The following is a 50,615-nucleotide window of genomic DNA, read 5'->3' as shown; positions in this document are numbered from 1 at the left end:
GACGCCTCGCACGCACCGTCTTCAACCACCTCACCAACGACCATCACAGCCGACCTACAACCAGCCTCCCGGCTGCGGCTTGACATAGGAGAAACACATGGCGGTGCGGTGGGTCTCGCTGGCTGCCCTCGCGGCGGCCCTCGTCGCCTGCACCGAAACCGGCCCAGACAGCGCATCACCGAGCAGCAGTTCGCCTAGTACGACGACGCCCGCCGCCAGCCCAACGCCAACCGCAGCGAAGCGCACGACCCAACCCTTGGTCCTCGCGATCCACCCGACCCGCGCGGCCCAGGACATCGACCTAGCGACCGCGACCGTCATCAAAAGCGGCACCCTCAAGACCTGGCGCGGCTTCCGCATCGTCGATTCACCGCGCGAAGTCCAACGATCGACGACAGCGCTGGCGATCGTCCCCGCATCCACCGCCGGCCCATCCATCAGACCACTCACCGTCGCAGGCGTTGACCCCTTCAAAGACCCGAAACGCTATCCACTGAGAACCAACGGCCCAGCACCCACGGCACCGGTCATCGACCTCACCATCGGCGGCGACGTCATGCTCGGCCGCCGCGTCGCCACCGCAGCAGCAAGGACCGGCGACGTCGCTCGACCCCTGCGTGCGATCGCACCGCGCCTAGCCGCCGCCGACCTGACCGTGGTCAACCTCGAAAGCACCCTGTCCCGCGCCGGTACGCCGCAGCAGGGCGGTGACTCCTTCGCCGCACCACCAGGTGTAGTCGCCGGCCTGCGCGCCGCGGGAGTCGACGTACTGTCGCTGGCCAACAACCACACCGGTGACTTCCAGGAGCGGGCGCTGATCGAGACCATCCGACTCGTCCGTGCGGGCGGTATCCAGCCGGTAGGGGCCGGAGGCAACCTCACCGAGGCCGCGCGGCCAGCAAGAGTCGAGCGCGGGGGAGTCCGCTTCGGCTTCCTCGCATTCAACGCGATCGGTGAGACGCCGAGGGCGACAGCGACCAGCGCTGGCGTACTCAGCCTGCGGATGCCGCCGCGGACCGGCCCGCTCAACGCCGACGACCTGGCAGCGGTCACGAGGGCAGTAAGGACCTTGAAGGCGACCGTCGACGTGGTCGTCGTACTGCCGCACTGGGGGCAGCAGTACACGCACACGCCGGTTACAGCGCAGCACACCGTGGCGACAGCGCTGACACGAGCTGGAGCGGACCTGGTGATCGGCGGGCACCCGCACTGGGTTCAGAGCGTGCAGTTCCCACCGGGGAAGGTAGTAGCGCACTCACTGGGGAATCTGGTGTTCGACATGGACTTCTCGCCGCAGACGCAGGAAGGCGTGCTGCTGGAGCTCACCTACTGGGGTAAGACGCTCAAGGCCGCGCGACTGACGCCGTACGTGATCGGGAATGACTTCAGTCCCCGCGTGGTGAGCGGGACCCGGGCTGAGCGGATCCTGGCCGGTATGCGTTAGCTGTCGAGCCAGGCGGTTAACACCCGGCCCGTCCGATCGAGCTGGGCGGGGGAGACAACTCGGGGCAGGTCCTGCGCGCTGTGGTACTCGGCGTACGGCGTACTGCCCAGCCGGACGCCCGGCAGACCGGAGCGGACGAACGACCAGTGGTCACTCGACCTGTTCACGCACACTCGGCTCTCGACCCGCACACGGGTGGCGGCCGCTCGTAGCTCGTTCCGCAGTGCCGGGTCCTCTGCGGCAGCCGAGCAGATGGGCACGACGCTGCCGACGCCCACGCGGTCGAGGGAGACCATGCCGCGGAGCGCTCTGCGTTGTGCGGGCGGTAGCGAGGCGACGTACGCGCGGGAGCCGTAGTGGTGACGGTTGTCGCCGTCACCGCGTGGCTCTTCGGCGCCGAAGGCAACGAACACGGCGGAGGGACGCTGATGGACCTGGGCGGTGCCGAGGAGCACAGAGATGCCCGAAGCGTTGTCCTCGGCACCGGGAGCCTGCGGGACGGTGTCGAGGTGCGCACCGACGATGCGGTGAGGCGCTGCGGAGTTGAAGCCGGGCTTGGTGGCTATCAGGTTCCAGGTGGTGCCTGCGCGGACTGGGACTCCCCAGGAGACGCCTGCTGGGACTCGCAGCGCCTGGCGTCTGGTCTGGTAGCCGGCTGAGCGGAAGCGCTGTTCCAGCCAGCTGAGTGCGCGGAGGTACGTCGTACTGGTCGCCTCACGCGGGCCGAGACCGGCCAGGTGGCGCACGGTGCCCAGCGCGGCCGCACTGTCGAAGGGGGCGACGGGCGTCGAAACGGCTGGCGGACCATTGCTGGTCGGCAGGGTCGCCGGCCGCGGAGGCGGCGTGGGGGAGACAACCGGCGGTGTGGAGGCGACGACGGGCGGAGCCTTGGTCGGGCTCGGAGTGCGAGCGGTGGTGCCGCTGGTGCACGCGGCAGTGGCCAGCAGGGTGATGACAGCGGCGGCGGCAGCCCGCATGTCTCCATGGTCGCCCTGCGGTCAAGCCACTCGTCTGATCAAACATCAGCGTTTTGGCACGGTGGTGCTGATGGCTCAGATCGGTCGCCTTTTTCACAGCTTCCGTGGGTAAGGTTCCGCGGACGCACTCATACTCGGGGAGCACCCAGTGACGCACGACCGCCACTCCTACGCCGAACCTGCCCTGGTTCGGACGACCCACCTCGAGCTCGACCTCGAGCTGGACTTCAGCGCGAAGGTGCTGACCGGTAGTGCCACGCACACCCTCGCGTGGACCGGTTCGGGCGACCGCCTGGTGCTCGACACGCGTGACCTGACCGTGCTGGCCGTGGAGGGCGCTACGGCCGACGGGTGGGAGCCGCTGGAGTACAGCCTGGCTGTCCCCGACAAGGAGCTCGGCTCCGCACTGAGGATCCGCACTGCCCGGCACGAGCGGGTGAGGGTCAGCTACCGCACCGCCCCGACCGCCACCGGCCTGCAGTGGCTGGAGCCGTCCATGACCGCGGGTGGCGTGATGCCGTTCATGTTCAGCCAGTCACAGGCCATCCACGCCCGCAGCTGGGTGCCTGTGCAGGACACACCCGGTGTGCGCTTCAGCTACTCCGCCCACGTCACCGCTCCGCCGGAGCTGATGGTCCTCATGAGCGCCGACAACGGCACGACGTCCCGCCGGACCGGCTCGTACGACGTGGTGATGCCCGAGCCGATCCCGTCGTACCTGCTGGCCATTGCCGCGGGTGATCTGGTGTTCGAGCCGATCGGCGAGCGGTGCGGGGTGTGGGCCGAGCCGGAGATGGCGCGCCGGGCCGCGACCGAGTTCGCCGACACCGAGGAGATGATGCGCGTCACCGAGGAGCTCTTCGGCCCGTACCGCTGGGGACGCTACGACCTCCTCGTGTTGCCGCCGTCCTTCCCGTACGGCGGGATGGAGAACCCGCGGATGACCTTCGCCACCCCCACGGTGGTGATCGGCGACAAGTCACTCGTCAGCGTGGTCGCACACGAGCTGGCGCACAGCTGGTCGGGCAACCTGGTCACCCAGGACAGCTGGGACGACATCTGGCTCAACGAAGGCTTCACGGCGTACGTCGAGAACCGGATCGTCGAGGCGCTCTACGGCACCGAGTTCGCGGTGATGGAGACAGCGATCAAGCAGCACGCGACGGTGGTGAAGCTGGATCCTCTGACGCCCGCCGAGCTGGCTGTGGAGCTGCCGGGGCTGAACCATCGCTCCGAGTATCACGGGACGACCGCGCTCGGGCCGCTGAAGGGGTCGTGGTTCCTGTCCTGGCTGGAGGAGCGGTTCTCGCGGGAGGTGTTCGATCCGTTCCTGCGCGGGTACTTCGACCGGTTCGCGTTCCGCAGCATCGAGTCGGACGACTTCGTCGCCCATCTGCGCGAGCACCTGATGGCGCCGCACCCAGATGTGGTGACCGAGGCCGAGCTGTCGGCGTGGCTGGTCGAGCCGGGGATCCCGGCCTTCGCGCGGCGGGCGCAGTCGGCGCGGTTCCAGGTGGTGGACGAGGCCAGGGATCTGTGGCTGACCACCGGTGAGCTGCCGCAGGGCGCCGAGCAGTGGACGACGCAGGAGTGGCTGCGGTTCCTGGACGCGGCTCCCGACGTACTGAGCGCGGTGCTCCTGCAGCAGCTGGATCGGGCCTTCGGCCTGACCGGTACGGCGAACGGCGAGATCGCCCGGCGCTGGTACCAGATCGTTGCCGCCAGCAGCTATGAGGCGTCGTACGCCGAAATGGCCGGGTTCCTGACCCGGGTCGGGCGGATGAAGCTGGTGCTGCCGGTCTATCGAGCGCTGGCCGGCACGGACCGGGCGTTCGCCGCCGAGGTGTTCGCGAAGGCGCGCCCCGGCTACCACCCGATCACTACAGCCGCGGTCCAGAAGATCCTCGGGCAGTAGTCCGCTTAGCTGGGCTGCTGTAGGTCGAGAGTGCGCCGGTTGAGGCGGTGCGTGGGCTGGTAGCCCAGGTGTGCGTTGACGCGTTGCATGGGCGCGTTGGTGTCGACGGTGTCGGTGAGCAGACCGTCCAGATCCGGGAAGCGTTGCCGGGTCTGACGGATCTGCTCGGACTTCATCCACAGCGCCAGCCCGCGTCGGCGGTGTGCGGGGAGTACGGCGGTGCCGTAGTGCTGAGCGTCGCCCTTGCCGTCACCTGGTACGACGAGCTCCGTGAAGCCGGCAATCGCGCCAGAGGCTTCGTGGACGGCTGCTACGGTGCACAAAACCTCGCCGCGCTGCTCGATCACCTGAGCGGCGTTCCGGGTCCGCTCTACGTCCCAGACATCCTCGCCGTACGCGATGTCGCCTTGCGGAGCGTCGTCCATCCCGGCCCGCGCGTCGGTGAACGTCTGCGCCAGCTCATCCGGTACGACGCCCACCCACGACTCGAGCCGATAGCCCTCTGGCCCCACGACCGAGTCCAGTACGACGTCAGCGAGGCGGTGTCGCGCGAAGACCAGGGAAAGGCCGATGGCGAAGCCGTGGTGGTGCAGGAAGTGGTCACCAGGCGAGTCAACCCGAACGTCTGCGAGCAGCGTGCGTACGTCGTGCTCGCGGGCGGCACCGACCACGGCGTCGAGCAGCCGTGAGCCGATGCCGCGGCGGCGCTCGGCTGGGTGGACGTTGAGCTCGAGCTCGGCCAGGTGGGCCTGAGTAGGCCGGCTGTTGAGGCGGAGGAACGCAGAGCCGACCGGGTTGCCGTCGGCGTCCGCGGCCAGCCAGGCGAGGCGGCGGCTGAACGGCCGGTAGTCCGGATCCGTCAGCGGCGTCAGTCTGATGTTCAAGCCGTCAAGATAACCCGGTGCCCGGATCACGTGCCGCTGCTCGGTGGATCGGTTAGCGTGCTTCGAACAGAACGAGCGGGGGAGAGGAGACCATGGGGTGGAGCAGACCGGTGAGATGCGGACGATCGGTGCCGACCATGTCGCGTTGCGCGAGCAGGTGCTGGCGGAGTTGCGCCGGCGGATCGTGGACGGCGACTACGCGCAGGGCGAGCGGCTGACCGAGACGCGCCTGGCAGATGACTTCGGCGTCTCCCGGAACCCGGTCCGCGAGGCTCTCCGCGTGGTGGAGGCCGAGGGCTTCGTGCACATCCTGCCGCGCCGCGGTGCGGTCGTGGCGACGCTTGACGAGGCTGCGGTCCGCGACCTGTTCGCCGTACGCGAGCAATTGGAGACGCTGGCTGCCGGGCTCGCGGCAGAGCGGGCGACGCCGCAGGACGTGGTGCGGTTGCGTCGGCTGCTCGACGACGCGAGCGAGGCGACCGAGGGCAAGGACTTCGACCGCGTGGCCGAGCTGAACAGCGCGTTCCACCGCGCCGTCATCGAGGTCAGCGGCAACCGCTGGCTGCTGTCCATCTCGGCGGCGATGTACCACCACGTCCACTGGGTCTTCCGCGTCGGAGCGGCGCAGCGCGCGCCACATTCCTGGGAAGAACACATCCGCCTGGTGGAGGCCATTGCTGCAGCAAACCCGGCGGAAGCAACCAGTGCGGCCCGTGACCACGTGGAGGCGGCAGCCAAGGCCGCACTGGCTCAGCGGCCTACCGCATAGCCCTGCATGCCACGTGGGTTAGCGGCTGCCGCGAGTACGCCGTTTGGCTCTCGTCGTACGGCGCACAATCGGCCCAGGCTCCACGGGTCGGCTTCAGTGACGACGTGCCCACGCCGTACGAGCTCATCCCGTACGGCGGTGCCCACGCGGCTCTCGATCACCAGACCGCCCGGCTCGGTCGCCCGCGGGTAGAACGACGACGGGAAGGCTGTGGTGTGCCACGCAGGTGCGTCGATCGCCTCTTGCAGATCCACGCCGCCGGCCAGGTGGCGCAGCAGGAAGAGGAGCTGCCACTGGTCCTGCTGGTCTCCACCGGGTGAGCCGCACGCAAGGACCGGCTGGCCGTCTTGCAGCACCAGAGTCGGCGTGAGGGTGGTCCGCGGGCGGAGTCCGGGCTTCAGTGACGACGGCAGGCCTTCTTCCAGCCAGAACATCTGCAGCCGGCTGCCGAGGCAGAAGCCGAGCTCTGGGATCGTCGGCGACGACTGCAGCCAGCCACCGCTCGGCGTGGCGGAGATGACGTTGCCCCAGCGGTCGATCACGTCGACGTGGCAGGTGTCCCCGCGCGTGACGCCTCCGGACGAAACAGTCGGCTCGCCGGTCGTTGCATCTCCCAGATCCTTGCCGACAGCAACAGACGGCAGCACTGGTTCGCGACCGTCTGGGCTGCCCGGACTCAACTCCAGCCTGGCGTTGGACCCGATCAGCTTGGCGCGTTCGGCGGCGTACGCGGGCGACAGGAGCGTCTCCAGCGGTACGTCGGCGCCGTCGCCGTACCAGGCCTCCCGGTCGGCGAACGACAGCTTCATCACCTCGACCGTCGTGTGCACGCCCTCGGCACTGTCCAGGTCGACATCACCCAGCTCAGCCAGTACGGCGAGCGACTGCAGCAGAGCCGGGCCCTGACCCCACGGTCCGGTCTTGGCGACCGTGTACCCGTTCCAGTCGAGCGTCGCCGGCTCCTCCCAGGTCGCCTCGAAGGAAGCGAGGTCATCGCCGGTGATCAGCCCGGCATGGTCCTCGCCGCTGGAGTCTCGATGCGGCAGCCGGGAGAACTTATCGATCGCCTCAGCCACGAAGCCTTCACGCCAAGCTTTCCGCGCCTGCTCGACCTGCGCCTGCCGGTCTGTACCAGCCGCCTCGGCCTCGGTGACCAGCTTTTCCAGCGTGGCGGCGTACGCCTCGTTCCGGAACATCCCACGCGGCGGCTGACCGCCCTGCAACCACAGCGCGGCAGACGTCGGCCAATGCTGTGTGAAGAGCTCCTGCACAGTGCTGACCGTGGCACCGACCCGTGGCACCAGCGGATGACCGTTGCGCGCGTAGTCGATAGCAGGCTCCAGTACGACGCTCAGCGGCAGGCTGCCGTGGTCACGCAGCAGGAGCAGCCAAGCGTCGACAGCACCGGGCACTGTGGCTGCTAGAGGTCCGGAGCCGGGGATGAGCGTCAGACCGAGCGAGCGGAAGTGCTCGATGGTCGCACCGGCCGGAGCGACGCCCTGACCGCACAGCACGCGTGGAGTGGGGTCGTCGGCGGTGGCAATGATCGCCGGCACCTCCCCGCCTGGCCCGTTGAGGTGCGGCTCCACCACGTGCAGCACGAAGCCCGCAGCGGCAGCAGCGTCGAACGCGTTACCGCCCAGCTCCAGGATCCGCATGGCCGACTGCGACGCCAGCCAGTGCGTGGACGAGACCATCCCGAACGTGCCGCGCAGCGTAGGCCGGGTGGTGAAGGTCATGGAGTAGCTCCTTCTACTGTGCGTACGTCTGGGCCGGTGCCGTCGTCGCTGACCAAGTGACACGCCACCTGGTGTCCACCTTCTCCGATCACGCGCGACTCCGGCACCACTGTCCGGCATTTGTCCACTGCCACCGGACACCTGGTGTGGAACCTGCACCCGGAGGGCGGGTCGATGGCCGACGGCAGGTCATCACCGAGCAGCACCGGCTTCCGCGCCCGCTGCTCGGCAGGATCCGGTACGGGCGCCGCCGACAGCAGCGCCTGCGTGTAGGGATGAGCTGGTACGCCGAAGATGCGGGCACGCGGGCCCTGCTCGACCAACTGGCCCAGGTACATCACCGCGACCTCGTCGGCCAGGTACTCGACGGCAGACAGGTCGTGCGTGATGAACAGGCAGGCGAACCCGAGGTCCCGCTGCAGATCTGCCAGCAGGTTGAGCACCGCCGCCTGCACCGACACGTCCAGCGCGCTCGTCGGCTCATCAGCAACGAGTAGACGCGGCTCGGAGATCAGCGCGCGAGCAATACTCACCCGTTGCCGCTGGCCACCGGACAGCTCATGCGGAGAGCGGTTCGCGACCTCCGGGCGCAGTCCCACGCGGCGTAGCGCCTCGGAGACCTTTGCGGGGATGTCTTTCCGGCGCATGAGCCGGAGTGGTTCGCCGACGATGTCTCCGACCGACAGCCGCGGGTCCAGTGAGCCTGCTGGGTCCTGGAACACGATGGACACGTCACGACGGTGTGGACGCAGCTGCCGCCGGTTGAGGTGGGTCACGTCGGCGTCTGCGAGGCGGATGGTTCCGCCGGTCGGCTCCAGCAACCGCACGATGCACCTGCCGACCGTGGACTTGCCGGAACCGCTCTCGCCGACCAATGCGACCACAGAGCCTTGGCGGACCCTCAGTGTCACCCCGTCGACAGCCCGGACGGGTCCGAAGTGCATGACTAGGTCTTCTACTTCGAGAGCAAATTGCTCCATCAGACCTCCACTGGTTCTCGGACTGGGTTCCAGCAGGCGACTTGGTGCTGACCAGTCGTTAGTTGCGGCTGAGACGTCGTACAGAAGTCGACTGCTCTGGGGCAGCGGTCGGCGAAGGTGCAGGCGTCCGGTTGCTCGGACAGGAGCGGCACCAGGCCGGGGATTTCGTTGAGGCGGTGGGTCTCGGCGTGGCGGCCCGCTGCTGGTGAAGCGCCCAGAAGGCCTGCTGTGTAAGGATGTTGAGGGTTGGCGAAGAGTTCGTGGACCTGGGCCGTCTCGACGACGCGGCCGGCGTACATGACGGCGACCCGGTCGGCGAGGTCGGCCACCACTCCGAGGTCATGGGTGATGAGGACGATGCTGGTGCCGAGCCGCTCGCGGAGTCCACGCAGCACGTCGAGGATGCCGGCCTGGATGGTGACATCGAGGGCGGTGGTCGGTTCGTCGGCGATCAGGACCTTCGGATCGCAGGCGACGGCCATCGCGATCATCACGCGCTGGCGCATGCCGCCGGAGAGTTGGTGCGGGTAGTCGCTGACGCGGCGCTCGGCGGACGGGATGCCGACGAGCTTGAGGAGTTCGATCGAGCGGGCTCGCGCTGCCTGGCGGCTGAGACCGACGTGGGTGCGCAGGACTTCACCGATCTGGTGGCCGACGGTGAAGACGGGATTCAGCGACGTCATCGGCTCCTGGAAGATGTAGGCCACCTCGCGGCCGCGGATCGAGCGGAGCGTGCGCTTGTCAGCACCGATCAACTCGGTCCCATCAAGCTTCACCGAGCCGTCGACGTTGGCAGTGCGGGGGAGCAGGCCGGCGATGCTCATAGCCGTCACGCTCTTGCCGCAGCCGGACTCACCGACGACCGCGAGTACTTCACCATCACCAACCTCGAGGCTTACCCGATCGACCGCGGACAGTTTGCCGTCCTCGGTCCGGAAGGTGACGGAGAGGTCTTTCACTTCGAGAACTGGCTTCATCGTCGGCTCGCTTTCGGGTCGAGCGCGTCGCGCAGGCTGTCGCCGACGATGTTGAAGGCCAGCGCCAGCAGCATGATCGCCACGCCGGGCATCACCGCCGCCCACGGCGCGCGAGACGCGAACTGCTGCGCATCGGACAGCATCGTGCCGAGGCTCGGCGCGGGCGGCTGGATACCGAGGCCGAGGAACGACAGCACCGCCTCGCCGAGGATCGCGGCCGGGATCGCCACGGTCGCCTGGACGATGATCACCGACGCCGCGTTCGGCAGGATGTGCCGGCCGAGCACCCACGGGTCGCCGGCGCCCTCGACGATCGCCGCCGCGACGAAGTCCAGCGACTTCAGCCGCAGCGTCTCGGACCGGACGATCCGGATCACACCCGGGATCTGCGCGATGCCGATCGCGATCGCCGCGTTACCGAGGCTGGCGCCACGGATCGCGGCCAGCCCGACCGCCAGGATCAGGAACGGGAACGCCAGCACCAGATCGGTGAACCGCGAGATCAGCGCGTCGATCGCGCGGAAATACCCGGCCATCAGGCCCAGCGGTACGCCGATCACGAGCGACGTGGCGACCGCGAGCAGGCCGACGTGCAGGGACGCGCGCAGGCCGAACATGATCCGCGAGAGCACATCACGGCCGAGGTCGTCGGTCCCGAGCAGGTGGCCGACGGTCCCCGGTGGTGCGAAGGCCTGGTCGAGGTGGGTCTGGGTCGGCTCGTGGGGTGCGAGCCAGGGCGCGAACACCGCGAGTACGACGGCGATCGCCAGTACGACGAGGCCTGTGATCGCGAGCGGGTTGCGGAGGATCCGCCGTACGACCTTGCTGCGGTTGGTCCGCAGTCCGACCGGGATGTCTGCGACGGCCATCAGGCATCACCCCGGACGCGGATCCGCGGGTCGATGACCGAGTACAGAAGGTCGACAAGCAGATTGATGACAATGTACGCGGTCGCCGTGACGAGGACGACCGCTTGGATGACCGGGTAGTCGCGCTGGAAGACGGCGTCGACGGTGAGCTTGCCGAAGCCGGGGAGCGCGAAGATCCGCTCGGTGACGACGGCGCCGGAGATGAGCGCGCCGAGTTGCAGGCCGACGATCGTGACGACGACGATCAGGCTGTTGCGCAGGGCATGCTTTCCGATGACAGCTCTTGGCGAGAGGCCTTTGGCTTCCGCCGTACGGATGTAGTCGGCCGACAGGGCGTCGAGCATCGACGATCGGGTCTGGCGCATGATGACCGCGGCGAGGCCGGTGCCGAGGATGAGTGCGGGCAGGACCAGGTGGTGCAGGTTGTCGATCGGGTTGCTGAAGAACGGCACGAACCCGGAGGCCGGGAACAGGCCGAGCGCGACCGAGAGATAGAGGATCGCCATCAGTCCGAGCCAGAAGTTCGGCACGGACAGGCCGAGCAAGGCCAGCGCGTTGGCGGCCCACTCGGCCGGACGACCCCGTCGTACGGCGGCCACGACACCGGCGCCGACCCCGATCACACTGGCCACCAGGATCGCCAGGATGGACAGCTCGATGGTCACCGGCAACGCGCCGGCGATCATCGAGCCGACCGGCTCACCGGTCCGGATCGACCGGCCGAGGTCGCCGCGCGCCGCATGACTGACGAACTGCCAGAACTGCACCAGCAGCGAATCGTCCAGCCCGTACTGCTCCCGGATCGCCCGCAACGACTCCGGATCCCGATCCTCACCGGCCAGCGCCAACGCCGGATCCCCCGGCAACGCCCGCACGCCTGCGAACACCACAATCGTTGCCAGAATCAACGTCACCACCGACTGCCACAGCCGGCTGAGCAAATACCGTTTCACTTGGTGAAGCCGGCGAAGGCGGTGCGGATGACGCCGTCTGGGTAGACCTGGATGCCTTGGATCTTCTTGGAGACGCCGGTGAGGTTGCGCTGGCGGTAGATGTAGATGAGCGGGTCGTCCTGCTGGAGCTTGGTGACGACTTCGCCGTACAGCTTGATCCGCTCGGTCTTGTCGAGTGACTGGCGCGCGTCGGTGAGCAGCTTGTCGACCTCGGGGCTGCTGTAGCCGGCGACGTTCTGGCTGCCCGTCGTACCGACGAAGTTGAAGATGTTCGCGTCCGGGTCGACGCGGCCGGACCAGCCAAGCTGCAGCAGCTCGAAGTCGCCGCGGTCCTGCTGGTCGAGCAGCGAGGCGTACTCGACCGGCTTGATCACGAGGTCGAATCCACCCTCCTTCACCATCGCCTGCAGCGCCTGCGCCAGCCGGATGCTGTCCGGGTTGTTCGACGCGATCATGGTGACCTTGTACGGGGTATTGACGCCGGCGTCGGCCAGGAGTTGCTTCGCCTTCGCCGGGTCGTGCGGCGGGCAGACCTGCGCGGCCTCGGAGCTGAACTCGCTCTTCGGCGAGATCGGCCCGCAGGCGACCGTGTTCAAGTTGTTGAAGATCGACTTGACCAGCGCCTCCCGGTCGATCGACAGTGCCAGTGCCTGGCGGACCCGCGGGTCCTTCGCGATCGGGGTGTCGAGTGGCTTGAGCGGGTTCCCGACGCCGTTCGAGTTGGCGATGTTGATGGTGAGGCCCTGGTACCCGAGCGACTGCGACTGCAGCACGGTCATGTTGCCGTCGCTCTGCAGCGAGGGCGCGTCCTGGGTCGACAGCGAGTCGGCGACCTGCGCGTCACCGGACTTGAGGTTGGCCGAGCGGATGCTCGAGTCGGTGATGATCCGGTACTCGATCGCGTCCAGGTGCACCTTGGCGGCGTCGTAGTACAGCGGGTCCTTGACCACCTTGATCGAGTTCTGCGCGACCCGGCTGGCGAACTTGAACGGGCCGGCGCAGACCGGCGCGCTGGAGAAGTTCGCGCCGAGCTTGGCGACCGCGGCCGGGCTGAGCACCATGCCGGCCCGGTCGGCCAGCGCGGCGGTCAACGGCGCGAACGGCTTCGACAGCTTGATCACGACGGTCTGCGGGTTCGGCGTCTCGACCGAGCTGATCGGGCCGAGCTCGCTCTTGCGGGCGGAGCCGGCCAGCGTGAGGCCGCGGTTGATCGAGATCCTCACCGCGTTCGAGTCGAGCGTCGTACCGTCGGCGAACTTCACGCCCTGGCGCAGCGGGATCGTCAGGCTCAGGCCGTCCGCGGAGACGGTGGGCAGCGCGGTCGCGAGCTGCGGCACGATCTTCGCGTCCGGGCCGAGGTCGTACAGCTTCTCGCACATCGTGTGGAAGACATACCGCGAGTACAGGCTCCGCGACAGCGTCGGGTCGAGCTTGTCCGGGTCCGCCGAGAGGGCGACCGTGAGCGTGCCGCCGGCCTTCACCTGCGCCGGGTCCGCCGGGTCGCCGAACACGTCCTGGCCGGCGGCCGCCTGGGTGCTGCCCGAGCTGCTGCCGGCCGGTTCGACCGGCGAGCAGGCGGTCCCGATCAGCGCCAGCGCGATCACCCCAACGGCTGCTCCGAGAGCCGGGCGGATCGAACTAGAGCGGTTCAGTAGAGGCGGAGTACGACGAGTCATCACAGCTCCCGAGTAGGCGGTCTCGTCGACTGTTTCATGTATACAAGGGCGGCGCGCAAGTGATTCGGCGAGTTTGCGTGAACCTTTTACGAGTCCGGCACGTATCGCGTAGTGAACGTTCAAGTGCCGACGGTGTCCGGGCCGCCGGAGGCTGTCGCACGCCTCCGACGGCCCCGGCTGCACCCATTTGATGGGTGGCCCCATGAAATGGTGGGTTCCCGGCCGGAATACAGGCGGGGAACCCACAACGTGGTGGGTGAACCCACCAAATGCGGTCAGGTGGCGGGGGTCGGCTTACTCCTCGAGGTTGACCGGATACCGGAGGGTGCCGGTCGGGATCGGGGTGCCGTTCAGCGACAGCGCCATCAGGTTCGGCCCGTCGAATTGAGGGTGGTGGACGCCGAAGGCGGTGGCCTGCCGGAACCCGAATCGCGGGTAGTAGTTCTCATGCCCGAGCACCACCACGGTCTGCTCACCACGATCACGCGCGGCATCCAGCGCCGCGAACACCACGGCGCTGCCGGCACCTTGATTCTGGTACGGCGGCAGTACGGCGACCGGACCCAGCGACGCGACCGGCGTTTCGCCGATGTGACACCGGGTGATCAGGGCATGGGCAACGACCTCACCATCGGCTGTGGTCGCGACGAGAGACAGCCCGGGCAGCCAAGCGGCCGGCTCCGCACGGTGGGCGTCGAGGAAGTCGACCTCGAACTGCCGGCCGAAGGCCTGCCGGGTCAGCTCACGGATGGTGGTGATGTCTTCGGTGGTCTCGAGGCGTGTTTGCCAAGTGATGGACAACGGAGAAATCCCTTTCGGGCCAGGGGTTCCGCGGCCGTCAGGTCACGCGGAACCAAGGATGGGCTGAATGACCGAAGTGGCTGCCGCGTACGCGACAGCGCCCGCTCGCGCGGTCATCAACCCACCTCCTCCTTCGTCCGAAGTCGCGCTCACCTTATCCAGACGGCCGACCAACGCGCACCCGGTTTACCAATCTGTGGCCAGCGCCGTCAGCGGGTCGGCGGTCGGGGGCGATGTCGGGATCCAGGTGCCGTTGACCAACCGATAGGGGTGCCAGCGACCCTGGTGGTCGAGGCGGAGTTGGGTATCTTCCCAGGTGAGGTGGTTGCCGGAGACATCGATGCTGATGTCCTCGTCGGCCGCGGCCAACAGCTCGGCACGCGCGCGGGCCAGGTCGGCGGCGTCGGGAGTCCAGGTGTGTTCGAGTACGTCGAGCCCGGCGGCGCCGCCGTACTGCCAAGCCTGGACGCCTTCGGCCAAAGAGCGGCCGGTCGCTTCGGTGAGCGGACCCGCCAGCTCGGGAAAGTCGCTGGCGAGGCGGACGGCATCCTGCCACTCGTCGAGCGCCACAGGCTCAGGCGTGCCGTGCAGCAGCGCGCTGAGGAGCGCACGCGCACGCCGGGCCGCATCGAGCACCAGCAACTGCAGCGTTGCCGGAGCGAAACCCGCAGGTGGTTCGATCCCACTGACCGTCAGCTCGTCCGCAGTCACCTTGGCCGGCAGCTCCGGTACGGCGGGAAGCTCGCCAACGGGACCCGCGTCAACATCCTCCGGCGACACGCCGACCTCGGTGCCAACCTGACTCCTGCCCTGGAGCTGATCGAGCAAGTACTCCCGCGACCGCCCGCGCATCAGCAACAAGACGAACGGATCCGAGTCGAGCAACCACCCGACCTGGTAGCAGAGACCAGCCGCGTGCTGGCACGGAAGCTCCCACCCGTCGCACGTGCAGGTGGGGTCGAGGTCCCCGATGCCAGGCAGCAGTGGCACGCCGGCTTCGGCGGCCGCCTCCACGAGGTCGTGCGGCATCTCACCGTCGAGCAATGCCGCGATGTGTCCGGCGCGAGCGGCGACCTGGTCGAGGAACCGGCTCCACTCGTCGTCGCTCAGCTCATCGATCTGGACGGCAGCCTCATAGGTGTCGTCGGGGGAGTACACCGTCGCCGCGATGCGCCCTGGGCTGACGGTGATCGTTCCGACCTGGCCGGAGTTCGCGTAGCGCCGTCCCTTCTTCAGCTGATCCGAATCCAGTGACGTGTCTTCCAGCGCCTGCACCCACGCCCGCGCCCACCACGACCGGCCTTGCGTGCTTCGCCGCTGCGCCGGAAACGCCGGAAAGCCCTGTGCCTCGGTCATCGCAGACCGCCTCGCAGTTCGACCAGGTCGGCAAGTTCGGCGTCGGAGAGTTCGGTGAGGGCGGCTTCGCCGCCGGTCAGGACGGCTTCGGCGAGTTGGCGTTTGCTGCTGAGCATGGTCGCGATCCGGTCCTCGATGGTGCCCTCGGCAATCAATCGGTGGACCTGCACTGGCCGCGTCTGCCCGATCCGGTACGCGCGGTCGGTCGCCTGATCCTCGACCGCCGGGTTCCACCACCGGTCGTAGTGCACGACATGATCGGCTCGGGTCAGATTGAGCCCTGTCCCGGCCGCCTTGAGCGACAACAGGAACACCGCCACCTCGCCGGCCTGGAACCGATCGACCATCTCCTCCCGCTTCGGTACTGGCGTCCCACCGTGCAGCAACTGGGTGGCCAGCCCCCGCTCCGCCAGGTGACGCTCGAGCAGTCGTGCCATGGCGACGTACTGCGTGAAGACGAGGACTGCGCCGTCTTCGGCGACGATGGTCGACAGCAGTTCGTCGAGCAACTCGAGCTTGCCGGAGCGACCGGAGAGTCGCGCGTCCTCGCCTTCCTTCAGGTACTGCGCAGGGTGGTTGCAGATCTGCTTCAACCCGGTCAGCAGCTTCACGATCAGGCCGCGGCGTGCCATCCGGTCGCTGGCCTGGACCGCGGTCATCAGCTCGCGGACCGTCGCCTCGTAGAGGACGGCCTGCTCGCGGGTCAGCGACACCGGCTGATCGGTCTCGGTCTTCGGCGGCAGCTCCGGCGCGATGCCGGGATCGGACTTGCGGCGGCGCAGCAGGAACGGACGGACGAGTTTCGCCAGCCGCTGCGCGACCTCTTCGTCCTTGTCGGCTTCGATTGGCGCTGCCCACTGGTTTCGGAAGGTGCCGAGCCGCCCGAGCAGCCCAGGCGTGGTCCAGTCGAGAATCGCCCAGAGCTCGGACAGGTTGTTCTCCACCGGCGTGCCGGTCAGCGCAACCCGGGCGCGTGACGGCACCGTCCGCAGCGCTTTCGCCGTACCGGACGACGGATTCTTCACATGCTGAGCCTCGTCCGCGACCAAGAGCGCCCACTGATGATCAGCCAGGCGTACGGCGTCGCGCCGCAACGTGCCGTACGTCGTCAACACGAAGCCGTCCTCGGCGCCGTCGAGTGAGCGGGCGGTGCCGTGGAAGCGCCGTACTGGCGTGCCCGGCGCGAACCGCTGGATCTCCCGCTCCCAGTTGCCGAGAAGCGACGCAGGGCAGACGACGAGGGTCGGGCCGGCGGTGTCAGGTGAGGTCTGGCGGTGGAGGTGGAGAGCGATGAGCGTGATGGTCTTGCCGAGGCCCATGTCGTCGGCGAGGCAGCCGCCGAGGCCGAGCGAGGTCATCCGCGCAAGCCAGCGGAGACCGCGGAGCTGGTAGTCGCGCAGGGTCGCCTGGAGCCCGGCGGGCGCGTCGATCGGTTCGTCGGCGTGGTCCGGGTCGGCGATGCGTGCGCGGAGGTCGTCGAGCCACTGGGTTGGCTTGACGCTGATCTGGCGGCCGTTGATCTCCGTCGTACCGGTAAGGGCGGCGCTGAGGGCATCAATCGGCGTGACTGGTTTGAGAATCCGCTCGCGGGCCTTACGGGCGAGGTCCGGGTCGATCAGCATCCATTGGTCGCGGAGCCGGACCACCGGTCGGGTTGCCTCGGCCAGTTGGTCCATCTCCGCCTCGGTCAGCGGATCGTTGCCGAGAGCAACCTGCCAGCTGAAGTCGAGGGTGGCGTCGCCGCCGAAGAAGCTGGGCAGATCGCTGGGTGGTCCGTCGGACGACGTGATCGCGGCGCGTGCCGTGAGCGAACGCCCGAGGCTGCGGGGCCAATGCAGGTCGACACCGGCCGCCGACAACCGCTGCGCCGCCCCGGCGAGCAGCCCCCCGACCTCTTCGTCGGCCAATTCCAGTTGATCCGGTACGGCGGAGTCGAGCAGCCGGGACAGTGGAGCCCACGCCCGCGAAGCCCGGCGGATCGCAAGAGTCGCGTCGATCCGCGCCCGGGCCCCGAATCCGGCAATCTCCTCGGCCCAGACGTCACCGGCGTCCCGGACGAGTGTCGGATCCTTGATGCTGTGCAACTGGACCACCGCGCGGAAGCCGAGTGAGTCGAGCAACTCGATGCGCAACGAGATACGAACGCCGCTGTCGAGTCCTACCGAGACCTCATCAGCCCACGAACGCAGCCGGTCGGCGCGCTGAGGTGCCGGGCTGGTGAACAGAGTGGTCCCGTGCGCCTTGGTCGCGGCGGGGGAGCGAGGCATCCCGTCAGCAACCGCATCCAGGAACCCCCGCAGCAGATCCTCCGCGGCAGGCAGCTTCACCTCCGTTGGATGCTCTGAGAGCGGCAACGCACGAGCCGTCGGCGGCATAGCTTCGGCCAGGGTGAGCAGGCGGGTGACGTCGTCCGCATCCAGGGGGCCGACGCGCCAGGCGTCGTGGCCGTCGGCGGAGACGCCGGGCAGTAGCTTGCCTCGGGCAACCAGCTGCAGCGCCGCGAGTGCCGCCGTACCCCAGAATGCCGCCGAAGGATGCGCGCCGGATGCTTGTCGCGCCCGGCCCAGCACCGGCACTGCCTCCGCGACCGACAGCTCGACCGCGCGGACCGACTGCGGCACGGACTCGATGACCAGGTCGAGCTCAGTCAGCTCACCGACGCCGAGCGGCAGCTCGCCGCCCTCCGGATCCCAGAAACTCACCCGCCCTTCCCGCGGCGGATCCGCGGGCCTGAATACCACCGCACAACCGGCAAGCTGCCCCGCTCCTACCAAGCTCCTACCTTTCTCGTTCGAAGCACGTCGCTCGTTCGAAGTACGCCGGGGCTAAGCCGGCACGACCTCTGGTTCGGTGCCGGGTTGGTCGAATTGGGTCCGGTAGAGCTGTTCGTAACGGCCGGACGCGGCGAGCAGGGTGGTGTGAGTGCCTTGCTCGACGATGCGGCCGTCCTCGATGACGAGGATCTGGTCGGCGGCCCGGATGGTCGAGAGGCGGTGGGCGATGACCACCGCGGTCCGGCCGGCCAGCGCCTCGGTGAGAGCTGCCTGGACCGCCGCCTCGTTGGTGGAGTCCAACGCGGCGGTGGCCTCGTCGAGGATGACCACCCGGGGCTGAGCCAGCAGGAGGCGAGCGATCGTGAGCCGCTGACGTTCGCCACCGGACAGCCTGTACCCGCGCTCGCCGACGACCGTCTCCAGTTGGTCGGGAAGTGAGCGGATCAGATCACCGAGGCGCGCCCGTGTCAGCGCGTCCCACAAGTCGTCGTCGGTCGCCTCAGGTCGAGCGAGCAGCAGGTTCTCCCGGATGGAGTCGTGGAAGAGGTGCCCGTCCTGCGTCACCATGCCGAGGGTGTCCCGCAGTGACTCCGCCGACACGTCCCGGACGTCGACGCCGGCGAGCTTCACCGAGCCCGAGTCCACGTCGTACAGGCGTGGAATGAGTTGCGCGATCGTCGACTTGCCTGCGCCGGACGAGCCGACCAGCGCGATCATCTGCCCTGGCTCGGCGCGGAACGAGAGGTCGTGCAGCACCTCGACGCCACCGCGGGTGTCGAGCTTGGCGACCTCTTCGAGGGACGCCAGCGAGACCTTGTCCGCGGACGGGTAGGCGAACATCACGTGTGAGAACTCGACCGACACCGGTCCCTCCGGCACCGTCCCGGCGTCTGGCTTGTCCTTGATCAGCGGCTCCAGATCCAGCACTTCGAAGACCCGCTCGAAGCTGACCAGCGCCGTCATCACCTCGAGCCGCGCACTCGCGAGCGCGGTCAGCGGCGAGTACAGCCGGGTCAGCAGCAACGCCATCGAGACCACGGCACCCGCGTCGAGCTGGTCGCGCAGCGCGTAGAACCCGCCGAGCCCGTAGACCACCGCGAGCGCCAGCGCCGAGACTAGCGTCAGCGAAGTGACGAACACCCACTGCACCATCGCCGTCCGTACGCCGATGTCACGCACCCGCCGGGCCCGGATCGCGAACTCGAGGGACTCGCGCGACGGCCGGCCGAACAGCTTCACCAGCGTCGCGCCGGGCGCCGAGAACCGCTCGGTCATCTGCGTGCTCATGGTCGCGTTGTAGTTCGCCGCCTCCCGCTCGAGCGAGGCCAGCCGGTTGCCGATCCGCCGCGCCGGTATGACGAAGATCGGCAGGATCACCAGCGCGAGCAGGGTGATCTGCCACGACACCCGCAGCATCACGACGAGCGTCAGTACGAGCATCACCAGGTTGCTGACGACGCCGGACAGCGTGTCGCTGAAGGCTCGCTGCGCGCCGATGACGTCGTTGTTCAGCCGGGAGACCAGCGCGCCGGTCCGGGTCCGGGTGAAGAAGGCGATCGGCATCCGCTGGATGTGGTCGAAAACCGCCGTACGCAGATCGAGGATCAGTCCCTCGCCGATCTGTGCGGACAGCCATCGGGTGAGCAGACCCAGCCCGGCCTCCGCCACCGCGATGACCGCGATCAGCAGCGAGAGTTGCAGGACCACGCTGAACTCCTTGCCGCCGACGATCGCGTCGACCACCCGCCCGGCCAGTACCGGCGTGGCGACCGCCAGCACCGCGGCGCCGATGCTGAGCAGCAGGAATGCGATCAGCGCCTGCTTGTGTGGTCGCGCGAACGCGAGGATCCGTTTGAGCGTGGCCTTCGAGAACGGGCGCTTCTCATCTTGTCGGTGCATCGCGTGGTACATCGACGTCCACGCGGTCATTTCCATACTCACGGTGAGATTCCCCCGGCTCGGTTGTGCAGGTCGTGCCGATGATCCCGGAGGCCACCGACAGTTTCCGACCGTAGGACCTCAACAGTCCTTGAGGTCAACGCACGGCTAACTGAGTACACTGTACGAAGTAGCGTAGCCACTCCGGGAGAATCGCGCACATGAATACCGAGTACACCGGCAGTGGTGACCCGGCGAAGAGCCTGGAGCTGCTCTGGCGACGGCGGCCGCAGCCGACTCGTGGGCCCAAGCCGGCGCTCACGGTGGAGCGCATCGTCGAGGCGGCGCTGCGGATCGCCGATGCCGAGGGGATCGCCGCGATGTCGATGCGCCGGGTGGCCGACGAGCTCGGCGCCGGCGCGATGACGCTGTACCGGTATTTCCCCGGCAAGGCCGAGTTGCTCGACGTCATGCTCGACACCGTGTACGGCGAGCTGGCGCGACGCGAGGTGGACGGAGACTGGCGGGCGCGGCTGGACGAGGTCGCGCGAGAGAATCGCGATGTGTACCTACGGCACCCGTGGTTGCTGCAGGTCGCGGTTAGCCGGCCGCCGCTCGGTCCGCAGCTGATGGCGAAGTACGAATGGGAACTGGCCGCGATCGAGGGGATCGGCCTGACCGACCTCGAGATGGACGCGACCGTCGCGCTCGTCAACGGGTACGTCCACGGTGCCGTACGCACGGCGGTCGAGGCGCGCCAGGTGATCCAGCGGTCGGGGATGACCGACAAGGAGTGGTGGCTGGCGCACGTGCCGCACCTGGACAAGATCTCCGACCTCGAGAAGTTCCCGCTTGCCAACCGGGTCGGGACCGCGGTCGGGAATGAGTACGACGCTCCCTACGACTCCGAGCAGGCGTTCGAATACGGGCTGGCCAGGCTGCTGGACGGCGTTTCCGCGCTGATCGAGAAGCGGTCAGGCCCGGAACGGTAAATAGGGTTGTGAGTGAGTACTCACTCAGTTAATCTCGACGCATGTCACCACGAGCCACTCCGTTGCCGCCGGAGGAGCGACGCGCCGCCATCGTCCAGGCCGCGCTGCCGCTGCTGGAGGAGTTCGGCGCCGAGGTGAGCACCAAGCAGATCGCCGAAGCGGCCGGGATCGCCGAGGGGACGATCTTCCGGGCCTTCGGCAGCAAGGATGCCCTGGTCGACGCCGCACTGGGGACGGCATTCGACACCACCGAGCTGATCAACGCTTTGGAACGGATCGATCGGTCCCTGCCGCTGCGGGAGCGGATGGTCGCCGCCACGGAGGCCGGCCAGAAGCGGCTGCGGTCCGTGTTCAAACTGCTGTTCTCGCTCCGGCTGCGGCGGCCGCCCGACCTCAAGGGGACGGCGATGGACGAGGCCCGTCGCAAGCGGCAGTCGGACCTCGCCAACGAGGCCTTCGCGGCGCTGCTCCGGCCGGATGCCGATCAGCTGCGCTTCACACCCGAGGAAGTGGTCCGCCGAATCGGGCTGATCACCTTCTCGGCGACCCACCCAATGATTTCCGGGGGCCAGGTGCTGACCGCCGAGGAGATCGTCGACTTCGTGCTCGACGGTGTCCGCAACCGCGACTCAGGTCCGCGCCCGACCGCCGAGGAGATCGCCGAGTTCGCGCTCGACGGTGTCCACCACCACGACTCTGGGGATGTCTGATGTTAGTTCGACTCTTGCGTACGCACCTGCGTCCGTACGCGGGAAACCTGACCATGGTGGTCGTCCTGCAGCTGATCGGGACGATCGCCTCCCTCTACCTGCCCAGCCTGAACGCCGAGATCATCGACAACGGCGTGGCCAAGGGCGACACCGGCTACATCATGCGCACCGGCGGCTGGATGCTGAGCGTCAGCCTGGTGCAGATCATCTGTACGATCGCCGCCGTCTACTTCGGCGCCAAGACGGCCGCCCTGTTCGGCCGGGACGTGCGGGCCGCGGTCTTCCACCGGGTCGGGGAGTTCTCCGCCCGGGAGGTGAACCAGTTCGGCGCGCCGACGCTGATCTCGCGCAGCACCAACGACGTCACCCAGGTCCAGATGCTGGTGGTGACGACCTGCACGATGCTGGTGGCCGCGCCGATCACGATGGTAGGCGGCGTCATCATGGCCGTCCGCGAGGACGTCGGGCTGTCCTGGCTGGTGGCCGTCGCCGTACCGTTGCTGGCGGCATCGATCGGGCTGATCGCCAGCCGGATGGTGCCGCAGTTCCGCCGGATGCAGGTGAACGTCGACGGCGTGAACCGGGTGCTGCGCGAGCAGATCACCGGCATCCGGGTGGTACGGGCGTTCGTCCGCGAACCGCACGAGGTCGAGCGGTTCGGCGAGGCGAACGAGAACCTGACCGACACCGCCGTCCGGGCCGGCCGGCTGATGGCGCTCGTCTTCCCCGTGGTGATGCTGATCCTGAACCTGTCCAGCGTCGCGGTGCTGTGGTTCGGCGCCTCCCGGGTGGAGAACCAGACGATGGAGGTCGGCGCGCTGACCGCCTTCCTCAGCTACCTGATCCAGATCCTGTTCTCGGTGATGATGGGCGTGTTCGTGATGATCATGGTGCCGCGGGCCTCGGTCTGCGCGGACCGGATCACCGAGGTGCTGGGCACCGAGTCCTCGGTCCGGCCGCCCGTCACCCCGATCCGGACCTTCACCGGCCGCGGCGAGCTGGTGTTCGAGAACGCCGAGTTCCAGTACCCGGGCGCCGCCGAGCCGGTCCTGCGGGACATCAGCTTCAGCGCGTCGCCCGGGCAGACGACCGCGATCATCGGAAGTACTGGCGCAGGCAAGACCACGCTGCTGTCGCTGGTGCCACGGTTGTTCGATGCCACCGGTGGACGTGTGCTCGTCGACGGGATCGACGTACGGGACATCGAGCCCGAGGCGTTGTGGGAGCGGATCGGGCTGGTTCCGCAGCGTCCGTACCTGTTCTCCGGGACGGTCGCCAGCAACCTGCGCTACGGCAACCCGGACGCGACCGACGAGGAGCTCTGGCAGGCGCTGGAGATTGCCCAGGGCAAGGACTTCGTCGAGGCGATGCCGGAAGGCCTGGAGTCGCCGATCGCGCAGGGCGGTACGAACGTGTCCGGCGGTCAGCGGCAACGGCTGGCGATCGCGCGGGCGCTGGTCCGCAAACCGGAGATCTACCTGTTCGACGACTCGTTCTCCGCACTCGACCTGTCCACCGACGCCCGGCTGCGGGCGGCGCTGCGGCCGGTGACGGCGGACGCGTGCGTGGTGATCGTGGCGCAGCGCGTGTCCACCATCGTCGAGGCCGACCAGATCATCGTGATCGAGGACGGCGCGATCGTCGGCAAGGGCACCCATGACGAGTTGCTCGAGAGTTGCCCGACGTACGTCGAGATCGTCGAGTCCCAGCGGTCCGCGGAGGAGGCGGCATGAGCGACGACAAGCAAACGCCCACAGCTGCATCCAACGGGCAGGCTCCGGCGACGGTGAAGGCGACCGAGCGGCCGACGACCGGTCGTGCGTTCGGCCCACCCGGGGGTATCCCCGGCGACAAGTCGATGAACTTCGGCCCGTCGGCGAAGCGGCTGCTCCGGCGGCTGCGGCCGCACCGGACACAGGTGCTCGGGGTGATCCTGCTGGCCGTCGCCAGCGTCGGCCTGTCGGTGCTCGGCCCGAAGATCCTCGGCAAGGCGACCGACATCATCTTCGCCGGCGCGATCGGCAAGGGACTGCCGGCGAACCTCAGCAAGGAGCAGGTGATCGAGCAGGCCCGGGCGTCCGGCAACGGCCGGTTCGCGGACCTGCTGCAGGGGATCGACCTGATCCCGGGCGTGGGGATCGATTTCGATGCCCTGCGCAACGTCCTGCTGCTGGTGCTCGGCCTGTACGCCGGCGCGTTCTTCCTCTCCTGGATGCAGGGCTACATCCTGAACGGCGTGGTCCAGCGGACGGTCTTTGAGCTGCGCTCCGAGGTGGAGGACAAGCTGAACCGGCTGCCGCTGAGCTACTTCGACGGCGCGCCGCGCGGTGAGCTGCTCAGCCGGGTGACCAACGACATCGACAACATCTCGACCAGCCTGCAGCAGACGCTGAGCCAGCTGCTCACGTCCCTGCTGACGGTGATCGGCGTGGTGACGATGATGTTCGTGGTCTCGCCGCTGCTCGCCCTCATCGCGCTGGTCACGATCCCCATCTCGATGGTGATCACGGCGGCGATCGCGAAGCGCTCGCAGGCCCGGTTCGTCGCGCAGTGGCGGCACACCGGTGCCCTGAACGGCCAGATCGAAGAGGCGTTCACCGGACACGAGCTGGTCAAGGTCTTCGGCCGGCAGAAGGAGATCGAGGCGAGCTTCGCCGAGAAGAACGACGAGCTCTACCAGGCCGCGTTCGGGGCGCAGTTCATCTCCGGCCTGATCATGCCGCTGATGATGTTCATCGGGAACCTGAACTATGTGGTGATCGCGGTCGTCGGCGGCCTGCGGGTGGCGTCCGGCACGATGTCGCTGGGCGACGTACAAGCGTTCATCCAGTACTCGCGGCAGTTCACCCAGCCGCTGACCCAGGTCGCCTCGATGGCGAACCTGCTGCAGTCCGGGGTCGCCTCGGCCGAGCGGGTGTTCGAGGTCCTGGACGCCAAGGAGCAGGTGCCGGACGACGCGACGCCGGCCGAGGTCACCGAGGCCCGCGGCCGGGTCGAGTTCGAGCACGTGGCGTTCTCGTACGACCCGGAGAAGCCGCTGATCACCGACCTCAGCCTGGTCGCCGAGCCCGGTCAGACGGTCGCGATCGTCGGGCCGACCGGCGCCGGCAAGACGACGCTGGTCAACCTGATCATGCGGTTCTACGAGCTGAACGCCGGCCGGATCACCCTGGACGGCGTCGACATCACCGAGCTGACCCGGCACGACCTGCGCTCGCGGATCGGCATGGTGCTGCAGGACACCTGGCTGTTCGGCGGCACGATCCGGGACAACATCATGTACGGCAACCTGAACGCGACCGAGGAGGACATGCTCGCCGCGGCCAAGGCGACGTACGTCGATCGGTTCGTGCACAGCCTGCCGGACGGGTACGACACGGTGATCGACGAGGAGGGCAGCAACGTCAGCGCCGGTGAGAAGCAGTTGCTCACCATCGCCCGCGCGTTCCTGGCGGATCCGCAGCTCCTGATCCTGGACGAGGCAACCAGCTCGGTCGACACCCGCACCGAGGTCCTGGTCCAACGCGCCATGGCGGCGCTGCGCTCCGACCGCACCAGCTTCGTCATCGCCCACCGCCTCTCCACCATCCGCGACGCGGACCTGATCCTCGTCATGGAGAACGGCTCCATCGTCGAACAAGGCAACCACCAGCAACTCCTCACCGCGAACGGCGCCTACGCCCGCCTCTACAACGCCCAGTTCGCCGGCGCCGTAGTAGACATCGACGAGGAAGCCGCCGCACTCCCAACCCCGGCCGCCGCACCAGCAGCCCGGCCTTAGCCAGTACGGCGGTCAGTCGCACGGCCGTCACAGCGGAAGAGGCGCCACCCGTGGTGGGTGGCGCCTCTTCTGTGTGGCCGGTGGTGTCCCCTGATGCACCCCGGCTGGTTAGTCCTGCGGTACTACGAGCTGCGGCCGGCGGGCGAGCAAGAGGCCTAGGGTGGCGTAGCCGATCAGGAGGTGGAAGCCGCCGACCCAGCGGGCGGCCTGGTCGCCGAGGAGGATGAAGGACGGCACGGTGACGACCGCCCAGCTCTCCGCGATCAGCGGCCACCACCGCAGCGCACCCCGCCAGCGTCCGGTGAAGGCCAGCTTGACGGCGATGACCGCCATGCCGAGCATCGACAGCGGCCAGCAGATGTCCAGCGGCACGAGCCAGGCCGCGTCCTGCAGGTTGGACGGGAGTACGCCGTGCAGCAGCGACCAGATGCTCGCGATGCCCAGGATCACCGCTTCCACCCTCAGCGCCACCCGGGCCGCCCGGCTGACGCCGATCGCCTGCGTCTTGAACTGCACCGTCAGCAGGCAGAACACGCCGAGCTGGAACGCGAGACCGGTGAGGTCACCGATCCGGCCGGGCCAGCCGTCGGCGACGGTAGTGAACACGAAGATGCTCGCCGCCCAGGCCAGCGTGCCCGTGGTCAGCCCGATGCCCAGCCGACGTACGGTCTGAGGGTCGATCCCGGCCTGTCGTGCGGTGGTCGTTGTACCGCCGTACTGAACGTCGGTGCGGACCCGGGCTGGTGTCTCCGTCATGGTCTTTCCTTCCTCCCCTTGGCGGTACCTGGCGTACCTCCTGGCCAGAACTCTCCGGGTTCGGGCGACCCGGGCGGCAGGTACTGCGGTCCTCTGCTGTGTCCCGAGTCCGGAAGGGACAACTGACCCGCGACGGCGGGACACACTCTGGGTGACAATGCACCGATGGGGGAGACCACGCGCAGGGGATGGGAAACGGCCGCAGCGGGCGCTGCCGGCCTGCTGCTGTTCGCCCTGACCGTCGTGCTGGACATCCGCAACGGCTCCCGCATCCCGGACGCTGCCGAGCTGGACGCAGGCTGGACCGCGGCGCTCTCCGGACTCGCCCAGCTGATCCCCGGCCTGCTGCTCCTGCATCGCCTGCCTCGGCACCCGATCGCGGGGGTCCTGACCGGCTCCGGTGTGCTGTGGGTCGTCGACGGCTTCGCGTCGAGCTGGGCGGCGTACGCGATCTACACGTCGCCCGGTCTGCCCGGTGCGTCGGCGACGTACTGGTTCTACTCCCGCACCGGCTCGTTTCTGCTGCTTGGGCTGCCGCTCCTCATCCTGCTGTTTCCGGACGGCAAGCTGGTCACCGCTAAGCTGTGGCGCTGGCTGTCCATCGCCAGCCTGGCTCTGACCTTGCTGCTGCCCCTCTTGCTGATCGTGGCGCCCATGGCGGTCATGGAGCGCTACCACGCGGCCACGCTGCCACCTGAGATCACTCGGCTGTCGCTGGATCCGTTCAGCCTCAATCTCTCGTACGACGTGTGGAAGCCGCTGCTGCAGGTCGCGTACGCCGGTGTGATCGTGAGCCTCGTCGTACCGTTCGCTGTCACCGTGCACCGCTATCGGGCCGCGTCACGGGAGCGGCGAGCCCAGATCCGCTGGCTGATGTGGGCGGCACTCGTGGACATGCTCGTGCTGATCGTGCCGTTCAGGAATCCGCCGGTTGTCTCCGCTCTCACCTTCGGCCTGGCGATCGCCCTCACCTCGGCCGCGATCGTCGTCGCCGTCACCAAGCATCGCCTGTACGACGTCGACCGGTTGCTCTCGGCCACTTTCCTGTACGGCGTACTCGCGGTCCTGGTCGTCGGCGTCGACCTGGCCGTGTTCGCCCTCGCCGGCGGCGTGCTCGGCGAACGTGATGCCGCGCTGGTCGCCATCGCGGTCGTCGCCGTGCTCTACGCCCCGCTGCGCAGTCGGCTCTGGCGTTGGGTACGACGTCTCGTCCGCGGCTCGCGCGACGATCCCTACGCGACCATGTCGACCCTGGCCGAGCGACTGGAATCGGCCGCCGACCCGGACGACCAACTGCGCGCGGTCGCGCGCACGCTGGCTGAGGCGTTCCGGCTGCCTTATGTGCGGGTGGAGATCGAGCGATCCGACGGCCGACTGGCGATCGTCGAGCACGGGCGCGAATCGGAACCGACGCACGCGTTGCCGGTCGGCTATCGCGGCGAGCCGGTTGGGCGGCTGGTGTTCAGTCCGGGAGGTGGCACGACGTTGTCTGAGCGCGACCAGCGGCTGCTGGGCGATCTCGTGCGGCAAGCGGCGGCCGCCGCTCGGGCCAGTGAGCTGAGCGCCGAGCTGCAGCAAGGACGGAGCCGACTGGTTGCTGCCCGCGAGGAGGAACGGCGGCGGATCCGGCGGGACCTGCACGACAGCCTCGGCCCGAGCCTCGGAGCGGTGGCGCTGCGGATCGAGACCGCCCGCAACCTGTCGAAGTCCGCGCCCGATCAGGCCGACCGCATGCTCGAGCAGGCGACGACCGAGGTCGCGGCCGCGCTGGCCGACGTACGACGGTTGGTACACGATCTGCGGCCGCCGGCGCTGGACGAGCTCGGGTTGGTACGGGCGATTGAGCAGCAGGCTGAGCGGTTCCGGCTCGGCGGGCTGGCGGTGTCGGTCGACGCGGATGCGCTGGGAGCGTTGCCGGCCGGGGTCGAGGTCGCGGCGTACCGGATTGCCTCGGAGGCGCTCACGAACGTCGCCCGGCATGCCGCGGCGAGCCGCTGCGATATCGCGTTGAAGCTGGAGGGATCGACGTTGGAGTTGTCGGTGACGGACGACGGGATCGGGATCGGCGAGGAGGTCGTGGCGGGCGTGGGGATGTTGTCGGTGCGAGATCGAGCGGCCGAGCTCGGGGGAGTCTGCAGCGTGACTTGCCCGGCCGAGGGCGGGACCGTCGTACGCGTGAGGTTGCCGCTGGACGCCGTACCGGAGGTCGTTCATGGGTGAGGTCGTGCGGGTTCTGCTGGCGGACGACCACCCTGTCTACCGCGACGGGCTCGCGGCTCTGCTCGGTTCGCTGGAGGGCGTCGAAGTCGTCGGTACGGCGGCCGACGGGGTCGAGGCAGTGGATGGGGCGCGGGAGTTGCAGCCCGATGTCGTGGTGATGGATGTGCAGATGCCGCGGCTGGACGGGATCGAGGCGACGCGGGCGATCACCGCGGACAGCCCGCATATCGGGGTCGTCGTACTGACGATGGCCGAGGAGGACCAGACGCTGTTCGCCGCGATGCGGGCCGGCGCGCGCGGCTATCTGCTGAAGGGCGCGAACCAGGCCGAGATCGTCCGCGCGATCACGGCCGTCGCGCAGGGCGAGGCGATCTTCGGTCCGGCGATCGCGCGCCGGGTCGCCGAGTTCTTCTCCGCCGTGCCGGTCGCCGCTCCGGGCAGCCCGTTCCCGCAGCTCACCGCACGCGAACACGAGATCCTCGCTCTCGTCGCGGCCGGCCGCTCCAACGCACAGATCGCCACCGAGCTCTACCTGTCGCCGAAGACAGTCCGCAACAACGTCTCCAACATCTTCGCCAAACTCCACGTCGCCGACCGAGCCGAAGCCATCATCCGAGCCCGCAACGCCGGCCTCGGCGGCTAGTCAGCTGACTCCGCGAACGAGGCGGCGTACGGCGAGTTCGGCGAGGAGGGCGGCGGCGTCGGGGAGGATGGAGTCGTCGAAGTCGGCCAAGGGGGAGTGGTTGTCGGCCGCGGCCTCGGGGTCGGCGGAACGGCAGGCGCTGAGGTTGAGGTAGACGCCGGGGACCTCGTTGAGGATGTAGGAAAAGTCCTCGGCGCCGCACCGGGGATTCGGCCGTTCGCGGAACCGGTCTGCGCCGAAGAGGTCGACGATCGTCTCTCGGGCGAACTCGAACTCCGCGGCGTTGTTGACCGTCACCGGGTAGCCGATGTGATAGTTCACCTCGACGGTGAGTCCGTACGCCGCGGCCATGCCTTCGACCAACCGGGTCGACGCCTGCTGGACCTTCGCACGGGTCTCCTCCGAGAACGTCCGTACAGTCGCATCGAAGAACGCGTCGTCCGGGATGATGTTCTCCTTCGTGCCACCCGCGATCCGGCCGACGGTGAGGACGACCGGGTCGAACACGTCGAACTGCCGCGTGATCATCGTCTGGAGCGCACCCACCATCTCGCAGGCCGCCGGAATCGGGTCCTTGCCGCGGTACGGCGTCGAGCCGTGCGTACCGGCCCCGACAACGCGCACGTTCAACTGGTCGGCGGCCGCCATGAACGAGCCAGGTCTGCTGCTCCACATCCCCAACGGCTGGCTGGCGGAACCGACGTGCAGACCGTAGGCGGCATCCGCCCGGCGCCCGGCCGCGTCGAGGACGCCCTCGCGGATCATGATCGGCGCGCCGCCGGTGGTCTCCTCGCCCGGCTGGAACATGAAGACGACGTCGCCCGCCAGCTCGTCCCGCAGCGCCGACAGGATCTTCGCCGCGCCGACGAGGCCGGCGACGTGCAGGTCGTGGCCGCAGGCATGCATCATCCCGGGATGCTGCGAGACGTACGGGACGTCGACCCGCTCGGTGACCGGGAGCGCGTCCATGTCGCCCCGCAGCAGTACGACGGGACCCGGCCCGCGACCGCCACGCAGTACCGCGGTCACTGAGGACAGGTTCTTGCCGAGGGTGATCTCCAGCGGCAGGCCTTCGAGCGCATCCAGGATGAGCTGCTGGGTCTTGGGCAGCTCGAGATCGAACTCCGGGACCTGGTGGAGCTTGCGGCGAAGGGTGACGATCTCGTCGCGGTACTGCTCGGCCAGCTCTCGTGTCGTGCTCATGCCTTCGGTCCTAGGTTGAGGGCGGCCATGACCCGCTGCGCGCTGCCGCCGAGCTCGAGGAGCTCGACCAGGTCCAGCCAGCGCTCGGGGTCCTTCACTTCGTGCGGGATGGTCGCGTCGACCTTGGTGACAGGGGCGTCCTTCGCGACCGCGACTACCTTCGGCGCCACGTCGAGGTAGTCGGCGGAGTCCAGGATCTTCCGCTTCACCGACGGCGACATCGGCGTACTCGGGTCGGCGGCGGCCGTGCGGATGCCGTCCAGGTCGCCGTACGCGAGGACGAGGGAGGCGGCGGTCTTCTCGCCGACGCCCTTCACACCGGGCAGGCCGTCGGACGCGTCACCGCGGAGCGTGGCGAAGTCGGCGTACCGGTTCGCGGGGATCTCGTACTTGGCGAGCAGCGCCTTTTCGTCGTACACATCGGCCCGGCCGACGCCGCGCGCGGCGGTGTAGACGACGCGGATGCCGCGGCTGTCGTCGATGAGCTGGAAGAGGTCGCGGTCGCCGGTGACGACATCGACCGGCATCGTCGCCTGGTGCGACAGCGTGCCGATGACGTCGTCCGCCTCGTGGTCGGGCGCGCCGACGACGGCGATGCCGAGGGCCTCCAGGCAGGCGCGGATGTACGGCACCTGGACCTCCAGCCGGTCCGGCACGTCCTCGACCTGCTCGCCCTTCGGCGTGACGAACTCGACCCGCTGCGCCTTGTACGACGGGATCAGCGCGACCCGCCAGGACGGCCGCCAGTTGTCGTCCCAGCAGGCGACCAGATGGGTCGGCCGGTGGTTCTCGACCAGCCGCGCGATGAAGTCGAGCAAGCCGCGGATGGCGTTGGTCGGCGTCCCGTCGGCAGCCTTCATCGTGTCCGGCACACCGAAGAACGCACGGAAGTACAGCGACGCGGTATCGAGCAGCATCAGACGCTGGGGTGTCTCAGCCATGGGGTGATGCTTTCACAGCCGTCCGACAGTGCGGGCGTGGTGCTGACACTGAGCCGGTGACGGTGAGAACGCGTGCCGTCCGGCATCACGCTCCAGTAATGTCTCCAACGTGGAGGAACTGGACCGCAAGATCGTCGGCCTGCTCGCGTCCGACGGCAGGATGAGCTTCACCGACCTGGGCAAGGCGACCGGCCTGTCCACTTCGGCGGTGCATCAGCGCGTCAAGCGGCTGGAGCAGCGCGGCATCATCCAGGGGTACGCGGCAACCGTCGACCACACCGCGCTGGACCTCCCGCTCACCGCCTTGATCTCGATCCGCCCGATCGACCCCTCGCAACCGGACGACTCCCCGGAACGCCTCCGCGAGGTCCGCGAAATCGAGTCCTGCTACTCGGTCGCCGGCGACTCCAGCTACATCCTGGTCGTCCGCGTAGCCTCCCCGGCCGCCCTCGAAAACCTCCTGGCCGTCATCCGAGCCCGGGCCAACGTCTCCACCACCACCACAATCGTCCTCAGCACGCCGTACGAACGCCGCCCGCCGGCGCTCTGACATGCGCCGAGCTCTCATCCTGGACCTGTTCAGCACCCTTGTGCCCGGTGGCGACGCCGAGCGTGACGTGGTGCATCGGGAGATGGCTCAGGTGCTGGGGGTGGACGCGGACGCGTTTGCGCGGGAGTTCGGCGCGACGTCGTACGAGCGTTTCACCGGGGCGTACGGCGATCTGCCGAACACGCTCCGGGTGATCGCGCGGCGGAGCGGGGGAGACCCGAGCGACGACCAGGTGCATCAGGCAACGGTCCTCCGCCGCAACCTCGCCCGGCAACTGCTCGGAGCCGCCCGACCGGGACGCTGCAGACCCTGTCCGAGCTCCAGTCTGCCGGCTGGCGCATCGGCCTCGTCAGCAACATCACGTCGGAGACCCAGCTGCAATGGCAGGCCAGTCCCCTACCGCCGTACTTCGAGACGACCGCGTTCTCTGCAGAGGTCGGCGCGGCCAAGCCGGAGCCCGAGATCTACCTCGCGGCGTGCAACGCGTTGGGCGTCTCACCGTCGGACTGTGTCTACGTAGGAGACGGCTGCGACAACGAGCTGCCCGGCGCCGCCGCACTCGGGATGTACGCCATCCGCACGACCGAGCACGCCGACAGCGACCCGACCTGGACCGGCCCAACAGTCGCGTCCTTCACCGACCTCCCCGCCCTGATCGGCGCCCCACCCTGGACCGCCTCCAGCGGCAGGTCAGTAGCCGCCGGCGTCGACGATTTGGCTTTCGAAGGTGAGGATCTGGATCTTGCCCTTGCCCTTCGGAGGGATCACGAGGACGGCGTCGTGGAGGGTCGTCTTGGTGAGGGCGCCCTGGTACTTGACCGCGCTCGGACTGAACGCCGTCTCCGGCGCCTGGCCCCACCCGAGCTGGTAGCCGGCGCCGGCCAGGACGGAGTACCTATCGGTCAGCGTCACGAAGGCAAGTGCCGAGCCGGACTTGGTCATGAACGCCGAAGACGGTTCCGCGGTGAAGGCGTTGGTGACCTTGCCGAAGACCGCCGGCTGCTTGGCCATCTCTGCTTTCGCCTTGGCGATCCCCGCCAGGAGCTGGGAGAGGTCGGCGTTCGGCGTGAACGCTGCGGCGTGCGAAGACTTGGCCCCGCCGGTCAGGTACGCCGCCAGGTTGTTCGCGGCCACCTGTGGTGCGGCGGCGAGAGTCGCGCCGTCGGCCTTGCTGACCGAGCGCAGGCCGGCCAGATCCGGCAATTTAGCCGTGGCCTTGGGGCCGGCGGAGAAGGTCATCAGCCAGGGACTGCCGGCGGTCTCGCGCTCCCACAGGCCGAGATGGCGGTACTCCTTGTTGCCGGTGATGCCGGCCGAGCTGACGAAGCGCATCGGGTAGCTGCCGAAGGTCGGGGCGCCGATGACGGGGCTGGTGTAGGTGAAGGCCCGGATCGGCTCCGCCTTGCCGGCTCGGTCGATCGTGTAGTCGGCGAGGTCCTGCCGGAGCAGGGCGCCGCCTTCGACGGTGGCGATGAGGGTGTTGCTACGGGTGCTGTTGGCCTTGTTGTTGATCTCGTTGTAGTGCTTGATCAGGGCAACAGCGGCATCGTCTGTGACCGCCGGCCGAGTGAGAGCATCGACGGTGTCAGACTTCGGGATCGCCGAGCAGCCGCTGACCAGCGCCAGTACGGCGGTCACCGCCACGACTCGGCGAAGCGGCCCGACCGGCGTCTGGTGCTGCGGGGGAGCGTAGCCCTCGGCAACAACTGGAGCGGGCGCAACCGGGCGACGCCGGCGGCCGAGGATCAGGAAGATGCCTCCGGCAATCAACAGGAGACCGAGCACCAAGACCGCGAGACTGGCAAGAAAAGCGTTCGGGATCTCGATACCCAACTTGACCTGTACGTCCGGAGCGGTCTTGCCGTCGGCGCTCATGATCACGACGTCGTAGGGGCCGTCGGCAATCGGCCAGGCGATGGATTGCGTACCGGCGCCGGCAGCCTTGGTCACCCACCAGTCGAGACCGTCCGGCGCCGCGAGCGGGCTGGAGGATCCCTTCTGGTCCTGCGTGGTCAGCGCGATGGGGTACTCGACCTGCACCAGCGAGGTGTGCGCGGTGCCTTTCAGATAGCTCGCGACGTCGAAGTCGCGCGCCACGCCGACGAAAACCGGCTTACCATTCGAGGAACGGGCATCCACGTGCAGCGTCGGCCCGTGCTGGTCCAGCAGATCCGGTCTGGTCGCGATCGCCATGCCTTTGCTGCTCAGGTGCTGTTCACCGGCATAGGCCGTATTGTCCGGACCTACGATCCAGAACGCCGCCACGGCACCGGCAGCACCGACGATCAGACCAATCAGGGCAAGCAGAACACCAAGAACAGAGCGGACGACCCGCACACGGACTCCCGAGATCGCTGCATGCCAGACGGCATGCCGGACGATTGACGAGCCCAGATGCTAGCGGCAACAAAGTCCACGATCGCCAGTGGCGGCTGTGACCTGCGTCAAGTTGCAACGCCTCCGGTGCCGCCCCCTGCATTGGCGGCACCGAAGACGGGTCTAGTTGATCTGCAGTAGCTTCTGCGACTCGGCGGCGGTGCGGGAAGCGGCCGCGCGCTTCTCCGCTTCGGCCAGATGGTCGCCCGCGTGCTGCTTCCACCAGTCCTGGCCCTCGGCCGGGAGGGTGTCGATCGGGTCGTAGTACTCGTACGTCCGGTTCAGCGCTTCCGGGTCCTGCTGCTCGATGCCGGTGCGGTAGTTCTTCTTCCAGTACGAGATGCCGCGCACCTCGTCGTACTCCGACAACTGGTGCACCCACCGCTTGCCGACGTACGGAACGTCACACACGATGCGCGGCGTCGCGAAGCCGGGCAGGTAGCCGAGGATGCCGTGCTGCAGGTGTTGCGCGTCCCGCACCGAGACCCGCCAGTGCTCGGAGAACGGGATCATGTCGCACATGTAGAAGTAGTACGGCGTGATGGTCGCGCCGTCGAGCAACGCGAAACACAGGTCCAGCAGCTGCGGCACCGAGTCGTTCACGCCTCGCATCAGCACACCCTGGTTGCGTACGTCGCGCAGCCCGGCGTCGAACATCGCCTTCGTCGCCTCGGCCACCAACGGCGTCACCGACTGCGCCGCGTTCACATGGGTGTGCATCGCGATCATCACGCCGCGCTTCCGACCCAGCTGAGCGACCCGCTCGACGCCGGCCCGGATGTCGTCCGACAGCCAGTGCTGGGGGAGACCCATCAGCGCCTTGGTGGCCAGCCGGATGTCGCGGATGTTCTCGATCTCCAGCAGGCTGGTGAGGAACGATTCCAGCCGAGGCCACGGCATGTTCGCCACGTCGCCACCCGACACCACGACGTCCCGGACTCCCGGTGTACGGCGCAGGTAGTCGAGCATGTCGTCGAGTCGCGTCTGCGGCTTCGCCACGAACTTCAGCTTGTCGATCACCGGCGTCGAGTTGCCGACCAGGTCCATCCGGGTGCAGTGACCGCAGTACTGCGGACAGGTCGGCAGGATCTCGGCCAGCACCTTCGTCGGGTAGCGGTGGGTCAACCCCTCCGTGGCCCACATCTCGTGCTCGTGCAGCGAGTCCCGAGTCGCGTGCGGGTGCGACGGCCAGTCCGTACGACGGTCGGAGAAGACCGGAAGCATGTAGCGGCGAACGGGGTCCGCGTAGAACGCCGCGGTGTAGTCGGTCGCACCAGCCGGCACGATCGTGTTCAGCATCTGCGGCGGCAGCAGCATCGACATCGTCGCCCGCTCGGCCTGGTCCCGGGTGAGGTCCTCGTAGAACCGCTCGTCGAGCAGGTCACCCATGACATCGCGCAGCTGCTTCACGTTCTTCACGCAGTGCGCCCGCTGCCACTGCGCCGACCGCCACTCCTCGGCCGTGACGTCCTTCCAACCGGGAATCCGCGTCCAGTCCGGCTCCACCAGCTCGACCCGCTGGTACGCGTAGGGCTGGCCGGCCCGCTCGTCAGCGGCGGCCTGCTCCGGGCTGATCAGGTCGGTCACAAGTCCTCCGGGGCTTCAGGGGCGATGCGGTCTTATGTGAGGATAGCGATAGAACTTCCTCTGAAGCCAACAGTACGCCGTAAGAATTATCGTCGTAGCACAGTCTGAGTAGTATTTTGCCTGACCACGAAGGAGAGCACGTGTCGTCTAGCCCGGTGGGACTGCACCGAGTGATCGAGCCGGCCGGCGTGTTGCCGCAGGCAGCGCAAAAGCTGGATGCCCGTCCCGGAATCTGGCCGGACGAGGTCCGGATCGCGGTCGAGCGGCTGAACCTGGACGCCGCTTCCTACCGTCAGCTCGCCGAGGCGTACGGCGGCGACGGTACGGCGGTCCGCCAGGCCGTGCTCGAGATCGTCGAAGCCCGCGGCAAGATGCAGAACCCGGTCACGGGCTCCGGCGGCATGCTCGTCGGCGTGGTCGACGAGGTCGGGCCGGAGTCGCCCCTCGGCGTAGCACCTGGCGACCGAGTGGCGACTCTGGTCTCCCTCACGCTGACTCCGCTTCAGATCACCGACGGACTGAAGGACTGGGACGGCCGCAGCGAGCAGGTCCCGGCCGCCGGGCACGCGATCCTGTTCGCGCGCTCGATCGTGGCGAAGCTGCCTGACGACCTGAAGCCGGAGCTGTCTTTGGCGGTCATGGACGTGTGTGGCGCACCCGCTCTGACCGCTCGAGTGGTCCGCCAGTATGTCGACAAAGGCACAAAACCTGTCGTGTCAGTAATTGGCGCGGCAGGTAAAAGTGGCTCGCTCTCGTTGGCCGCGGCACGGCACGCCGGTGCGGCTCGGACGATTGGCGTCGTACCGTTCGAGGCCGAGGCTTCGCGCTTGAACGATGCGGCGCTGGCGGATGTTGTCACGCTCGCCGACGCGCGGGATCCGGTCGCTCTGGCCGAGGCGGTCGTGCAGGCCGGGGGACCGGCGGACATCACGGTCGTGTGCGTGGACGTGCCGGGTTGCGAGCATGGCGCCGTACTGGCGACGGCCGCTGGTGGGACGGTGATCTTCTTCTCGATGGCGACGTCGTTCTCGGCCGCGGCGCTCGGTGCGGAAGGGCTCGCCGCGGACGTGACGATGCTGGTCGGCAATGGGTACGTGCCTGGTCATGCGGAGTACGCGCTGGAGCTGTTGCGGTCGGAGCCGGGTGTCCGCGGTCTCTTCGAGAGCAGGCTGGCGGAGGATTAGTCCGTGCGCACACTTCTGACGAACGGTTCCGTCTACTCTCCCGCCGACCCCCACGCGACCGCGATCGCGTTCGACGACGGCGTGGTCACCTGGCTCGGTGACGACACCGGCGCCTCGTCGTACGCCGACGGCGCGGACGAGGTGATCGACCTCGACGGGAAGCTGGTCACGCCTGCCTTCGTCGACGCCCATGTCCACACCGCGCAGACCGGCGCGCTGCTGACCGGTCTCGACCTCGCCGGTACGACGTCCCTCACGGAAGCGCTCGACAAACTCGCAGCCTTCGCGGCGCAGCTCGCACCGGACGCGCTGATCGACGGCGCCGGCTGGGACGAGACGAAGTGGCCCGAGGGTCGCCCGCCGACCGCTGAGGAGCTGGACCGCGCGGCTGGTGGCCGGCGCGTGTACCTGTCCCGAATCGACGGTCACTCCGGCGTGATCTCGTCCGCACTGGTGCCCGCGGCAACGGGCGACGGCTACGACGCAAGCGGTCGAGTCGAGCGCGATGCGCACCACGCTGTCCGCGACGCCCTGAGCGAACTCATCGGGCCGGACCAGCGCCGCAAGGACATCGAGGCCGCGCTGAAGGTAATGGCGTCGAAGGGGATCGGCGCGTTCCACGAGATGGCGGCTCCGCACATCGGGCCGCTGTGGGAGCTGCCGATCGTCCGCGAAGTAGCCGAGCAGGTCGGCTTGGCCGCGACGCTGTATTGGGGTGAACCCGGCGTCTTCGAGCACATCGGCAAGTACGACTTGGCTGGTCTGGCCGGCGACCTCAACGCGGATGGCGCACTTGGCTCGCGTACGGCGGCTCTGCGGGAGGCGTACGCCGATCGCGCGGATCACCGCGGCCACGCGTATCTCACGCCCGAGCAGATCGCTGAGCACGTGATCGCGTGCACCGAGCGGAACGTCCAGGCCGGCTTCCACTGCATCGGCGACGCCGCACTCGACAACATCGCGCGCGGCTTCGAGCTCGCGGCGTCGAAGGTCGGTGCGCAGGCGTTGGTAGCGGCCCGGCACCGGCTCGAGCATGTCGAGATGGTCGATGAGGCCGCGATTGCGACGCTTGCCCAGTGCGGCGTGGTGGCCAGCGTCCAGCCGATGTTCGACGCGCTCTGGGGCGGCCCGGACGGCATGTACGCCGAGCGCGTCGGCGACCGGTGGCAGGGGATGAACCCATTCGGCTCGCTTGCCCGCGCAGGCGTCGTACTGGCGTTCGGGTCTGACTCGCCGGTGACGGAGCTGGGTGGCTGGGAGGCCGTGCGTGCGGCCGCGTTCCATCACGACAAGGCTGAGCGAATCACCGTGCGGGCGGCGTTCCAGGCCCACACGCGCGGCGGTTGGCGGGCGGCGGGGATCGATGACGCTGGTGTGCTCGCGCCCAGTACCGCGGCGACGTACGCGATCTGGCAGAGCGACGCCGACCTCGTCGTACAGACGCCGGACGACCGAGTTGCGGCCTGGTCGACCGATCCGCGGGCCGGCGTACCTGTGCTGCCCGACCTCAGCGAGGGAACGCCTACCTGTTTGCGGACCGTTGTCGGCGGTCGCGTTGTTCATGAATCCGAAGGATGGCCGTCGTGAAGAAGAAGCTCGACCTCGATCCGGTCACCGTCCGGAAGGCGCGCAGCCTGGCGCGCAAGGCCGGGCGTCCGATCGTCAACCTGGCGCGGCAGCACACGACGGTGTCGGTCGAGCGTGCGGTACTGCGACTTGCGGGGCTGCCCGGTGCCGATACCGAAGGCATTCCGTGGGTGAACCGGCTCGCGGACACCGTACGGGCTGATGTCGGGCTGGAGCACGGGCTTGCCTTGCCGGTGTGGGACGCACTGGTCCGTGGCGAGGCGGAGGACCTTGCTGTCCTTGCGCAGAAGGCCGCCTCGGGGTCGGTGACGTTCCGCTTGCCGGAGGGACGGGACGCAGTACGCGCGCGGGCAGCATCACGGAAGGCGGCCGCGGCCGGACTGAAGCGGATCGATGCGCGGCGGCGGGAGCGGGACCGGCTGATCAAGCGGCACGGCGATCCCGAGCAGCGACCGTGGATCTACCTGATCGTTGCCACCGGCGACATCTACGAGGACATCCCGCAGGCGCAGGCGGCAGCGCGTGAAGGCGCGGACATCATCGCGGTGATCCGGTCGACCGGGCAGTCGCTGCTGGACTACGTGCCGGAGGGCGCGACCCGGGAAGGATTCGCCGGGACCTACGCGACGCAGGAGAACTTCCGCCTGATGCGGGCCGCGCTGGACGAGTCGTCGCGCGAATTGGGTCGTTACGTCCGGCTGACGAACTACGCGTCTGGGCTGTGCATGCCCGAAATCGCGACACTGGCCGGGCTCGAGCGGCTGGACATGATGCTGAACGACTCGATGTACGGGATCCTGTTCCGCGACATCAACCCGATCCGCACCTTCGTCGACCAGCGGTTCAGCCGGCAGATCCACGCGCGCGCCGGGATCATCATCAACACCGGCGAGGACAACTACCTGACCACCGCCGACGCGGTCGAGGCGGCGCACACGGTCACCGTGTCCCAGCTGCTGAACGAGTACTTCGCCAAAGAGGCCGGGCTCGAGGACTGGCAGCTCGGGCTCGGGCACGCGTTCGAGATCAACCCGGATCTGCCGGACTCGTTCCGGCTCGAGCTCGCGCACGCGATGCTGGCCCGGCAGCTGTTCCCGGAGGCGCCGCTGAAGTGGATGCCGCCGACCCGGCACATGACCGGCGACGTGTTCCGCGGTTACCTGCTGGACGGGTTCTTCAACCTGGTCGGCGCGATGACCGGCCAGGGCATCCTGCTGGTCGGCATGATGACGGAGGCGGTGGTGACGCCGTGGATCTCCGACCGTGACCTGGCGCTGCAGAACGTCCGGTACGTCTTAGGTGCCGCCGGCAACCTCCACGAGGACTTCCAGCCTTCGCCGGACGGGTTCATCGCGCAACGGGCCCGGCAGGTGCTGGCCGAGTCGGTCGAGCTGCTGGAGGAGATCGTCGACGACGGCCTGCTGAACGCCATCGGCGACGGCACCTTCGGCCTGATGAAGCGTCCTTCGGATGCCGGCCGCGGCCTCGACGGCGTCGCGCGGCGCTCGTCGGAGTACTACAACCCGGCGACCGAGCTGCTCGAGGAGGCGCAGTGAGCATCATCCGACCGTACGGCGATACGACGGGTGACGGCATGGTGCAGATGTCGTTCACCTTGCCGATTCCGCATGACAAGCGGGCCGAGGGTGCCGCCGTACAGCTGGCGAACAAGATGGGGATAGATCCCGCGCTGGTCGTGCACGCCAAGCCGATGGGTCCGGACTTCACGTTCTTCGTCGTCTACGGACCGGTGAATCACCTGGTCGACACCTCCAAGGTCGAGGTGGTGGAGCGAGACTATCCGCTGCTGTCGCCGAAGGAAGTGAACCTCGCGATCCGCAAGAGCCTGCGCCGCCGGCTGACCATCGTCGGTGCGTGTATCGGCACCGACGCGCACACGGTCGGCATCGACGCGATCATGAACATCAAGGGCTTCGCGGGGGAGAAGGGCCTGGAGTACTACCGCGAGCTGAAGGTGGTCAACCTCGGCGCCCAGGTCGCCGTACCGGAACTGGTACGCCGGGCCAGGGCGGAGAAGGCGGACGCGATCCTGGTGTCGCAGGTGGTCACGCAGCGGGAGGCGCATGTCCTGAACACCAAGGAGATGTCGGCCGCGTTCCGCGAGGCATACTCTGAGGACGCCCGTCCTGTTTTAGTTGCTGGCGGCCCCCGTTTCACCGAGCAGATGGCCGATGAGCTCGGGGTGGATCGGGTGTTCGGCCGAGGTACGACGCCGGGCGAGGTGGCCAGCTATCTGGTCGATGCACTGGTGACCAAACGTACGTCACACAAGAGGAGCGCGTAAAGGTGTCAAAGGCAACTATCGGCTTGACCGTCAGCCATCGGCGGTACGTGCCGTACAGCCATGCGCACTACGCGGGCAACCTGGTCGACGGCGCTTATGTCCTGGCGTTGTTCGGTGATGTCGCGACCGAGGTGTGCATCCGGGCCGACGGCGACGAAGGCCTGTTCGCGTCGTACTCGGACGTGCAGTTCCTGGCGCCGTTGCGGGCCGGTGACGTTGTGGAGGTGAAGGCAACGATCACCCGGGTCGGGAACCGCAGCCGCGAGCTGGAGTTCAGTGCGTACGTCGTCTGCCGGGGCCGACCGGACAAGTCCGAGTCGGCGGCCGAGGTGCTGGCCGAACCGCTTGTGATCACGCGCGCAAAGGGCACCGTCGTCGTACCGGTTGAGTGACGATTAGTTGCCCTGGGTAACGATTACGTGGCGTGCCGACATGGCTCTGTAACGTGACTTAGCTGAGCGTTCCTCGTTTTTCCTTGTAGGGCACGCGAAAGTGTTACAACGGCCTCAAGGAGCCGGCCGGGAGGTTGACACCAAAGCCTCCTAGCGAGGATCGTTTTGGGAGTCGTCATATCCCGTTTGATCAACGGTCACACGGAGTTCGGCCACCGGATGATCCCGCGACGCTGACCAGGCCAGTGCCAGGCTTGAGTCGACGGGGGCTGAGATCGCCGGTGGTTAGCCCCCCGCGGGGCAGAGGTGGAAGAGGCTCGGCGGCCAGTAGACAACAGCCGCCCGGTTCGCAGCCAGCGGATCGGCGGTTGGTCCGAAGGAGCGCCGAGCCTCTTTCCTATTGCGAGACCGTTTTCTGAGTGCTTCTCACTTCCTCGCGGTGCGTCGGCAACTGCTCACTTTTCGCAGTCGACACCGGTTGGCTACTGACCGGATACATTTGCGCGCCCCGGACGTTGTACCGTCATGCATCCGGCATCCGCCGGGGACGGTGAGGACAAGGGGTCGGCGCGTGGAACGGTTGAAGGCTCTGGGGCGCGTCCTGCCGCGGGTCGCCGTGGCTGTGGTCGCGGGTGGCCTGCTCGGCTACGCCTTCGAACCGCACGACCACCCGTGGCTCATCGTCATCGCCGTACCGCTGTTCCTGGCCGCCCTCAACGGCGCCTCGGCCAAGGCGGGCTTCCTGATCGGCGCCGGCTTCGGCATCACCTATTACGCCGTCCTGGTGCCGTGGCTCACTGTCATCGGTGGCGACGCCGCGATCGCGCTGGCGATCCTCGAGGGGCTGTTCTACGCGGTCTTCGGGATGTTCGCGACGCAGGTGCTCAAGCTGAAGCTGTGGATGCTGTGGATCCCGTGCCTGTGGGTGGCGACCGAGTACGCGACGGCTTCGGTGCCGTTCGGCGGGTTTCCGTGGGGCCGGCTGGCTTGGGCGTTCTCCGACTCGCCGCTGGGCAAGCTGGCCTCGCTGGTGGGCATCCCGGGGCTGAGCTTCGCGATTGCGCTGCTCGGCGTCCTGGCGTACGCCGTACTGCGGCCGAAGAGCGCGCTGAAGCTACGAGTGGTCGCGCTGGTCGCCGGGGTGGCGATCGTCGGTGGCAGCACGCTGATCAACCTGTCGAGCGAGGGCAACGGCAAGGTCGTGAAGGCCGCGATGGTGCAGGGGAACGTGCCGGGCAAAGGGCTGGAGTTCCTCGGCCGCGCCCGGACGGTCACCCGCAACCACCTGAACGCCACGCTGGACCTCGAGAAGAAGGTCGAGGCTGGCACCGAATTGCAGCCCGACATCGTGATCTGGCCGGAGAACTCGACCGACATCGACCCGTTCAAGGACGACGAGACCCGGGCCGACATCGAAGAGGCCGTGAAGGCGGTCGATGTGCCGATCCTCGTCGGCGCCGTACTGGAAGGCCCTGGGCCGAACGAGCGGCAGACGACCGGCGTGGTCTGGGACCCGAAGACCGGGCCTGGTCAGATCTACGCCAAGCGGCATCCGGTGCCTTTCGGTGAGTACATCCCGTTCCGCGACCAGTTGCTGCCGTACATCAAGCGACTCGAGATGGTCGGCCGGCAGACGGCGCCCGGCAAGGTGCCCGGCGTGCTCCCGATCGGTGGGGTCACGTACGGCGACGTGATCTGCTTCGAGGTCGCGTACGACGACGTGGTCGAGGACGTGATGAAGGGCGGGGCCCAGATCCTCGTCGTCCAGACCAACAACGCGACGTACGGCGGGACCGGGCAGCCGGAGCAGCAGTTCGCGATCACCCGGATGCGGGCGATCGAGACCGGCCGGACCGTGCTGATCGCGTCCACCAGCGGGATCTCCGGCGTGGTCCGGCCCGACGGGAAGGTCGAGCACAAGTCGGCACAGTTCGTGCCGGATGTGTATGTCGCCACCGTTCCGGTCCGCGATGCCCATACGCTGGCCACCACACTCGGCGGCTGGCCGCAGTGGATCCTGACCGGCCTGGGGATCCTCGGAGTGGTGCTGGCACTGTTCGCCCGTCGCAGGCGCGCCGACACCGGCTCCGGGACCCCGCCGGCGCCCACCCACAGCCGCGAAAAGGTCCCGGTCTGAGACAGGCCGGCTCGGCACAAGGAGTAGCAGCGTGAGCAGCCCCTTCGGCGATCTCGGCCGGATCCTGGTCATCATCCCGACGTACAACGAGGCCGAGAACATCGAGCCGATCGTGACTCGCCTGCGGGATGCCGTACCGGAAGCGGATGTGCTCGTCGCCGACGACAACTCACCCGACGGCACCGGCGAGCTGGCCGACAAGCTGGCCGCGAACGACGACCACGTCCACGTCCTGCACCGCAAAGGCAAGGAGGGCCTCGGGGCGGCGTACATCGCCGGTTTCCGCTGGGGCCTCGAGCGCGGATACGGCGTACTCGTCGAACACGACGCGGACGGGTCGCACCAGCCCGAGCAGCTGCCGCGGTTGCTGACCGCGTTGCGCGATGCCGACCTCGTCCTCGGGTCGCGGTACGTGAAGGGCGGCGAGGTGCAGAACTGGCCCAAGTCGCGGGAGATCCTGAGCCGCGGCGGCAACATCTACACCCGGATCGCTCTCGGCGTACCGCTCGCGGACGCCACCGGCGGGTATCGGGCGTTCCGGCGAGCAACACTGGAGGGGATCGGGCTGGACGAGGTCGCCTCCGCGGGCTACTGCTTCCAGGTCGATTTGGCGTGGCGGGCGGTCAAGGCCGGCTTCCGGGTGGTCGAGGTACCGATCACGTTCGTGGAGCGGGAACGTGGTCAGTCGAAGATGTCGCAGGCGATCGTGATCGAGGCGATGGCGCGGGTCGGGCGTTGGGGACTGGCACACCGGGGCCGGCAGTTGCGCGGACTCGTCTCCAGGAAGGGGTAGGACATGCCGTGGTTCGTGGCGCTCGCGCTGCTCATCGTGCCGATCGCCGAGATTTACGTGATCATCCAGATCGGGCAGGTGATCGGCGGCTGGCCGACGGTCGCCCTGCTGATCGTGGAGAGCGCGCTCGGTGCCTGGCTGATCAAGCGTGAGGGCCGGCGTGCCTGGAACGCGCTGCGAACCGCGCTGCAGACCGGGAAGATGCCGGGGCGCGAGCTGGCTGACGCAGGGCTTGTGCTGGTCGGCGGGACGCTGCTGCTCACGCCTGGGTTCATCACCGACATCTTCGGGTTCTTCTTCGTCCTGCCATTCACCCGACCGCTGGCTCGCCGCGGGATGTCAGCCTTCCTTGGCCGCCGGTTCGCCACGCAGCTCGGCGGAGCCAACCTCACTGGCTTCATGCCCGGCGGCTTCGGCCCAGCCTCCGGTCCTGGCAGCACCGGCTTTACCCCCGGTGGTCCAGGTCCGCGCTCTTCCTCAGACGACGTGATCCAGGGCGAGGTCATCGACCCAGACCGTCCACAAGACAAGTAGTGAGACCCGCCCTCGCCTCGCTCGGGCGGGAGTGGGGTTGAGACGCGCCTTCGCTTCGCTCGGGCGGGGGTGGGGCTGAGACCCGCCTTCGCTTCGCTCGGGCGGGGGTGGGGCTGAGACCCGCCTTCGCTTCGCTCGGGCGGGGGTGGGTGGGTTAGTCCGCGAACGGGCCGTTGAAGGCGTGTTTGGCGAAGCGTTCGGCGATCCGGCGGTGGCTGGGACCGTCTGGGTGGAGGTCGTCGGGTAGGGGGAGCTCGGCGTTGTCGGCTTCGCCGTACAGGTCTCGGCCGTCGAGGTAGTGAAGATTCGGGTCGGTCCGTACGGCGGTGATGCGGGCGAGCTCGTCCCGGATGACGTTGAGGGTGAGCTTGCCGGTGGCTACGTCGGCCGGGTCGCCGGTCGCCTGGAAGCGGAGCTCGCCGCGGCTGAGGGCGCTGAGGTCCCACAGCGTCGGGCCGGGGGTGTCTTCGTGCATCGGGCAGAGGACGGGGGAGACGACCAGCAGCGGGGCCGTGGGGTGGCCGTCGCGGATGGTGTCGAGGAAGCCGTGGACGGCGGCGGTGAAGGTGCGCAGCCGGTACGCGTCGGTGTTGACCACGTTGATGCCGAGCTTGACGCTGATCAGATCCGCCGGCGTGTCCCGGATTGTCCGCGCGACGAACGGCTGCAGCAGCGCGCTTCCGCCGTACCCGAGATTGATCAGCTCCACCCCACCGAGCGAGGCAGCCAGCGCCGGCCAGATCCCGGTAGGGCTGGTCGCATTCGACCCATGACTGATCGAACTCCCGTGATGCAGCCACACTCGCCGGCCGTCGTCCACGACGGGCTCGACCGGCGCATCGGTGCGCAAGGCAACAAGTTCGGTCGTCTCGGTATGTGGCAGCCAGATCTTGACGGTCTTCAGCTCACTGGACAGCCCACCGACCCGCAGCGTCCCAACCTCCCCAGCCCGCCGCTCCGCACTGCCAGTCGCCAGGTCGATCTCCAGCACATCCCCACCCGGCACGCTGGCCTGCTCCACCAGCCGCCCATCAACGAGTACGTCGTACAGCCCGTCCGGCTGTGGCGGAACACCGAGATACAGGCGCTTGGTCGGCAGCACATCCAACTCGACAGCCGTCGCCCGGCTTCGGAAGACCAGCCGCACGCCCGACGGCTGCGACTCGACCATCGCCAGCTGCGGATCGTTCGCCTGCTCCCGAGCCCACGCCGGCACCCGATGCGGCAACACCCCGCGCTCAGTCGTCTCCAGTTCGACGGCGCCATGCAACAGGTCTGCGGTGATCTGCATGCGGACACGGTAGCGGGCATGGAAAACGGGCCTCGCCGCGACGCTGCGGGGAGGCCCGTTCGAGGTTTGGGTCAGGCGGTGCGCTTGGTGCGGTGGAGGTGGGCCGGGCCGATTTCGCCCTTGCGGAGGAGTTCTACTCGCTCGGCGAGGAGTTCCTCGAGTTCGGAAATGCTGCGGCGCTCGCGCAGCATGTCCCAGTGCGTGCGGGCCGGCTTCTCCTGCTTCGGCTCCGGCTTCTCACCGGTCGACCGGGCGGCCTCGCTGCCGCAGTGCGGGCATTCCCAGACCGCGGGCACCTCGGCATCGTGAGCCATGGTGACCTCGACCACGTGACCGCGGGGGCAGTCGTACGTGATCATCTGGCGCGGCGCGAACTCGACACCGCGGTCATCCTCGAAGCTGACCCCACCCAGCCCCGAACCACGCAGTACGCGATTAGACATGTCAAACCTCCGAGATCGTCATCCGTGCCAACGGTCGGCCGGCCCGGATCATTCCCATTTTGGCATGCCCGAGCCACATGTACGCACCTGACAGCGCCGTCGTGACGCCCTGTCATCGAGCGTTCACACATCACGGTGTGTCGCGATCCGCCTGGTATCCGACGCGCCAACTTCACAGGGAGTTGCCAGGAATGCGGGATCAGTTCCTCAGCAAACGCCCCTAGCGTCTGCATCCATGGTGCTACCCCGCCACAAGCTCCGTGGCCTCAGCTTCGTGAACGTGGCCCTGGTGGCCATCGTCCTCGCCATCGCGATCACCGCCTATTTTCTCTTCTTCCGCAAGGACGCACCGGCCGCCAGCGCGACCCGCCCGACCGTGGCGGTGGCCCGCGGCGAGGTCACCGCGAGTGTCAGCTCCAGCGGCACCCTGGCCAGCTCGCAGACCGCCTCGCCGCAGTTCGAGACCTCCGGGACCGTGACGCAAATCATGGTCAAGGTCGGGCAAGTCGTGGCCAAGGGCGCCGCGATCGCCAAGGTCGACCCGTCGGCCGCCGAGCGGGATCTGCGGATCGCCGATCAGAACCAGATCGCCGCGGCGAACTCGGTCACCGCGGCCGAGGAGACCCTGAGCGACGCCAAGGACGCCGCCGAGGAGGCGGAGGAGGCTTCGGCCAGTCCGACGCCTACGACCGGCCAGCAGCAGACTCAGAGCCAGGGCCAGACCCAGAATCCGGAGGTTGCCGTCAGCAACGCCGAGGCCAGCCTGGCCCGCGCCAAGGCGGACAAGGAACAGGCGGACCAGAACGTCGAGGCGGCCCAGGCGGCCGTCGACGCGACCACCCTGAAGGCGCCCATCGCCGGCACGATCACGGCGATCAATGGCACGGTCGGCTCGGTCGCCGGCAGCTCGAGTTCAGGCTCAGGTAGCGGTTCAGGCTCGACCTCAGGTCAAGGTTCAGCCTCCACCAGTACGACGACAACGTCGACCTCCGGCTCCGGCTTCGTCGACATCTCCGACCTGAAGAAGCTCCAGGTGGTCGCGGCGTTCCCCGAGGCCGACGCGATCAAGATCAAGGCCGGCCAGTCCGCCACCGTCACCCTCAACGCCGAGCCCGGCACCACCCTGACCGCGACCCTCGCCTCGGTCTCGCCGACACCGACGACCACGAACGGCGTCGTGTCGTACTCGGGCACGTTCTCGCTCGCCAAGGTCCCGGCGAACGCCCGGATGGGCCAGACGGCGAACGTCACCGTCCAGACGGCGAAGGCGACCAATGCCCTCTACGTCCCGAGTACGGCGATCGCCACCAGCGGTACGACGTACACGGTCACGATGGCCGACGGCGGCGGCACCCGCGAGGTGAAGATCGGCGTCAAGGGCGACAGCTACACCCAGATCACCTCCGGCCTGAACGAAGGCGACCTGATCGAGTTGCTCCAGGGCTCGATCAGCAGCGCCGGCCAGAACGGCCAGAACCGGACCGGCCAGTTCCCTGGCGGCGGGCAGTTCCCCGGCGCCGGTGCGGGCGGCGGTACGGGCGGGTTCGGGGGAGGCGGGACGAACCGTGGCCGCTGACGCCCTGATCGATATCCGGGACGTCACCAAGACGTACGGCGCCGGCGAGACCGCCGTACACGCTCTGCGCGGTGTGTCCCTGCGGGTCGAGGCCGGTGAGTACGTCGCCGTGATGGGCTCGTCCGGATCCGGCAAGTCGACGCTGATGAACATCCTCGGCTGTCTCGACATACCGAGCCGGGGCGAGTACTGGCTCGACGGCAGCAACGTGGCCCGGCTGACCGAGGACCAGCAGGCGCTCGTCCGCGGCCGCAAGATCGGGTTCATCTTCCAGTCGTTCAACCTGATCCCGCGGACCACGGCGATCGCGAACGTCGAGCTTCCGCTCACCTACGCGCATCTCCGCCGAGCCGAGCGCCACAAGCGAGCCGCTCGCGCACTGGAGCTCGTCGGCCTGTCGGATCGTGCGGATCACCGCCCCAACCAGCTGTCCGGCGGTCAGCAGCAACGGGTGGCGATCGCCCGCGCGCTCGCGACCGGGCCGCGGATCCTGCTCGCCGACGAGCCGACCGGCAACCTCGACCAGCATTCGACCGAGGAAGTGCTGGGTATGTTCGACGAGCTGAACGCCGACGGCCGGACGGTCGTGGTGATCACGCACGAGAACGAGGTGGCGGCGCGCGCCCGGCGGCTCATCCAGGTCTCCGACGGCCGGATCGTCGCCGACGAGGTGACCCGCTGATGTCACCCCGCGATCTGTTCGGGGCGGCCCTGCGCGGCCTCGGCGCGAACAAGCTGCGCTCACTGCTGACCGTCCTGGGCGTCTCGATCGGCGTCGGCGCAGTCATCGTCCTCGTTGCTGTCGGCAACGGATCGGGCAAGGCCGTGCAGGACCGGCTGGAGGCGATGGGCACCAACCTGCTCTCGGTGTCGACGACCGGCGGTGGCGGCGGCTTCCAGCGCGGCCAGGCCGGCCCGTCGGCCCAGCAGTACAGCCTCACGCTCGAGGACGCGTCCGCTCTCGCCGACAAACGGCTCGCTCCGGACGTGGCGTCCGCCGCTCCGGTCATGACGAGCTCCGGTACGGCGACCAACGGCGACGTCAGCTACACCGTCAACCAGGTCATCGGTACGACGCCGTCGTACCTTCCGGCCACGAACACGCCGGTCGAGATCGGGCAATCCTTCACCCAGCAGGACGTCGACAGCTCGCAGCGGGTCATCCTGCTCGGGCAGACGGCCGCGACCGAGCTGTTCACGCGGCCGGCGGCGGCAGTCGGTCAGACGATCAAGCTCGGCGCGGTCGACTTCGTCGTACTGGGGGTCCTGGCGAGCAAGGACAGCACCGGGTTCTCGGATCCGAACGCGACCGCGATCGTGCCGATCAGCACGCTGCGGGCGACACAGGCCGGGTACGGCTCGCTGAACCAGATCGTCGTACAGGCGGCCGACAAGGACCGGGTGGACGTCGCGGAGGCCGAGGTGACGGAGTTGCTGACCGCGCGGCATCAGGTGCCGGCCGATGAGACGTCGCCGTTCCGGATCACCAACTCGGCGCAGATCCTGCAGACCAGCCAGGACACCGCCAAGACCTTCACCGCGCTGCTCGCGACGGTGGCCGCGATCAGCCTCGTCGTCGGCGGGATCGGGGTCACCAACATCATGCTCGTCACCGTCACCGAACGGACCCGGGAGATCGGCATCCGCAAGGCGCTCGGTGCGCGGCGACGGACGATCCTCGGTCAGTTCCTGATCGAGGCGACGCTGCTGAGCCTGATCGGCGGGGCCGTCGGGGTCGGCGCGGCGCTGATCGTCAGCCGCTTCCAACTGGCCGGTGTGCAGCCGGTGCTGGTGCCGTCGTCGATCGCGCTCGCCCTCGGGGTGTCCGCAGCCGTCGGCCTGTTCTTCGGCAGCATGCCGGCGCACCGAGCCGCCGGTCTCCGTCCCATCGACGCACTACGTCACGAGTGAAAGGCATCTGATGAGCAACCAACCGCCCGAGGAGTTCGCCCAGATCGGGTCCGACGAGGAGGTCGACGAGGCGCTCAAGCCTCGCAAGACCCTGAACCTGCCCGCGGCGACCGCAGTCCTGGCCGGCATCGTCGTGCTGGCTGTCGGTCTCGCCGGTGGTGCTGGGCTGCACGCAGCCTTCGCCTCGGACAGTACGTCGACTCCGCAGCAGGCCGGGCGTGGTCCCGGAGGCGCGGGGTACGGCGGTTTCCGCGGCGGCTACGGCCAGGGACAGGGTCAAGGGCCAGGCGGTCAGGGCGGCAACGCCACGATCGGCACGGTGGTCTCGGCGACGAGTTCATCGCTGGTGGTGAAGACCCAGAACGGCGACGTCACCGTCAAGCTCACCGGCAACACGACGTACGAAATCACCAAACAAGGCACCGCGTCCGACCTGAAGACCGGCCAACAGGTCGTCGTCACCGGCCAGTCCACCGACGGCTCCATCACCGCCACAGCAGTCCGCCAGGGCGGAACCTTCGGCAACTTCCGCTCCCCAACCGCAACTCCTAGCCGATAGGACGCTCGCCTAGCGGACACTTGCCCCCCGCCGCGTTTGGTGGGTTCACCCACCAACTGGTGGGGCGGGCTCAAGGAGTGATTGCAACACCTTTCGGTTGAAGGGGTGTTGTGATGGGTGCTCGTGGTGGTCGTCCTCGGTTGCCGGTGGAG

Annotated in this window: 44 protein-coding genes and 1 pseudogene; 24 read left to right on the top strand and 21 right to left on the bottom strand. The window is 68.3% G+C overall.

Features of this window, described 5'->3' with window-relative positions; all coding sequences use genetic code 11:
- Positions 1-97: 97 nt before the first annotated feature.
- A complete protein-coding gene (locus EV646_RS38430) occupies positions 98-1,444 on the top strand; it encodes a CapA family protein (protein WP_132157730.1) in 1,347 nt (448 codons plus the stop codon).
- On the opposite strand, the gene EV646_RS38425 is transcribed toward EV646_RS38430, so the two are convergent.
- A complete protein-coding gene (locus EV646_RS38425; protein WP_132157728.1) occupies positions 1,441-2,421 on the bottom strand; it encodes a M28 family metallopeptidase in 981 nt (326 codons plus the stop codon). The genes EV646_RS38430 and EV646_RS38425 overlap by 4 nt on opposite strands.
- Before the next feature lie 148 nt (positions 2,422-2,569).
- Between EV646_RS38425 and EV646_RS38420 the strand changes: the two genes are divergently transcribed.
- Complete coding sequence (locus EV646_RS38420) at positions 2,570-4,336, top strand: M1 family metallopeptidase (protein WP_132157726.1); 1,767 nt, start codon at positions 2,570-2,572, stop codon at positions 4,334-4,336.
- A gap of 5 nt (positions 4,337-4,341) precedes the next feature.
- On the opposite strand, the gene EV646_RS38415 is transcribed toward EV646_RS38420, so the two are convergent.
- Positions 4,342-5,220, bottom strand: coding sequence for a GNAT family N-acetyltransferase (locus EV646_RS38415; RefSeq protein WP_132157724.1), 879 nt, complete (start codon positions 5,218-5,220; stop codon positions 4,342-4,344).
- 97 nt (positions 5,221-5,317) lie between these two features.
- Between EV646_RS38415 and EV646_RS38410 the strand changes: the two genes are divergently transcribed.
- Complete coding sequence (locus EV646_RS38410; protein ID WP_132157722.1) at positions 5,318-5,989, top strand: GntR family transcriptional regulator; 672 nt, start codon at positions 5,318-5,320, stop codon at positions 5,987-5,989.
- Here the strand turns inward: EV646_RS38410 and EV646_RS38405 are convergent.
- The 10 genes from EV646_RS38405 to EV646_RS38360 all read right to left on the bottom strand — a co-directional run bounded on the left by EV646_RS38405 (position 5,971) and on the right by EV646_RS38360 (position 20,043).
- Positions 5,971-7,728, bottom strand: a complete 1,758-nt coding sequence (locus tag EV646_RS38405) for a gamma-glutamyltransferase family protein (RefSeq protein WP_132157720.1) — start codon at positions 7,726-7,728, stop codon at positions 5,971-5,973. The two genes, EV646_RS38410 and EV646_RS38405, sit on opposite strands and share 19 nt — an antisense overlap.
- On the bottom strand, positions 7,725-8,708 hold the full coding sequence (locus EV646_RS38400) for an ABC transporter ATP-binding protein (protein ID WP_132157718.1): 984 nt from the start codon (positions 8,706-8,708) through the stop codon (positions 7,725-7,727). The genes EV646_RS38405 and EV646_RS38400 overlap by 4 nt, the downstream gene beginning before the upstream one ends.
- Positions 8,708-9,685, bottom strand: a complete 978-nt coding sequence (locus tag EV646_RS38395) for an ABC transporter ATP-binding protein (RefSeq protein ID WP_132157716.1) — start codon at positions 9,683-9,685, stop codon at positions 8,708-8,710. Before EV646_RS38395 ends, EV646_RS38400 begins: the two co-directional genes overlap by 1 nt.
- Positions 9,682-10,554 (bottom strand): ABC transporter permease, encoded by an 873-nt coding sequence (locus EV646_RS38390; protein ID WP_132157714.1) that lies wholly within the window; start codon positions 10,552-10,554, stop codon positions 9,682-9,684. The genes EV646_RS38395 and EV646_RS38390 overlap by 4 nt, the downstream gene beginning before the upstream one ends.
- Positions 10,554-11,507: an ABC transporter permease gene (locus EV646_RS38385; protein ID WP_132157712.1), complete on the bottom strand. Its 954-nt coding sequence runs from the start codon at positions 11,505-11,507 to the stop codon at positions 10,554-10,556. The genes EV646_RS38390 and EV646_RS38385 overlap by 1 nt, the downstream gene beginning before the upstream one ends.
- Positions 11,504-13,183 (bottom strand): ABC transporter substrate-binding protein, encoded by a 1,680-nt coding sequence (locus EV646_RS38380; RefSeq protein ID WP_132157710.1) that lies wholly within the window; start codon positions 13,181-13,183, stop codon positions 11,504-11,506. The genes EV646_RS38385 and EV646_RS38380 overlap by 4 nt, the downstream gene beginning before the upstream one ends.
- Positions 13,184-13,477: 294 nt before the next feature.
- The gene (locus tag EV646_RS38375) at positions 13,478-13,984 is read right to left on the bottom strand and encodes a GNAT family N-acetyltransferase (RefSeq protein WP_199237505.1); all 507 of its coding nucleotides are present in this window, start codon (positions 13,982-13,984) and stop codon (positions 13,478-13,480) included.
- A 186-nt stretch (positions 13,985-14,170) separates the two neighbouring features.
- On the bottom strand, positions 14,171-15,340 hold the full coding sequence (locus tag EV646_RS38370) for an SWIM zinc finger family protein (protein WP_132157706.1): 1,170 nt from the start codon (positions 15,338-15,340) through the stop codon (positions 14,171-14,173).
- On the bottom strand, positions 15,337-18,042 hold the full coding sequence (locus EV646_RS38365; RefSeq protein ID WP_241996609.1) for a DEAD/DEAH box helicase: 2,706 nt from the start codon (positions 18,040-18,042) through the stop codon (positions 15,337-15,339). Before EV646_RS38365 ends, EV646_RS38370 begins: the two co-directional genes overlap by 4 nt.
- 123 nt (positions 18,043-18,165) lie before the next feature.
- A complete protein-coding gene (locus EV646_RS38360; RefSeq protein ID WP_199237511.1) occupies positions 18,166-20,043 on the bottom strand; it encodes an ABC transporter ATP-binding protein in 1,878 nt (625 codons plus the stop codon).
- 170 nt (positions 20,044-20,213) lie between these two features.
- Here EV646_RS38360 and EV646_RS38355 point away from each other — a divergent pair, with 170 nt between their 5' ends.
- The 4 genes from EV646_RS38355 to EV646_RS38340 are packed head-to-tail and all read left to right on the top strand — an operon-like array spanning position 20,214 to position 25,475.
- Positions 20,214-20,984 carry a TetR/AcrR family transcriptional regulator gene (locus tag EV646_RS38355; RefSeq protein WP_132157700.1) on the top strand — a complete coding sequence of 257 codons (771 nt, stop codon included), beginning with the start codon at positions 20,214-20,216 and terminating at the stop codon, positions 20,982-20,984.
- Between the two features lie 41 nt (positions 20,985-21,025).
- The gene (locus EV646_RS38350; RefSeq protein WP_241996608.1) at positions 21,026-21,694 is read left to right on the top strand and encodes a TetR/AcrR family transcriptional regulator; all 669 of its coding nucleotides are present in this window, start codon (positions 21,026-21,028) and stop codon (positions 21,692-21,694) included.
- The gene (locus tag EV646_RS38345) at positions 21,694-23,427 is read left to right on the top strand and encodes an ABC transporter ATP-binding protein (RefSeq protein ID WP_132157698.1); all 1,734 of its coding nucleotides are present in this window, start codon (positions 21,694-21,696) and stop codon (positions 23,425-23,427) included. Before EV646_RS38350 ends, EV646_RS38345 begins: the two co-directional genes overlap by 1 nt.
- Complete coding sequence (locus EV646_RS38340) at positions 23,424-25,475, top strand: ABC transporter ATP-binding protein (protein WP_132157696.1); 2,052 nt, start codon at positions 23,424-23,426, stop codon at positions 25,473-25,475. Before EV646_RS38345 ends, EV646_RS38340 begins: the two co-directional genes overlap by 4 nt.
- Before the next feature lie 108 nt (positions 25,476-25,583).
- On the opposite strand, the gene EV646_RS38335 is transcribed toward EV646_RS38340, so the two are convergent.
- Complete coding sequence (locus EV646_RS38335; protein WP_132157694.1) at positions 25,584-26,231, bottom strand: hypothetical protein; 648 nt, start codon at positions 26,229-26,231, stop codon at positions 25,584-25,586.
- A gap of 165 nt (positions 26,232-26,396) precedes the next feature.
- Between EV646_RS38335 and EV646_RS38330 the strand changes: the two genes are divergently transcribed.
- Together EV646_RS38330 and EV646_RS38325 are read left to right on the top strand one after the other, a co-directional pair.
- A complete protein-coding gene (locus EV646_RS38330) occupies positions 26,397-28,451 on the top strand; it encodes a sensor histidine kinase (protein WP_132157692.1) in 2,055 nt (684 codons plus the stop codon).
- Complete coding sequence (locus tag EV646_RS38325) at positions 28,444-29,094, top strand: response regulator transcription factor (protein WP_132157690.1); 651 nt, start codon at positions 28,444-28,446, stop codon at positions 29,092-29,094. Before EV646_RS38330 ends, EV646_RS38325 begins: the two co-directional genes overlap by 8 nt.
- On the opposite strand, the gene EV646_RS38320 is transcribed toward EV646_RS38325, so the two are convergent.
- Both EV646_RS38320 and EV646_RS38315 read right to left on the bottom strand, forming a co-directional pair.
- Positions 29,095-30,297, bottom strand: coding sequence for a M20 metallopeptidase family protein (locus EV646_RS38320; protein WP_132157688.1), 1,203 nt, complete (start codon positions 30,295-30,297; stop codon positions 29,095-29,097). It abuts the gene before it with no gap.
- A complete protein-coding gene (locus EV646_RS38315) occupies positions 30,294-31,214 on the bottom strand; it encodes a 5'-3' exonuclease (RefSeq protein ID WP_132157736.1) in 921 nt (306 codons plus the stop codon). Before EV646_RS38315 ends, EV646_RS38320 begins: the two co-directional genes overlap by 4 nt.
- Before the next feature lie 133 nt (positions 31,215-31,347).
- On the opposite strand from EV646_RS38315, the gene EV646_RS38310 reads away from it, so the two are divergent.
- Positions 31,348-31,788: an Lrp/AsnC family transcriptional regulator gene (locus EV646_RS38310; RefSeq protein ID WP_132157686.1), complete on the top strand. Its 441-nt coding sequence runs from the start codon at positions 31,348-31,350 to the stop codon at positions 31,786-31,788.
- Here the strand turns inward: EV646_RS38310 and EV646_RS39685 are convergent.
- Complete coding sequence (locus EV646_RS39685) at positions 31,751-32,026, bottom strand: hypothetical protein (protein ID WP_199237503.1); 276 nt, start codon at positions 32,024-32,026, stop codon at positions 31,751-31,753. The two genes, EV646_RS38310 and EV646_RS39685, sit on opposite strands and share 38 nt — an antisense overlap.
- Before the next feature lie 62 nt (positions 32,027-32,088).
- Here EV646_RS39685 and EV646_RS41115 point away from each other — a divergent pair.
- Positions 32,089-32,304, top strand: a pseudogene (locus tag EV646_RS41115) (HAD family hydrolase); the annotation flags it as partial.
- Here EV646_RS41115 and EV646_RS40805 read toward each other — a convergent pair.
- Both EV646_RS40805 and EV646_RS40505 read right to left on the bottom strand, forming a co-directional pair.
- On the bottom strand, positions 32,301-32,426 hold the full coding sequence (locus EV646_RS40805) for a hypothetical protein (protein ID WP_277875158.1): 126 nt from the start codon (positions 32,424-32,426) through the stop codon (positions 32,301-32,303). The pseudogene EV646_RS41115 and the gene EV646_RS40805 overlap by 4 nt on opposite strands.
- A 52-nt stretch (positions 32,427-32,478) precedes the next feature.
- Entirely contained in the window at positions 32,479-33,981 is a 1,503-nt protein-coding gene (locus EV646_RS40505; RefSeq protein WP_241996607.1) for a DUF8094 domain-containing protein, read from the bottom strand.
- On the opposite strand from EV646_RS40505, the gene EV646_RS40500 reads away from it, so the two are divergent.
- A complete protein-coding gene (locus tag EV646_RS40500) occupies positions 33,943-34,173 on the top strand; it encodes a hypothetical protein (protein ID WP_241996606.1) in 231 nt (76 codons plus the stop codon). The genes EV646_RS40505 and EV646_RS40500 overlap by 39 nt on opposite strands.
- A gap of 114 nt (positions 34,174-34,287) precedes the next feature.
- Here the strand turns inward: EV646_RS40500 and EV646_RS38300 are convergent, their stop codons facing one another.
- The gene (locus tag EV646_RS38300) at positions 34,288-35,751 is read right to left on the bottom strand and encodes a KamA family radical SAM protein (protein ID WP_132157684.1); all 1,464 of its coding nucleotides are present in this window, start codon (positions 35,749-35,751) and stop codon (positions 34,288-34,290) included.
- A gap of 140 nt (positions 35,752-35,891) precedes the next feature.
- Here EV646_RS38300 and kdd point away from each other — a divergent pair, with 140 nt between their 5' ends.
- The 8 genes from kdd (at position 35,892) to EV646_RS38260 (ending at position 44,683) form a co-directional block, all read left to right on the top strand.
- Entirely contained in the window at positions 35,892-36,935 is a 1,044-nt protein-coding gene (gene kdd, locus EV646_RS38295; RefSeq protein WP_199237501.1) for an L-erythro-3,5-diaminohexanoate dehydrogenase, read from the top strand.
- Positions 36,936-36,938: 3 nt separating this feature from the next.
- On the top strand, positions 36,939-38,522 hold the full coding sequence (locus EV646_RS38290) for an amidohydrolase (RefSeq protein ID WP_132157682.1): 1,584 nt from the start codon (positions 36,939-36,941) through the stop codon (positions 38,520-38,522).
- Positions 38,519-40,078 (top strand): lysine 5,6-aminomutase subunit alpha, encoded by a 1,560-nt coding sequence (gene kamD, locus EV646_RS38285; protein WP_241996605.1) that lies wholly within the window; start codon positions 38,519-38,521, stop codon positions 40,076-40,078. The genes EV646_RS38290 and kamD overlap by 4 nt, the downstream gene beginning before the upstream one ends.
- On the top strand, positions 40,075-40,827 hold the full coding sequence (gene kamE, locus EV646_RS38280) for a lysine 5,6-aminomutase subunit beta (protein WP_132157678.1): 753 nt from the start codon (positions 40,075-40,077) through the stop codon (positions 40,825-40,827). Before kamD ends, kamE begins: the two co-directional genes overlap by 4 nt.
- A 2-nt stretch (positions 40,828-40,829) precedes the next feature.
- On the top strand, positions 40,830-41,219 hold the full coding sequence (kal, locus tag EV646_RS38275; RefSeq protein WP_132157676.1) for a 3-aminobutyryl-CoA ammonia lyase: 390 nt from the start codon (positions 40,830-40,832) through the stop codon (positions 41,217-41,219).
- A 571-nt stretch (positions 41,220-41,790) separates the two neighbouring features.
- Entirely contained in the window at positions 41,791-43,356 is a 1,566-nt protein-coding gene (lnt, locus tag EV646_RS38270) for an apolipoprotein N-acyltransferase (protein WP_132157674.1), read from the top strand.
- A 31-nt stretch (positions 43,357-43,387) separates the two neighbouring features.
- On the top strand, positions 43,388-44,149 hold the full coding sequence (locus EV646_RS38265; protein WP_199237499.1) for a polyprenol monophosphomannose synthase: 762 nt from the start codon (positions 43,388-43,390) through the stop codon (positions 44,147-44,149).
- Positions 44,150-44,152: 3 nt separating this feature from the next.
- Positions 44,153-44,683 (top strand): FxsA family protein, encoded by a 531-nt coding sequence (locus tag EV646_RS38260; protein WP_132157672.1) that lies wholly within the window; start codon positions 44,153-44,155, stop codon positions 44,681-44,683.
- A gap of 154 nt (positions 44,684-44,837) precedes the next feature.
- On the opposite strand, the gene EV646_RS38255 is transcribed toward EV646_RS38260, so the two are convergent.
- Together EV646_RS38255 and EV646_RS38250 are read right to left on the bottom strand one after the other, a co-directional pair.
- On the bottom strand, positions 44,838-45,974 hold the full coding sequence (locus tag EV646_RS38255) for an SGNH/GDSL hydrolase family protein (RefSeq protein ID WP_132157670.1): 1,137 nt from the start codon (positions 45,972-45,974) through the stop codon (positions 44,838-44,840).
- Between the two features lie 71 nt (positions 45,975-46,045).
- Entirely contained in the window at positions 46,046-46,417 is a 372-nt protein-coding gene (locus EV646_RS38250) for an RNA polymerase-binding protein RbpA (protein ID WP_130448290.1), read from the bottom strand.
- Between the two features lie 235 nt (positions 46,418-46,652).
- Between EV646_RS38250 and EV646_RS38245 the strand changes: the two genes are divergently transcribed.
- The 4 genes from EV646_RS38245 to EV646_RS38230 are packed head-to-tail and all read left to right on the top strand — an operon-like array spanning position 46,653 to position 50,463.
- A complete protein-coding gene (locus tag EV646_RS38245; protein ID WP_132157668.1) occupies positions 46,653-47,993 on the top strand; it encodes an efflux RND transporter periplasmic adaptor subunit in 1,341 nt (446 codons plus the stop codon).
- On the top strand, positions 47,983-48,675 hold the full coding sequence (locus tag EV646_RS38240) for an ABC transporter ATP-binding protein (RefSeq protein ID WP_132157666.1): 693 nt from the start codon (positions 47,983-47,985) through the stop codon (positions 48,673-48,675). The genes EV646_RS38245 and EV646_RS38240 overlap by 11 nt, the downstream gene beginning before the upstream one ends.
- On the top strand, positions 48,675-49,904 hold the full coding sequence (locus EV646_RS38235; protein WP_132157664.1) for an ABC transporter permease: 1,230 nt from the start codon (positions 48,675-48,677) through the stop codon (positions 49,902-49,904). Before EV646_RS38240 ends, EV646_RS38235 begins: the two co-directional genes overlap by 1 nt.
- A 10-nt stretch (positions 49,905-49,914) precedes the next feature.
- The gene (locus tag EV646_RS38230) at positions 49,915-50,463 is read left to right on the top strand and encodes a hypothetical protein (RefSeq protein ID WP_132157662.1); all 549 of its coding nucleotides are present in this window, start codon (positions 49,915-49,917) and stop codon (positions 50,461-50,463) included.
- The last annotated feature ends 152 nt before the right edge of the window (positions 50,464-50,615 follow it).

Source organism: Kribbella antiqua (assembly GCF_004345665.1).
Lineage (GTDB): Bacteria > Actinomycetota > Actinomycetes > Propionibacteriales > Kribbellaceae > Kribbella > Kribbella antiqua.
This window is presented reverse-complemented; position numbering and strand designations above follow the sequence as displayed.

Excerpts from the sequence above, each read along its gene's own strand:
- EV646_RS38395 (WP_132157716.1), bottom strand. The coding sequence starts at position 9,685 with ATGAAGCCAGTTCTCGAAGTGAAAGACCTCTCCGTCACCTTCCGGACC.
- EV646_RS38320 (WP_132157688.1), bottom strand. The coding sequence starts at position 30,297 with ATGAGCACGACACGAGAGCTGGCCGAGCAGTACCGCGACGAGATCGTC.
- EV646_RS38370 (WP_132157706.1), bottom strand. The coding sequence starts at position 15,340 with ATGACCGAGGCACAGGGCTTTCCGGCGTTTCCGGCGCAGCGGCGAAGC.
- EV646_RS38400 (WP_132157718.1), bottom strand. The coding sequence starts at position 8,708 with ATGGAGCAATTTGCTCTCGAAGTAGAAGACCTAGTCATGCACTTCGGA.
- EV646_RS38325 (WP_132157690.1), top strand. The coding sequence starts at position 28,444 with ATGGGTGAGGTCGTGCGGGTTCTGCTGGCGGACGACCACCCTGTCTAC.
- EV646_RS38380 (WP_132157710.1), bottom strand. The coding sequence starts at position 13,183 with ATGACTCGTCGTACTCCGCCTCTACTGAACCGCTCTAGTTCGATCCGC.
- EV646_RS38230 (WP_132157662.1), top strand. The coding sequence starts at position 49,915 with ATGAGCAACCAACCGCCCGAGGAGTTCGCCCAGATCGGGTCCGACGAG.
- EV646_RS38345 (WP_132157698.1), top strand. The coding sequence starts at position 21,694 with ATGTTAGTTCGACTCTTGCGTACGCACCTGCGTCCGTACGCGGGAAAC.
- EV646_RS38425 (WP_132157728.1), bottom strand. The coding sequence starts at position 2,421 with ATGCGGGCTGCCGCCGCCGCTGTCATCACCCTGCTGGCCACTGCCGCG.
- EV646_RS38235 (WP_132157664.1), top strand. The coding sequence starts at position 48,675 with ATGTCACCCCGCGATCTGTTCGGGGCGGCCCTGCGCGGCCTCGGCGCG.
- EV646_RS40505 (WP_241996607.1), bottom strand. The coding sequence starts at position 33,981 with ATGGCGATCGCGACCAGACCGGATCTGCTGGACCAGCACGGGCCGACG.
- EV646_RS38390 (WP_132157714.1), bottom strand. The coding sequence starts at position 10,554 with ATGGCCGTCGCAGACATCCCGGTCGGACTGCGGACCAACCGCAGCAAG.
- EV646_RS38360 (WP_199237511.1), bottom strand. The coding sequence starts at position 20,043 with ATGACCGCGTGGACGTCGATGTACCACGCGATGCACCGACAAGATGAG.
- EV646_RS38260 (WP_132157672.1), top strand. The coding sequence starts at position 44,153 with ATGCCGTGGTTCGTGGCGCTCGCGCTGCTCATCGTGCCGATCGCCGAG.
- EV646_RS38405 (WP_132157720.1), bottom strand. The coding sequence starts at position 7,728 with ATGACCTTCACCACCCGGCCTACGCTGCGCGGCACGTTCGGGATGGTC.
- EV646_RS38340 (WP_132157696.1), top strand. The coding sequence starts at position 23,424 with ATGAGCGACGACAAGCAAACGCCCACAGCTGCATCCAACGGGCAGGCT.
- EV646_RS38355 (WP_132157700.1), top strand. The coding sequence starts at position 20,214 with ATGAATACCGAGTACACCGGCAGTGGTGACCCGGCGAAGAGCCTGGAG.
- EV646_RS38430 (WP_132157730.1), top strand. The coding sequence starts at position 98 with ATGGCGGTGCGGTGGGTCTCGCTGGCTGCCCTCGCGGCGGCCCTCGTC.
- EV646_RS38245 (WP_132157668.1), top strand. The coding sequence starts at position 46,653 with ATGGTGCTACCCCGCCACAAGCTCCGTGGCCTCAGCTTCGTGAACGTG.
- EV646_RS38330 (WP_132157692.1), top strand. The coding sequence starts at position 26,397 with ATGGGGGAGACCACGCGCAGGGGATGGGAAACGGCCGCAGCGGGCGCT.
- EV646_RS38250 (WP_130448290.1), bottom strand. The coding sequence starts at position 46,417 with ATGTCTAATCGCGTACTGCGTGGTTCGGGGCTGGGTGGGGTCAGCTTC.
- EV646_RS38335 (WP_132157694.1), bottom strand. The coding sequence starts at position 26,231 with ATGACGGAGACACCAGCCCGGGTCCGCACCGACGTTCAGTACGGCGGT.
- EV646_RS38350 (WP_241996608.1), top strand. The coding sequence starts at position 21,026 with ATGTCACCACGAGCCACTCCGTTGCCGCCGGAGGAGCGACGCGCCGCC.
- EV646_RS38255 (WP_132157670.1), bottom strand. The coding sequence starts at position 45,974 with ATGCAGATCACCGCAGACCTGTTGCATGGCGCCGTCGAACTGGAGACG.
- EV646_RS39685 (WP_199237503.1), bottom strand. The coding sequence starts at position 32,026 with ATGCACCTGGTCGTCGCTCGGGTCTCCCCCGCTCCGCCGCGCGATCAC.
- EV646_RS38315 (WP_132157736.1), bottom strand. The coding sequence starts at position 31,214 with ATGCTGCTCGATACCGCGTCGCTGTACTTCCGTGCGTTCTTCGGTGTG.